The 56793-nt window shown below is 62.1% G+C and carries 57 protein-coding genes (1 of these 57 running past the window's edge); 49 read left to right on the top strand and 8 right to left on the bottom strand.

All coding sequences use genetic code 11. The features are described from left to right. Positions 1 to 67 precede the first annotated feature (67 nt). From JOE60_RS13080 to JOE60_RS18500, 7 genes are all read left to right on the top strand, one after another. Positions 68 to 3967: a DNA-directed RNA polymerase subunit beta' gene (locus JOE60_RS13080; protein WP_167263541.1), complete on the top strand. Its 3900-nt coding sequence runs from the start codon at positions 68 to 70 to the stop codon at positions 3965 to 3967. Between the two features lie 358 nt (positions 3968 to 4325). Then, positions 4326 to 4700 carry a 30S ribosomal protein S12 gene (rpsL, locus tag JOE60_RS13075; RefSeq protein WP_009358312.1) on the top strand — a complete coding sequence of 125 codons (375 nt, stop codon included), beginning with the start codon at positions 4326 to 4328 and terminating at the stop codon, positions 4698 to 4700. A gap of 1 nt (position 4701) precedes the next feature. Then, the gene (rpsG, locus tag JOE60_RS13070; RefSeq protein WP_167263539.1) at positions 4702 to 5172 is read left to right on the top strand and encodes a 30S ribosomal protein S7; all 471 of its coding nucleotides are present in this window, start codon (positions 4702 to 4704) and stop codon (positions 5170 to 5172) included. A gap of 69 nt (positions 5173 to 5241) precedes the next feature. Beyond that, positions 5242 to 7356, top strand: a complete 2115-nt coding sequence (gene fusA, locus JOE60_RS13065) for an elongation factor G (protein WP_167263537.1) — start codon at positions 5242 to 5244, stop codon at positions 7354 to 7356. Between the two features lie 231 nt (positions 7357 to 7587). Next, positions 7588 to 8778: an elongation factor Tu gene (gene tuf, locus JOE60_RS13060; protein ID WP_167263535.1), complete on the top strand. Its 1191-nt coding sequence runs from the start codon at positions 7588 to 7590 to the stop codon at positions 8776 to 8778. 154 nt (positions 8779 to 8932) lie between these two features. Further along, complete coding sequence (locus JOE60_RS13055) at positions 8933 to 13129, top strand: hypothetical protein (RefSeq protein ID WP_167263533.1); 4197 nt, start codon at positions 8933 to 8935, stop codon at positions 13127 to 13129. Between the two features lie 27 nt (positions 13130 to 13156). Then, positions 13157 to 13282, top strand: coding sequence for a hypothetical protein (locus JOE60_RS18500; protein WP_275588237.1), 126 nt, complete (start codon positions 13157 to 13159; stop codon positions 13280 to 13282). Positions 13283 to 13302: 20 nt separating this feature from the next. Here JOE60_RS18500 and JOE60_RS13050 read toward each other — a convergent pair whose 3' ends face one another. Beyond that, the gene (locus tag JOE60_RS13050) at positions 13303 to 14736 is read right to left on the bottom strand and encodes a GH1 family beta-glucosidase (protein ID WP_167263531.1); all 1434 of its coding nucleotides are present in this window, start codon (positions 14734 to 14736) and stop codon (positions 13303 to 13305) included. Between the two features lie 383 nt (positions 14737 to 15119). Here JOE60_RS13050 and rpsJ point away from each other — a divergent pair, with 383 nt between their 5' ends. The 23 genes from rpsJ (at position 15120) to map (ending at position 27941) form a co-directional block, all read left to right on the top strand. Continuing rightward, positions 15120 to 15428 carry a 30S ribosomal protein S10 gene (rpsJ, locus tag JOE60_RS13045; RefSeq protein WP_003803825.1) on the top strand — a complete coding sequence of 103 codons (309 nt, stop codon included), beginning with the start codon at positions 15120 to 15122 and terminating at the stop codon, positions 15426 to 15428. Positions 15429 to 15445: 17 nt separating this feature from the next. Continuing rightward, positions 15446 to 16096, top strand: coding sequence for a 50S ribosomal protein L3 (rplC, locus tag JOE60_RS13040; protein ID WP_167263529.1), 651 nt, complete (start codon positions 15446 to 15448; stop codon positions 16094 to 16096). 4 nt (positions 16097 to 16100) lie between these two features. Continuing rightward, positions 16101 to 16718, top strand: coding sequence for a 50S ribosomal protein L4 (gene rplD / locus JOE60_RS13035; RefSeq protein ID WP_167263527.1), 618 nt, complete (start codon positions 16101 to 16103; stop codon positions 16716 to 16718). Beyond that, on the top strand, positions 16715 to 17020 hold the full coding sequence (gene rplW, locus JOE60_RS13030; protein WP_011775593.1) for a 50S ribosomal protein L23: 306 nt from the start codon (positions 16715 to 16717) through the stop codon (positions 17018 to 17020). Before rplD ends, rplW begins: the two co-directional genes overlap by 4 nt. 29 nt (positions 17021 to 17049) lie before the next feature. Next, entirely contained in the window at positions 17050 to 17889 is an 840-nt protein-coding gene (gene rplB / locus JOE60_RS13025; RefSeq protein ID WP_021472409.1) for a 50S ribosomal protein L2, read from the top strand. A 12-nt stretch (positions 17890 to 17901) separates the two neighbouring features. After that, a complete protein-coding gene (rpsS, locus tag JOE60_RS13020) occupies positions 17902 to 18183 on the top strand; it encodes a 30S ribosomal protein S19 (RefSeq protein ID WP_011775591.1) in 282 nt (93 codons plus the stop codon). 39 nt (positions 18184 to 18222) lie between these two features. Then, positions 18223 to 18588: a 50S ribosomal protein L22 gene (gene rplV / locus JOE60_RS13015; protein WP_167263525.1), complete on the top strand. Its 366-nt coding sequence runs from the start codon at positions 18223 to 18225 to the stop codon at positions 18586 to 18588. After that, on the top strand, positions 18589 to 19410 hold the full coding sequence (gene rpsC, locus JOE60_RS13010) for a 30S ribosomal protein S3 (protein WP_011775589.1): 822 nt from the start codon (positions 18589 to 18591) through the stop codon (positions 19408 to 19410). Then, positions 19411 to 19827 (top strand): 50S ribosomal protein L16, encoded by a 417-nt coding sequence (rplP, locus tag JOE60_RS13005; RefSeq protein WP_003803795.1) that lies wholly within the window; start codon positions 19411 to 19413, stop codon positions 19825 to 19827. Between the two features lie 2 nt (positions 19828 to 19829). After that, positions 19830 to 20150 (top strand): 50S ribosomal protein L29, encoded by a 321-nt coding sequence (gene rpmC, locus JOE60_RS18495; RefSeq protein ID WP_014922387.1) that lies wholly within the window; start codon positions 19830 to 19832, stop codon positions 20148 to 20150. After that, positions 20147 to 20443, top strand: coding sequence for a 30S ribosomal protein S17 (rpsQ, locus tag JOE60_RS12995; RefSeq protein ID WP_142938371.1), 297 nt, complete (start codon positions 20147 to 20149; stop codon positions 20441 to 20443). The genes rpmC and rpsQ overlap by 4 nt, the downstream gene beginning before the upstream one ends. A 352-nt stretch (positions 20444 to 20795) precedes the next feature. Next, a complete protein-coding gene (rplN, locus tag JOE60_RS12990; protein ID WP_003803789.1) occupies positions 20796 to 21164 on the top strand; it encodes a 50S ribosomal protein L14 in 369 nt (122 codons plus the stop codon). Between the two features lie 3 nt (positions 21165 to 21167). Then, positions 21168 to 21527, top strand: coding sequence for a 50S ribosomal protein L24 (gene rplX, locus JOE60_RS12985; RefSeq protein ID WP_167263523.1), 360 nt, complete (start codon positions 21168 to 21170; stop codon positions 21525 to 21527). Continuing rightward, entirely contained in the window at positions 21527 to 22102 is a 576-nt protein-coding gene (gene rplE, locus JOE60_RS12980; protein ID WP_142938373.1) for a 50S ribosomal protein L5, read from the top strand. Before rplX ends, rplE begins: the two co-directional genes overlap by 1 nt. 78 nt (positions 22103 to 22180) lie before the next feature. Further along, positions 22181 to 22579: a 30S ribosomal protein S8 gene (gene rpsH / locus JOE60_RS12975; protein WP_142938374.1), complete on the top strand. Its 399-nt coding sequence runs from the start codon at positions 22181 to 22183 to the stop codon at positions 22577 to 22579. A gap of 18 nt (positions 22580 to 22597) precedes the next feature. Next, on the top strand, positions 22598 to 23134 hold the full coding sequence (gene rplF / locus JOE60_RS12970) for a 50S ribosomal protein L6 (protein ID WP_090817769.1): 537 nt from the start codon (positions 22598 to 22600) through the stop codon (positions 23132 to 23134). A gap of 3 nt (positions 23135 to 23137) precedes the next feature. Then, positions 23138 to 23521: a 50S ribosomal protein L18 gene (gene rplR, locus JOE60_RS12965; protein WP_167263521.1), complete on the top strand. Its 384-nt coding sequence runs from the start codon at positions 23138 to 23140 to the stop codon at positions 23519 to 23521. Positions 23522 to 23550: 29 nt separating this feature from the next. After that, a complete protein-coding gene (rpsE, locus tag JOE60_RS12960; protein ID WP_204814929.1) occupies positions 23551 to 24222 on the top strand; it encodes a 30S ribosomal protein S5 in 672 nt (223 codons plus the stop codon). 2 nt (positions 24223 to 24224) lie between these two features. Beyond that, positions 24225 to 24431 carry a 50S ribosomal protein L30 gene (gene rpmD / locus JOE60_RS12955; protein ID WP_167263517.1) on the top strand — a complete coding sequence of 69 codons (207 nt, stop codon included), beginning with the start codon at positions 24225 to 24227 and terminating at the stop codon, positions 24429 to 24431. After that, positions 24431 to 24913, top strand: a complete 483-nt coding sequence (gene rplO, locus JOE60_RS12950; protein WP_167263515.1) for a 50S ribosomal protein L15 — start codon at positions 24431 to 24433, stop codon at positions 24911 to 24913. Before rpmD ends, rplO begins: the two co-directional genes overlap by 1 nt. Before the next feature lie 186 nt (positions 24914 to 25099). Further along, the gene (gene secY / locus JOE60_RS12945; RefSeq protein ID WP_167263513.1) at positions 25100 to 26410 is read left to right on the top strand and encodes a preprotein translocase subunit SecY; all 1311 of its coding nucleotides are present in this window, start codon (positions 25100 to 25102) and stop codon (positions 26408 to 26410) included. 5 nt (positions 26411 to 26415) lie between these two features. Further along, positions 26416 to 26985 (top strand): adenylate kinase, encoded by a 570-nt coding sequence (locus JOE60_RS12940; protein WP_204815013.1) that lies wholly within the window; start codon positions 26416 to 26418, stop codon positions 26983 to 26985. Positions 26986 to 27113: 128 nt separating this feature from the next. Continuing rightward, positions 27114 to 27941 carry a type I methionyl aminopeptidase gene (map, locus tag JOE60_RS12935; RefSeq protein WP_167263509.1) on the top strand — a complete coding sequence of 276 codons (828 nt, stop codon included), beginning with the start codon at positions 27114 to 27116 and terminating at the stop codon, positions 27939 to 27941. Positions 27942 to 28020: 79 nt separating this feature from the next. On the opposite strand, the gene JOE60_RS12930 is transcribed toward map, so the two are convergent. Genes JOE60_RS12930 through JOE60_RS12920 form a run of 3 tightly spaced genes read right to left on the bottom strand, consistent with a single transcriptional unit; the run spans position 28021 to position 31335 of the window. Beyond that, the gene (locus JOE60_RS12930; RefSeq protein ID WP_167263507.1) at positions 28021 to 29367 is read right to left on the bottom strand and encodes an ABC transporter substrate-binding protein; all 1347 of its coding nucleotides are present in this window, start codon (positions 29365 to 29367) and stop codon (positions 28021 to 28023) included. A gap of 52 nt (positions 29368 to 29419) precedes the next feature. Next, positions 29420 to 30328 (bottom strand): carbohydrate ABC transporter permease, encoded by a 909-nt coding sequence (locus JOE60_RS12925; RefSeq protein WP_167263505.1) that lies wholly within the window; start codon positions 30326 to 30328, stop codon positions 29420 to 29422. Further along, positions 30325 to 31335, bottom strand: a complete 1011-nt coding sequence (locus JOE60_RS12920; protein ID WP_239528860.1) for a carbohydrate ABC transporter permease — start codon at positions 31333 to 31335, stop codon at positions 30325 to 30327. The genes JOE60_RS12925 and JOE60_RS12920 overlap by 4 nt, the downstream gene beginning before the upstream one ends. A 237-nt stretch (positions 31336 to 31572) precedes the next feature. Between JOE60_RS12920 and JOE60_RS12915 the strand changes: the two genes are divergently transcribed. The 11 genes from JOE60_RS12915 to glmM all read left to right on the top strand — a co-directional run bounded on the left by JOE60_RS12915 (position 31573) and on the right by glmM (position 39614). Continuing rightward, positions 31573 to 32526 carry a P1 family peptidase gene (locus JOE60_RS12915; protein WP_204814928.1) on the top strand — a complete coding sequence of 318 codons (954 nt, stop codon included), beginning with the start codon at positions 31573 to 31575 and terminating at the stop codon, positions 32524 to 32526. Between the two features lie 193 nt (positions 32527 to 32719). Continuing rightward, positions 32720 to 32941: a translation initiation factor IF-1 gene (gene infA, locus JOE60_RS12910; protein WP_011775571.1), complete on the top strand. Its 222-nt coding sequence runs from the start codon at positions 32720 to 32722 to the stop codon at positions 32939 to 32941. 71 nt (positions 32942 to 33012) lie between these two features. Next, the gene (gene rpmJ, locus JOE60_RS12905) at positions 33013 to 33126 is read left to right on the top strand and encodes a 50S ribosomal protein L36 (RefSeq protein ID WP_011775570.1); all 114 of its coding nucleotides are present in this window, start codon (positions 33013 to 33015) and stop codon (positions 33124 to 33126) included. Between the two features lie 196 nt (positions 33127 to 33322). Further along, the gene (gene rpsM / locus JOE60_RS12900; protein ID WP_011775569.1) at positions 33323 to 33700 is read left to right on the top strand and encodes a 30S ribosomal protein S13; all 378 of its coding nucleotides are present in this window, start codon (positions 33323 to 33325) and stop codon (positions 33698 to 33700) included. Positions 33701 to 33751: 51 nt separating this feature from the next. Further along, the gene (rpsK, locus tag JOE60_RS12895; RefSeq protein WP_014922380.1) at positions 33752 to 34153 is read left to right on the top strand and encodes a 30S ribosomal protein S11; all 402 of its coding nucleotides are present in this window, start codon (positions 33752 to 33754) and stop codon (positions 34151 to 34153) included. A gap of 149 nt (positions 34154 to 34302) precedes the next feature. Next, positions 34303 to 35313 (top strand): DNA-directed RNA polymerase subunit alpha, encoded by a 1011-nt coding sequence (locus JOE60_RS12890; protein WP_011775567.1) that lies wholly within the window; start codon positions 34303 to 34305, stop codon positions 35311 to 35313. Between the two features lie 66 nt (positions 35314 to 35379). Then, positions 35380 to 35928, top strand: a complete 549-nt coding sequence (gene rplQ / locus JOE60_RS12885; RefSeq protein WP_167263501.1) for a 50S ribosomal protein L17 — start codon at positions 35380 to 35382, stop codon at positions 35926 to 35928. Between the two features lie 20 nt (positions 35929 to 35948). Beyond that, positions 35949 to 36839 (top strand): tRNA pseudouridine synthase A, encoded by an 891-nt coding sequence (locus JOE60_RS12880; RefSeq protein ID WP_167263499.1) that lies wholly within the window; start codon positions 35949 to 35951, stop codon positions 36837 to 36839. Between the two features lie 248 nt (positions 36840 to 37087). Further along, positions 37088 to 37531, top strand: coding sequence for a 50S ribosomal protein L13 (rplM, locus tag JOE60_RS12875; RefSeq protein WP_024817563.1), 444 nt, complete (start codon positions 37088 to 37090; stop codon positions 37529 to 37531). Positions 37532 to 37570: 39 nt separating this feature from the next. Further along, on the top strand, positions 37571 to 38080 hold the full coding sequence (gene rpsI, locus JOE60_RS12870; protein ID WP_024817562.1) for a 30S ribosomal protein S9: 510 nt from the start codon (positions 37571 to 37573) through the stop codon (positions 38078 to 38080). A 169-nt stretch (positions 38081 to 38249) separates the two neighbouring features. Further along, a complete protein-coding gene (gene glmM, locus JOE60_RS12865; protein ID WP_167263497.1) occupies positions 38250 to 39614 on the top strand; it encodes a phosphoglucosamine mutase in 1365 nt (454 codons plus the stop codon). 85 nt (positions 39615 to 39699) lie between these two features. Here the strand turns inward: glmM and JOE60_RS12860 are convergent, their stop codons facing one another. Next, a complete protein-coding gene (locus tag JOE60_RS12860; RefSeq protein WP_420851392.1) occupies positions 39700 to 40587 on the bottom strand; it encodes a M15 family metallopeptidase in 888 nt (295 codons plus the stop codon). Position 40588: 1 nt separating this feature from the next. After that, positions 40589 to 41560, bottom strand: a complete 972-nt coding sequence (gene coaA, locus JOE60_RS12855; RefSeq protein ID WP_167263495.1) for a type I pantothenate kinase — start codon at positions 41558 to 41560, stop codon at positions 40589 to 40591. Positions 41561 to 41698: 138 nt separating this feature from the next. Here coaA and glmS point away from each other — a divergent pair, with 138 nt between their 5' ends. The 8 genes from glmS (at position 41699) to JOE60_RS12815 (ending at position 54355) form a co-directional block, all read left to right on the top strand. Further along, positions 41699 to 43579 carry a glutamine--fructose-6-phosphate transaminase (isomerizing) gene (gene glmS / locus JOE60_RS12850; protein WP_167263493.1) on the top strand — a complete coding sequence of 627 codons (1881 nt, stop codon included), beginning with the start codon at positions 41699 to 41701 and terminating at the stop codon, positions 43577 to 43579. 4 nt (positions 43580 to 43583) lie between these two features. Next, entirely contained in the window at positions 43584 to 43931 is a 348-nt protein-coding gene (locus tag JOE60_RS12845; RefSeq protein WP_167263491.1) for a holo-ACP synthase, read from the top strand. Between the two features lie 18 nt (positions 43932 to 43949). Then, positions 43950 to 45515: an NAD(P)H-hydrate epimerase gene (locus tag JOE60_RS12840; protein WP_204814927.1), complete on the top strand. Its 1566-nt coding sequence runs from the start codon at positions 43950 to 43952 to the stop codon at positions 45513 to 45515. Positions 45516 to 45584: 69 nt separating this feature from the next. After that, on the top strand, positions 45585 to 47843 hold the full coding sequence (gene glgX / locus JOE60_RS12835) for a glycogen debranching protein GlgX (RefSeq protein WP_167263489.1): 2259 nt from the start codon (positions 45585 to 45587) through the stop codon (positions 47841 to 47843). Then, positions 47840 to 50152, top strand: coding sequence for a malto-oligosyltrehalose synthase (gene treY, locus JOE60_RS12830; protein ID WP_167263488.1), 2313 nt, complete (start codon positions 47840 to 47842; stop codon positions 50150 to 50152). Before glgX ends, treY begins: the two co-directional genes overlap by 4 nt. A gap of 58 nt (positions 50153 to 50210) precedes the next feature. Continuing rightward, entirely contained in the window at positions 50211 to 51983 is a 1773-nt protein-coding gene (gene treZ, locus JOE60_RS12825; protein WP_167264179.1) for a malto-oligosyltrehalose trehalohydrolase, read from the top strand. A gap of 82 nt (positions 51984 to 52065) precedes the next feature. Continuing rightward, on the top strand, positions 52066 to 53103 hold the full coding sequence (mgrA, locus tag JOE60_RS12820; protein WP_167263486.1) for an L-glyceraldehyde 3-phosphate reductase: 1038 nt from the start codon (positions 52066 to 52068) through the stop codon (positions 53101 to 53103). A 166-nt stretch (positions 53104 to 53269) separates the two neighbouring features. Further along, positions 53270 to 54355, top strand: a complete 1086-nt coding sequence (locus JOE60_RS12815) for an inositol-3-phosphate synthase (RefSeq protein ID WP_167263484.1) — start codon at positions 53270 to 53272, stop codon at positions 54353 to 54355. 279 nt (positions 54356 to 54634) lie between these two features. On the opposite strand, the gene JOE60_RS12810 is transcribed toward JOE60_RS12815, so the two are convergent. Further along, entirely contained in the window at positions 54635 to 56323 is a 1689-nt protein-coding gene (locus tag JOE60_RS12810; RefSeq protein WP_167263482.1) for a formate--tetrahydrofolate ligase, read from the bottom strand. Between the two features lie 101 nt (positions 56324 to 56424). Then, a protein-coding gene (gene mshA, locus JOE60_RS12805; RefSeq protein WP_167263480.1) for a D-inositol-3-phosphate glycosyltransferase crosses the window boundary here: on the bottom strand, positions 56425 to 56793 show its end. The gene runs 876 nt beyond the window's last position; 369 of the gene's 1245 nt are visible here — the last part of the coding sequence; the start codon falls outside the window, past its right edge; it ends in the stop codon at positions 56425 to 56427.

Genomic DNA, 56793 nt, shown 5'->3' with positions numbered 1-56793 from the left:
CGGAACAGCTCCCTCTTCCCGTAACCAAGACTTCAGAATTTAGAGAACAAGAGAGAACAGGGACCATATGTCCAGCGAATCCTCCTTCGGCCTCATGCAGATCGGCCTCGCCACCGCGGAAGACATCCGCGGATGGTCTTACGGTGAGGTCAAGAAGCCGGAAACCATCAACTACCGCACGCTCAAGCCTGAGAAGGACGGCCTCTTCTGCGAGAAGATCTTCGGACCGTCCCGCGACTGGGAGTGCTACTGCGGTAAGTACAAGCGCGTGCGCTTCAAGGGCATCATTTGCGAGCGTTGTGGCGTTGAAGTCACACGCGCCAAGGTGCGCCGTGAGCGCATGGGCCACATTGAGCTGGCCGCGCCTGTAACCCACATCTGGTACTTCAAGGGCGTTCCTTCGCGCTTGGGCTACCTTTTGGACCTGGCACCGAAGGACCTTGAGAAGGTCATTTACTTCGCTGCCTACATGATCACCAGCGTTGACACCGAAAGCCGTCACGCCGAATTGCCGAACCTCCAGGTCGAGCACGACCTCGAGAAGAAGCAGATGATCGACAACCGCGACAGCGACATCGCCACGATCGCCCGCGACCTTGAGGACGAGCTTGCCCGTCTTGAAGGCGAAGGCGCCAAGGCTGCCGACAAGAAGAAGGCCCGCGACTCTGCCGACCGCCAGATGGCGAACGTCCGCAAGCGTGCCGACGCCGACATCGAGCGCCTTGAGCAGGTCTGGGACCGCTTCAAGAACCTCAAGGTCGCTGACCTTGAAGGTGACGAAGGCCTGTACCGCGAACTCCGCGACCGTTACGGCCTGTACTTCGAAGGCTCCATGGGTGCCGAGGCAATCAAGAAGCGCCTTGAGACCTTCGACATGCAGGCAGAGGCCGAGTCCCTCCGCGACACCATCCAGAACGGCAAGGGCCAGCGCAAGACGCGTGCACTCAAGCGCCTGAAGGTTGTCAACGCTTTCCTGACGACCAACAACAGCCCGCTTGGCATGGTCCTCGACGCCGTACCGGTGATCCCGCCGGAACTGCGTCCGATGGTTCAGTTGGACGGTGGCCGCTTCGCGACCTCCGACCTCAACGACCTCTACCGCCGTGTGATCAACCGCAACAACCGACTCAAGCGCCTGCTTGACCTCGGTGCTCCGGAGATCATTGTCAACAACGAGAAGCGCATGCTTCAGGAAGCTGTTGACAGCCTCTTCGACAACGGTCGTCGTGGCCGTCCGGTAACGGGTCCGGGCAACCGTCCGCTGAAGTCCCTGAGCGACATGCTCAAGGGCAAGCAGGGTCGTTTCCGCCAGAACCTCCTTGGCAAGCGCGTTGACTACTCCGGCCGTTCGGTCATTGTTGTCGGCCCGCAGCTGAAGCTGCACCAGTGTGGTCTGCCCAAGCAGATGGCCCTGGAGCTCTTCAAGCCGTTCGTGATGAAGCGCCTGGTTGACCTCAACCACGCGCAGAACATCAAGTCGGCAAAGCGTATGGTCGAGCGTTACCGTCCGCAGGTTTGGGACGTGCTGGAAGAGATCATCACCGAACACCCGGTGCTGCTCAACCGTGCACCTACCCTGCACCGCCTCGGCATCCAGGCCTTCGAACCGCAGCTTGTGGAAGGCAAGGCAATCCAGCTTCACCCGCTGGTTTGTGGCGCCTTCAACGCTGACTTCGACGGCGACCAGATGGCAGTCCACCTGCCGCTGAGCCCGGAGGCCCAGGCCGAAGCACGCATCCTGATGCTGTCCTCGAACAACATCCTGAAGCCCTCCGACGGCCGTCCGGTGACCCTTCCTTCGCAGGATATGATCATCGGCCTGTACCACCTGACCACCAAGCGCGTTGGCTCTGCCGGCGAAGGCCGCATCTTCTCCTCGGTGTCCGAGGCCATCATGGCTTACGACGCCCGCGATCTGCACCTGAACTCACAGGTCAAGATCCGTCTGGATGACTTTGTGCCGTACGCAGGGTGGGAAGCTCCGGAAGGTTGGGAGCCCGGTCAGCCGGCTCTCGTTGAAACCTCGCTGGGCCAGGTCATCTTCAACCAGACGCTGCCTGAGGATTACCCGTGGGTTGAGGCTGTTGCGGACAAGGGCGAACTGTCCCGGATCGTCAACGACCTCGCGGAGCGTTACCCGAAGGTTGTCACTGCGGCAACGCTGGACAACCTCAAGGACGCCGGCTTCTACTGGGCCACCCGCTCGGGTGTCACGGTTGCCATCTCCGACATCGAGGTGCCTACTTCCAAGCCTGCCATCCTGGCCGGTTACGAGAACATGGCTGCCAAGATCCAGGGCCAGTACGACAAGGGCCTGATCGACGACGACGAGCGTCGCCAGGAACTGATCGAAATCTGGAACAAGGCCACCAACGAAATCGCCCAGGCGATGCGTGACAGCCTGTCCCCGATGAACACCATCAACCGCATGGTGTCCTCCGGTGCACGTGGTAACTGGATGCAGGTCCGCCAGATCGCGGGTATCCGTGGTCTTGTGGCCAACCCGAAGGGTGAGATCATCCCTCGCCCCATCAAGTCCTCCTACCGCGAGGGCCTGTCGGTGCTGGAATACTTCATCGCCACGCACGGTGCCCGTAAGGGTCTGGCCGATACCGCTCTCCGTACCGCCAACTCGGGTTACCTGACCCGTCGTCTGGTGGACGTTTCGCAGGACGTCATTGTCCGCGAAGAGGACTGCGGTACCGAGCGCGGTCTGGTAACCCCGATCGCCGTGCCGGATTCCAACGGTGAGCTCGTCATGGACGAGAACGTCGAGAACAGCGCCTACGCACGTACGCTCGCCGTGGACGTCGTCGACGCCCAGGGCAACGTCCTGGCTGCCGGCGGCACCGACTGCGGCGACGTCGTCATTGACCAGCTGTTGGCTGCAGGGATCACCGAGGTCAAGGTCCGCTCCGTACTCACGTGTGAGTCCAAGGTGGGAACCTGTGCGCTCTGCTACGGCCGTTCGCTGGCCACTGGCAAGACCGTGGACATCGGCGAGGCCGTGGGCATCATTGCCGCACAGTCCATCGGTGAGCCGGGTACACAGCTGACCATGCGTACGTTCCACACCGGTGGTGCTGTTTCCGCCGGCGGTGGCGACGACATCACCCAGGGTCTGCCCCGTATCCAGGAGCTCTTCGAAGCCCGTACTCCGAAGGGTGTCGCACCGATTGCTGAAGCAGCCGGCCGCATCACCATCGAAGAGTCCGAGCGCCAGATGCGCCTGGTCATCACTCCGGACGATGGTTCCGAAGAGATTGCCTACCCGGTGCTCCGCCGTTCACGCCTGCTCATCGAAGATGGCGATCACGTGAGCGTCGGCCAGAAGCTGATCAACGGTCCGGTGGACCCCAAGCAGGTTCTCCGCATCATGGGTCCGCGTGCTGCACAGAAGTTCCTCGTGGACGAAGTACAGGGTGTGTACCGCAGCCAGGGTATTGGTATCCACGACAAGCACGTCGAGGTTATTGTCCGCCAGATGCTGCGTCGCGTTACCGTCATCGAGTCCGGCGACTCCGACCTGCTCCCCGGTGAGCTTGCAGAGCGCGCCCGCTTCGAGGACGAGAACCGCCGCGTCGTGTCCGAGGGCAAGGCACCGGCATCCGGTCGTCCGGAACTCATGGGTATCACCAAGGCTTCCTTGGCTACCGAGTCTTGGCTGTCGGCTGCTTCCTTCCAGGAGACAACCCGCGTCCTGACGCAGGCTGCCATGGAAGGCAAGAGCGATCCTCTGCTCGGCCTCAAGGAAAACGTCATCATCGGTAAGCTCATCCCGGCTGGTACGGGCCTGCCCCGCTACACAGAGGTCACTGTGGAGCCGACGGAAGAAGCAAAGGCAAGCCTGTTCACGGGCCCCAGCGCTTTCACCGACTTCTCCTATGACGCCCTGGGTGGCGACGGCGCTCCCGAGTTCCACGCCATCCCGTTGGATGACTACGATCTCGGCAACGACTTCCGCTAAATGGAATAGTCACCTTCACGAGTGAAGGGTGAAGGCCTCCTGTCCGCAAGGGCAGGGGGCCTTCACCCGTTTGGACGCCATACACCCGATTAAGGCGTCAGATCAAGCCGTGCTAGACTTTTGGGTAATTGTTCTGTGTGGCAGTGGATGAAGGCCGCCGCAGCATCATTTTGGTTTTGTTCTCATGGTGCTGGGTGGAGCCTGTTTCCGGGTTGCGGGCAACATGCGCAGCGAATGCCGCACTTTTGCACGCCTACCGGAGTTTCGGCCGGCTGCACGAGCAACGCCAAAGTTCCCACGTTTACAACGGCTGGCGCCGATGTGTGGGGGCAGAGATCAAACAACGGAGAACACGAAAGTGCCTACGATTAACCAGCTGGTCCGCAAGGGCCGCACGCCGAAGGTCTCCAAGACCAAGGCTCCCGCGCTGAAGGGCAGCCCGATGCGCCGCGGTGTTTGCACCCGCGTTTACACCACCACCCCCAAGAAGCCGAACTCGGCTCTCCGTAAGGTGGCACGTGTGCGTCTCAACGGTGGCGTGGAAGTTACCGCTTACATCCCCGGCGTTGGCCACAACCTCCAGGAGCACTCCATCGTGCTCGTTCGTGGTGGTCGTGTGAAGGACCTCCCGGGTGTCCGCTACAAGATCGTCCGCGGCGCGCTCGACACCCAGGGTGTCAAGAACCGCAAGCAGGCCCGCAGCCGTTACGGCGCAAAGATGGAGAAGAAGTAATATGCCTCGCAAGGGTCCGGCCCCGAAGCGGCCGCTAGTTTCCGATCCCGTTTACGGCTCCCCGTTGGTCACTCAGCTGATCAACAAGGTTCTGGTTGACGGCAAGAAGTCCACCGCAGAGCGCATCGTTTACGGTGCACTTGAAGGTGCACGCGCCAAGTCCGGCGGCGACCCCGTTGCCGCTCTCAAGAAGGCCATGGACAACGTCAAGCCTGCTCTTGAGGTTCGTTCACGCCGTGTTGGTGGCGCAACCTACCAGGTTCCGGTTGAGGTCAAGCCGGGCCGCTCCACCGCCCTCGCTCTGCGTTGGCTCGTGGGCTACTCCAAGGCCCGCCGTGAGAAGACCATGACCGAGCGTCTCCAGAACGAAATCCTGGATGCCTCCAACGGTCTTGGTGCCGCTGTGAAGCGTCGCGAAGACACCCACAAGATGGCCGAGTCCAACAAGGCCTTCGCACACTACCGCTGGTAAAACTTCCCGGACGCCGCCGGCTCAGCTGAGTCGGCGGCGGACGTGTAGTCCATCCGAAAGGGAGACCCCGTGGCACAGGACGTGCTTACCGACCTTAACAAGGTCCGCAACATCGGCATCATGGCCCACATTGATGCCGGCAAGACCACCACTACCGAGCGCATCCTGTTCTACACGGGTGTGAACCACAAGATCGGCGAAACGCACGACGGCGCTTCGACGACTGACTGGATGGAACAGGAAAAGGAACGCGGCATTACCATCACGTCTGCCGCCGTGACTTGCTTCTGGAACCAGAACCAGATCAACATCATCGACACCCCGGGCCACGTGGACTTCACGGTTGAGGTTGAGCGCTCCCTGCGCGTCCTCGACGGTGCAGTTGCAGTGTTCGACGGCAAGGAAGGCGTGGAGCCGCAGTCCGAGACTGTTTGGCGCCAGGCTGACAAGTACAACGTCCCGCGTATCTGCTTCGTCAACAAGATGGACAAGCTGGGCGCAGACTTCTACTTCACCGTGGACACCATCATCTCCCGCCTTGGTGCCAAGCCGCTGGTCATGCAGCTGCCCATCGGCGCCGAGAACGACTTCATCGGTGTTGTTGACCTCCTTGAAATGCGCGCCCTGGTTTGGCCTGGCGACGCAAAGGGTGACGTCACCATGGGTGCTTCCTACGAAGTGCAGGAAATTCCTGCGGACCTCCAGGCCAAGGCCGAAGAGTACCGCGCACAGCTCGTTGAGACTGTGGCTGAAGCTTCCGAAGAACTCATGGAGAAGTACCTCGAAGGTGAAGAACTCACCCTCGAGGAAATCAAGGCCGGCATCCGCAAGATGACCATCAACTCCGAGCTCTACCCCGTGTTCTGTGGCTCTGCCTTCAAGAACCGCGGCGTTCAGCCGATGCTTGATGCTGTTGTGGACTTCCTGCCGAACCCGCTCGACGTCCCCCCGATGATCGGTCACGATCCTCGCGACGAAGAGAAGGAACTCACCCGTAAGCCTTCTGCAGACGAGCCGTTCTCGGCCCTCGCCTTCAAGATTGCTGCGCACCCGTTCTTCGGTCAGCTCACCTTCGTCCGCGTGTACTCCGGTCACGTTGAAGCAGGTGCCCAGGTGGTCAACTCCACCAAGGGCAAGAAGGAGCGCATCGGCAAGCTGTTCCAGATGCACGCCAACAAGGAAATGCCTGTTGAGGGCGCTACCGCCGGCCACATCTACGCAGCCATCGGTCTGAAGGACACCACCACGGGTGACACCCTGTGTGATTCCAGCAACCAGATCGTCCTCGAGTCCATGAGCTTCCCGGAGCCCGTGATCTCGGTTGCCATCGAGCCCAACACCAAGGGTGACCAGGAGAAGCTCTCCACGGCCATCCAGAAGCTCTCCGCTGAGGACCCGACCTTCCAGGTCTCCCTCAACGAAGACACGGGCCAGACCATCATCGCCGGCATGGGCGAGCTCCACCTGGACATCCTGGTGGACCGCATGCGCCGCGAATTCAAGGTCGAAGCCAACGTTGGCAAGCCGCAGGTTGCTTACCGCGAAACCATCAAGCGCGCCGTCGAGCGCCTTGACTACACGCACAAGAAGCAGACCGGTGGTTCGGGTCAGTTCGCAAAGATCCAGATCGCGATCGAGCCCATGGACACCGCTTCAGGCGAGCTGTACGCGTTCGAGAACAAGGTCACTGGTGGCCGCGTTCCCCGCGAGTACATTCCGTCCGTTGACGCCGGTATCCAGGATGCACTGAACGACGGCGTCCTGGCCGGTTACCCGGTTGTTGGTATCAAGGCCACGCTGATTGATGGCGCGTCCCACGATGTTGACTCCTCGGAAATGGCGTTCAAGATCGCCGGACGTATGGCTTTCAAGGAAGCTGCACGCAAGGCGAACCCTGTTCTGCTCGAACCGCTCATGGATGTTGAGGTCCGCACACCTGAGGAATACATGGGTGATGTTATTGGTGACCTGAACGCCCGCCGCGGCCAGATGCAGTCCATGGAGGACGCAGCAGGCGTGAAGGTTATTCGTGCACACGTTCCGCTGTCCGGCATGTTCGGCTACATCGGTGACCTGCGCTCCAAGACCCAGGGTCGCGCTGTGTACTCCATGACGTTCAACAGCTACGCGGAGGTCCCGAAGGCAGTAGCCGACGAGATCATCCAGAAAACCCGCGGCGAGTAATCTCCCGGTAACGGATGCAATTCCGGTCCCGGGAAGGCATCTAAGCGCTTGAGGCGGGGCTGCGGCGAGAGTCGCAGCCCGGTCCCCGCGCAAACAGGTTCCAGGAACTAAGATTGGTTCCTGAATCTGCAATTTCACCAAAACCAAGCCCCCAAGTAGACTTGCTAAAGTTTCTGCCGCGAAAAGCGCGGCCGAGGAGCACTTCACTTGAAATCGTTCTAGGAGGAACCTGTGGCAAAGGCAAAGTTCGAGCGGACTAAGCCGCACGTCAACATCGGCACCATTGGTCACGTTGACCACGGTAAGACGACGCTGACTGCCGCCATTTCCAAGGTACTGTACGACCAGTACCCGGATCTCAACGAGCAGCGCGACTTCGCGTCGATCGACTCCGCTCCGGAAGAGCGCCAGCGCGGTATTACCATCAACATCTCCCACGTGGAGTACCAGACCGAAAAGCGCCACTACGCACACGTAGACGCCCCTGGTCACGCTGACTACATCAAGAACATGATCACCGGTGCTGCCCAGATGGACGGCGCAATCCTCGTGGTTGCTGCAACCGATGGTCCGATGGCTCAGACCCGCGAGCACGTTCTGCTTGCCCGCCAGGTTGGTGTTCCCTACCTGCTGGTCGCGCTGAACAAGTCCGACATGGTTGATGACGAAGAACTCCTCGACCTCGTCGAAATGGAAGTTCGTGAGCTCCTGAGCTCGCAGGGCTTCGATGGCGATGAGGCTCCGGTTGTTCGCGTTTCCGGTCTCAAGGCTCTGGAAGGCGACCCGGTTTGGGTCAAGTCCGTCCAGGACCTGATGGCAGCAGTCGACGAGTCCGTTCCGGACCCCGTACGTGACCGCGACAAGCCGTTCCTGATGCCGATCGAAGACGTCTTCACGATCACCGGCCGTGGCACCGTTGTTACGGGCCGCGCCGAGCGTGGAACCCTCGCCATCAACTCCGAGGTCGAGATCGTTGGCATCCGCCCGGTCCAGAAGACCACGGTTACCGGTATCGAGATGTTCCACAAGCAGCTCGACGAAGCATGGGCCGGCGAGAACTGTGGCCTCCTGCTCCGCGGTCTCAAGCGCGACGATGTCGAGCGTGGCCAGGTTGTCGTCAAGCCGGGTTCCATCACCCCGCACACCGACTTCGAGGCCAACGTCTACATCCTGTCCAAGGACGAAGGCGGACGTCACAACCCGTTCTACTCCAACTACCGCCCGCAGTTCTACTTCCGTACCACGGACGTAACCGGCGTTATCACCCTGCCCGAAGGCACGGAAATGGTTATGCCTGGCGACAACACTGAGATGACCGTTGCGCTCATCCAGCCCATCGCCATGGAAGAGGGCCTCGGCTTCGCTATCCGCGAAGGCGGCCGCACCGTTGGTTCGGGACGTGTCACCAGCATCATCAAGTAGTCACTGCTTGTAGATGCTTGGCTGTCCGGGATAACCGGTAGTTATGCGAAAGAGAAACCCCGTCGCTTCTGCGATGGGGTTTCTCTTTGGTATCGTTACTCTATCGATTGGATAAAACCGTGCAGTGCTTGCGCGGCCACAATGAGGAGCTCCTATGGAAGCCTTGCTCGTACTGCTGCTCCTGGCGGTGATGGGGATTGTCGCCTTTTCCCTCGGAAAAACCCGGGGGCGTAAAGATACTTTGGATGAGGTGTCATCCCGGCAGCCCGCCGCGGATGCCGAGTCATACCGTCGCGGTTACCTCGCGGGTCACATGGATGGATGGCGGGACGCGGAGGCCAAGGTCCGCAGTGCCGCCGCCAAGCCTGTCCAGGTACCCGCGACCATCCAATCGCCCATGCCCGCCCCGGGGTTCACTGCACCTGGCCAGCCAACGACCCCCGCGCCCGTTCGGCCCGCTCCTGCTCGCTCGCTGCCCGCTCCAGCTCAGTCGCTGCCCGTCCCAGCTCAGTCGCTGCCTGCTCCAGCTCGTTCGCTGCCAGTCCCTCCGGCGTCCATTCACCCCACCTCTGGTCCTGCGTACATCCAGCCCCCCGTTCGCCGTGAGACGCCGGAGGAAGTGGCGGCCCGCAAGGAGAAGCGCGACCAGCAGAACATCAACGTCACGCTCTATGTGGCCAGCCTGCTGCTGGTGGCTGCCGGCGCCCTGTTTGTAGGTACGAGCCTTCCCGAGCTCCTCCGATTCGTTGGCATCTGGTTCATCACGGCGCTCTTCTACGGAGCCGGCATGGTTGTCCATGCCAAGGTGCCACGCCTTCGGCCCGCAGCCATCGCCTTCGTCGGCACCGGCCTCGCTTTGATTCCCGTCACTGGTCTGGCGATGTACAACTTTGCACTCCACGATGGTCCAGCTGCATGGTTGGTGACATCCTTGCTGGGGACGTTGGTTTACGTTTTCACGGCGCTTCGTTTGGACAGCAGAGTCCTGGCGTACCTGTCACTCACCTTTGTGGTCTCAACGGCATGGTCCGGAGTGTCCGTTCTGGGCGGTGCGCTGGTGTGGTATTTCACCGCACTCATCGGCGTGGCGATCCTGCTGACGCTGGGAGCGTTGCTGCGGCCACGCTGGTTGCCGCCCCTCTACTTGCGCCCGCTCATGCTTCTCCACCCGTTTGTTGTTCCCGCAGTAGCCATTGCGGTGACCATGACTCCCGTCTTTTTGTCCCGCGGCGAATATGCCCTTGTCATGCTCTTCTGCGGGGTCTACTTCACCGTCATGGCCTTGGTGCCGGGTGCGCTCCACAAACGCCAGCATGCTTACGCCGCAAGGCTGGCCCTGACGCTTTCATTGCTTGGGTTGGTCTGGGACGTCACCTCGGAAAGCACCGCCGTCTTGATGGCGGCAATCATTTGCGTGGGTCTTCAATCATTGGGCATGGCTTTTGCCGGTCAGCGGTTCGCGCCGCGGTTGTGGAGGGCCGACGCTTTGGCGTGCTCGGGCCTGCAACTGGTCGCCGCGTTTGCCCTTACCGTGCTTCTGGCCGTTGGTGACTACGGGATGGCTGTCTGGTTGCCTCTGGCGCTCGTTCTGGCCACCGCCATGGCGGTCGGCTGGAAGCTGGGCGGGGGAGTGGAGTTCGCGCCCGGCGTCGTGGCTGCGGCAGCCCTTCCCTTCATGGGTCCTTTGGGTGCCTGGCCGGTGGCCGTCATGGTGGGGGCTACCGGACTCTACTGGTTCCTGCGGGCTGGTGTCCGGCCGGGGACCCGACGCCCCCTTTTGGTGCTGGCTGGACGCATCTTCCTGACGCTGGCCGTGCCTGCGGCGACCGCCGGGTTTCTTGAGGACGTTCCGCACAGGGTCGCCTTCTCCGTGGTTGCCTTTATTGGAGCGGCGGCCCTGCAGCAGGTGCTCAGCGCCGTGCTGGAACGCGGGGGAGTGCGGTTGATGGCTCCCGTGCCCTCAGTTGCCGGATTCGGCGTGGTGGCGCTGGCGGCATTGATGGTGCTGCCGGTTTTCGATGATGTGTCCGGCCGTCCTGCTGTGGCCTTCGCGGTGGGAACGGTGGTCTGTGCCGGACTTGCGGCGGGCTTGCTCGTATTTCCGCGAGAGGAGGAGAACCGAGGCGTGGAGAGCACAGGCGTGGAGAGCTCAGGGCAGTGGCGTGCCGGCCTTGCTGAGCTGGTGGCACCGGCGGCCCTTCTGGTTTCCGGTTTTGTGGGCCTCTTCGCTGTCTCGGCGGCGTTGGGAAATCTGGTGCTGGGAACCGGCATGGCCTACTCGGCAGTGACCGCTTTGAGGATCGCCCCGTCCCTTCACCGCCAGGTGTACTGGTGGCTGGCGCGGGCCTCGGCAACCGTGCTTGCTGCGTCGGTATACGCCGACGCCGTCCGTGCGGGCGGCAGCATTGTTGTTGCGGGCGAGGCGGTCACGCCCGCGTTGTTGGTATTGGCAGCGGGAGCGGTGCAGTTGTTCCTGCCGTTGAGCATGGTTGCAAGGAAGAGATTTCCGCAGGCCTCCCTTGGTGACGCCGCGGTTGTTGTCCTGGTGATGGCCGGCGCCAGTGTTGTTTTGTCTGTGGACAGCGCGATGGGGTCCGGCGTCGCGCGCGGCGAATGGCAGCCCGGTGTTGCGGCTGTTGTAACAGCTTTGGCGACGGTTGCGTGTGGCATGGCTTTCCGCCGACATCAGGCGGGCTGGGTCTTTGCCCCCGCAGGCTTCATCCTCCTGATGGCTTTGAGGGTAGGAAACGTGCGGGACGTGGAAGTTCTGCTGGGCATCTACACTGCCTACAGCGCCTTCATGGCGGCCGTGCTGAAGGAGAGGTTGCAGCGGGGTATTCACCTCTTGGCCTTGCGGGTTCTGGCCACGGCGTTCCTGGCCGTGGTGGTGGGGGATGCGACCGATTCAGTCACGGCAGTTTCCGTGGCTTTGGCCTTGTTGCTCACGCTCCAGCATGCTGTCTCTATGGTGCTCCGTCGTCGTGGCATCGATGCCGCTTTCCGGGAAGCCGGAACGTGGGTCGCCCTGGGAGCCCAGCTCGTGCTGCCTTTCACCTACCTGGCCACCAGGGACTTCGACGGCGGTGGACGTTGGGTGGTCCTGTTTGAGTTCACCCTGGTTCTGGTTTCTGCCGCAGTGTCGTGGCGCTTCCTGTTCCTGCGGGGTTCACAGTACCTCGGGGTTCCAGGCCTCGGTGCAGCAATTATTGCCGCTGGCCCTGCGCTGGGCTTCCCCGCCGGGACGTGGCTGCATCAGCCCCTGCTGGACAAAGCACAGGTGCCTGCAGTTCTCCTTGTCCTTGCCGTTGTGGTGGTGGTGCTCCGCTTGGCGTTGACGCGACGGTCCGCGGGGACGCCGTCACGTCGACCGGAAGAGCGGCTGTTCTGGTTGGTTGCTTCCCTCGCCAATGTGGTTGCCGGCGGCGCACTGGCCCTGGGCATCTCCTACGGCCTGGTGGGATTGGCCTTGGTGGTGATGGCCGCCATTCTGTTTGTCGCTTCCCACCTCGAAGACCTCCCGGTTCTCTATGCCGCAGCGGCTCCGTCGTTGCTGGCAGGAGCCGTCCCGGCTGCTTCCGGGGCTCTGGAAGGTTTGCCGCCGGGGGTGTGGGCCGGGTTCGCTGCATGGCTGCTGGGCGGTGTTGGCACGGCTGTGCTGCTGTACGCCGGCAAGGTTCTGGGGGGTCCCTCGATAGCCAACAGTCCGTGGCGCCAATTCAGCCTGGTGGGCACGGCAGGGCTGGCCCTGGCATGTTCCGCAGGGGTGGGCCTGCTCCGCGGACCTACCTCTTTGGTGGGTTTCGTGCTGGTGGTTGCCATGGGTGTCCTGGTGGTCCTGGAAGTCCCTGCCGGCAAGTGGTTCGCCGCAGAGATCTGGGCCGTCGTCTCCATCGCTGCCCTTCAGCGGGCCGTGCTGTTTGTAGACGGCTCCAGCCCCAACTTGTTCTGGGCCGCACAGTGGTACGTCGTCGCGGTAGCTGTTATGGCAGGACTGCGCTATATAAAGGGCGGCCGGTCCGATGGGTTTGTCCGTCTGTGCGTCGCGGCCGCGATGCTGTCCTTGTCCTCGATTGGCACCGTCTTCGGCGGCTCTGTGCCCCAACAGCTGTACGTCCTGGTGGCGCACGTGGTTCTTCTTGCCGCAGGGCTGCTTTTGGCGGAACGGGCCTTCGTCTGGTGGGGTGCTGCAGGGGTTGCGCTATGCGTCATGTGGGCTCTTCGCTCCTATGCCTTCGCTATGTTGGCCCTCGTGGCCGTGGCGCTCATCGCCCTGGCTGTGTGGCGCCTGAACCGTAAACCCCCGGTGGACAAGAACGGGATCACGCCCGGTGGCGGAGAAGCGGTCCGGTAGTGTTGCAGTCAACCTAAGGAGAATGTTGTGGAATTCCTGATTTTTCTCGTTGTTATTGTCGCTGTGGGTGGCGGTGTCATCTGGGGCCGCAAGAACTTCAAGGGTGAGATCGACCGGGCAAAGAGGATCCGGCGCGCCAACAAGAACCAGTAGGACAATCCTGGGCTCCTTGCTCAGGCGTTGTGGTTCCGCGCCCGGCTCAGTGCCCGGTACCAATAGAAGGATTCCTTGGGCGTTCTCTGCAGGGAGTCGAAATCGGTGTGCACCAGGCCAAAGCGCTGGGAGTAACCCGCGGCCCACTCGAAGTTATCCAGCAGGGTCCATACGTAGTAGCCACGAACATCCACATCCTCGGCAGTCCCACCTGGACCCGTTGCGGTGAGCACGTGCCCCAGGTGCTCGGCCAGATAGGAAATCCGGTTGGTGTCCTGAAGTGGTCCGTCCACATGGGCTGGTTCAGGGAAACTGGCCCCGCCTTCGGTGATGTAGATCGGGGGCAAGGCATCCCCGTAGCGGTCCTTCATGTCCCTGAGCAGTTGGACGAGGTATTCAGGGGCCACCGGCCAGCCAAAGCCGGTGGTCTCGTACTCCTGGAACACTGCCAGATGGAAGGGGACTTTCGCCATCTCGGGGGAGGTGCCGGTGGGTATTTCTGCGGGCCCCGGGCCGGCAGCTACTTTGACGGGGTAGTAGTAGTTCACCCCGTAGAAATCCAAGGGCTGGTTGATGATCTCCATGTCACCGTCCGCTACCACGTCCAGGGAACGGAACCACGGCCGCATGGGAAGCGGGGGTTTGGGGTAGCTGCCCAAAAGAAGCGCATCGGAATAGATCCTGTTCAGGATGTGGTCCATTGCCTGCGTCATCAACCGGTCTGGCAAGCTGTTCGAGGCCGGTTGGACAGGGGCGTGCATGTTGGACACCCCTACCTCTCCCTTGACACCTTCGCTCCGAAGAGCCAGCACGGAGAGACCATGACCCAGGAGTTGGTGGTGCGCGGAGGGCAGGGCGTCGAAGAGGAGCTGCTTTCCGGGGGAGTGGACGCCCAGCGCGTAGCCCTGAACGGTCACTGACACGGGCTCATTCAAGGTGACCCATTTGTCCACGCGATCGCCACAGCGGGAGGCCACCGCTGCGGTGTAGTCCGCGAAGCGGTAGGCCGTTTCCCTGTTCATCCATCCGCCGGCATGCTCCAGCTCCAGTGGGGTATCCCAGTGGAACAACGTGGCCATGGGCGAGATTCCGGCGGCAAGCAGTTTGTCGATCAGGCGGTCGTAGAAGTCCAGCCCCCGCTGGTTGAAGGCACCTTTGCCGCCGGGCTGGATGCGTGGCCAGGAGAAGGAAAACCGGTAGGAGTCGACCCCCAGCTCCTGCATGAGGGCGATGTCTTCATCGCATCTGTTGTAATGGTCGCACGCGACGGAGGGCGAACCGCCGTCGACGATTGCCCCGGGCTTCTGGGCGAAAGCGTCCCACCCCGACGGCCCGCGGCCGTCAGCAGCCACTGAACCCTCAATCTGGATAGCAGCGGCCGCCACCCCCAGGGTAAATCCCGGCGGCAGGCGGGCCGCCAGATCTTCCACCGAGCCTGAATCCTGCACAGTCATTCCCCAATAGTGCCCAGCCGCGGGCCACCCGGCAATGCCCCTGCAGGGGACGATTGGCCTTTGCCCCGGATTTCCGCCATACTGGATGAGTTGTTCAAGCGCTTCTTCGTGTCCCGATCCGGATAATGCCGGGTGTCAGGGTCCAGGTAGAAGCCCAAACATAACCCTGAACCCCATGGAATGCGGTCGAGTCTGCGTGGAAATCGCGACACGCCCGACCGCGGGGGTCGGTGCGCCGGCAGGTTGAGGAACCCGGAATATCCGGATTCAGCTTGTGCGGCGTGTGGTGGCACTGCCTCAAACGCCTCGGCGGCCACATCAACAGGTAAGTAAACAGAGCAGCCCTAACTAGAGCAGCACTAGCTGAAAGAGAGTCAGGCGACATGGCGGGACAAAAAATCCGCATCCGGCTGAAGTCATATGACCACGAGGTCATTGATGTTTCAGCGCGGAAGATCGTTGAGACGGTCACGCGCGCAGGCGCAACGGTAGTCGGCCCGGTGCCGCTGCCCACAGAGAAGAACGTTTACTGCGTAATTCGCTCTCCTCACAAGTACAAGGACAGCCGTGAGCACTTCGAAATGCGTACTCACAAGCGTCTGATCGACATCATTGACCCCACGCCGAAGGCCGTCGACTCGCTTATGCGTCTCGATCTGCCTGCAGACGTGAACATCGAAATCAAGCTCTAGGGAGGTGCTGAGAGACTATGACCGCAACCCGTAACGTAAAGGGCCTGTTGGGCACGAAGCTCGGCATGACCCAGGTCTGGGACGAGAACAACAAGCTCATCCCGGTAACTGTCGTCCAGGCTGACTCCAACGTCATCACCCAGCTGCGCAACGCAGAGGTAGATGGCTACGTCGCCGTCCAGATCGGCTACGGCCAGATCGATCCCCGCAAGGTCACCAAGCCCCTGGCTGGTCACTTTGAAAAGGCAGGCGTCACCCCGCGCCGCCACGTCGTCGAACTGCGTACCGCAGACGCCGCATCCTACGAGCTGGGCCAGGAGCTCTCTGTTGAGATCTTCGAAGCCGGCCAGAAGATCGACGTAGTCGGCACCTCCAAGGGTAAGGGCTTCGCCGGTGTTATGAAGCGTCACGGCTTCCACGGCGTTGGCGCATCCCACGGTGCCCACAAGAACCACCGTAAGCCTGGCTCCATCGGTGGCGCATCCACCCCGAGCCGCGTCTTCAAGGGCCTGAAAATGGCCGGCCGCATGGGCGCCGAGCGTCACACCACGCTGAACCTCACGGTTCACGGTGTTGACGCTGAGAAGTCGCTGCTCCTTATCAAGGGTGCCGTTCCCGGTGCCCGCGGCCAGGTCGTACTCGTACGCACCGCCGTGAAGGGAGCCTAGTTAAATGACTAGCACTGTCAAGGTAGACCTGCCTGCAGAGATCTTCGACGTTCAGACCAACGTGCCCTTGCTGCACCAGGTCGTCGTTGCACAGCTCGCTGCTGCCCGCCAGGGTACCCACAAGACGAAGACCCGCGCCGAGGTTTCCGGTGCAGGTCGCAAGCCGTTCAAGCAGAAGGGCACCGGCCGCGCCCGTCAGGGTTCCATCCGTGCTCCTCACATGACCGGCGGTGGCGTTGTCCACGGTCCGACCCCTCGTGACTACAGCCAGCGCACCCCCAAGAAGATGAAGGCTGCTGCACTCCGCGGCGCCCTGTCTGACCGCGCCCGCAACGGCCGCATCCACGTCATCGCTGAACTGGTAGCCGGCACCAAGCCGTCAGCCAAGGATGCACTGGCGTCGCTGCGCACCGTTACCGAGCGCAAGAACCTGCTCGTCGTTATCGAGCGCGCCAACGATGTTGCTGCACTTTCCGTGCGCAACCTCCAGGATGTTCACGTTCTGTACGCAGACCAGCTGAACACCTACGACGTGCTTGTCTCCGACGATGTGGTCTTCACCAAGGCTGCTTTCGAGGCGTTCATCGCTGACAAGGCAAAGAACGAGGAGGCCTCCAAGTGAGCGTAACCACCATCAAGGATCCGCGCGACGTCGTGCTTGCACCCGTCGTTTCGGAAAAGAGCTACGGTCTGATCGACGAAGGCAAGTACACCTTCCTGGTGGACCCGCGCTCGAACAAGACCGAAATCAAATTGGCCGTTGAGAAGATCTTCTCGGTCAAGGTTGACTCGATCAACACCATCAACCGTGCCGGTAAGCGCAAGCGCACCAAATTCGGCTGGGGACAGCGCAAGAGCACCAAGCGTGCAATTGTCACCCTCAAAGAAGGCACAATCGACATCTTCGGCGGTCCGCTCGCGTAGCGGAGACCACTTTAACGAGGAAATAAATTATGGGAATCCGTAAATACAAGCCGACTACCCCGGGCCGTCGTGGCTCGAGCGTAGCCGACTTTGCTGAAATCACGCGATCGACTCCGGAAAAGTCGTTGCTTCGTCCGCTGCACAAGACTGGCGGCCGTAACAACACCGGTAAGATCACCACCCGTCACAAGGGTGGTGGGCACAAGCGCCAGTACCGTCTGATCGACTTCCGTCGTCACGACAAAGATGGCATCAACGCCCGCGTTGCCGAAATTGAGTACGACCCGAACCGTACGGCTCGCATCGCACTCCTGCACTACGTTGATGGCACCAAGCGTTACATCATCGCTCCGAACAAGCTGTCCCAGGGTGACTTCGTCGAGGCTGGCCCCGACGCTGACATCAAGCCGGGCAACAACCTGCCGCTGCGCAACATCCCGGTTGGTACCGTAATCCACGCAGTTGAACTGCGTCCGGGTGGCGGCGCCAAGATGGCACGTTCCGCAGGTGCTTCGGTACAGCTCGTTGCCAAGGAAGGCCGTTTCGCCCAGCTGCGTCTGCCCTCCGGTGAAATCCGCAACGTTGACGTGCGCTGCCGCGCAACCGTCGGCGAGGTCGGCAACGCCGAGCAGTCGAACATCAACTGGGGCAAGGCCGGCCGCATGCGCTGGAAGGGCGTCCGCCCGACCGTCCGTGGTGTAGCCATGAACCCGGTTGACCACCCGCACGGTGGTGGTGAAGGTAAGACTTCCGGTGGACGTCACCCGGTTAACCCGAACGGCAAGCCCGAGGGCCGTACCCGCCGTCCGAACAAAGAGAGCGACAAGCTTATTGTTCGTCGCCGCCGTACTGGCAAGAACAAGCGATAGGAGCCTGGACACATGCCACGCAGCCTGAAAAAAGGTCCTTTCGTTGACCAGCACCTCTTTGTGAAGGTCGCACGGGAAAACGATAAGGGCACCAAGAACGTCATCAAGACCTGGTCCCGCCGTTCGATGATCATCCCCGACATGCTCGGGCACACGATCGCCGTACACGACGGACGCAAGCACATCCCGGTGTTTGTCACTGAGTCGATGGTCGGGCACAAGCTCGGCGAATTCGCTCCCACGCGGACATTCCGCGGCCATGTTAAGGACGACCGTAAGGGCAAGCGCCGCTAAGGCGCCTGACTTTACGTCTTAGACGAGAGAAGGAAAGCAATGGAAGCCAAGGCTATTGCGCGTCACATCCGCGTAACGCCTATGAAGGCCCGGCGCGTCGTCAACCTTGTTCGTGGTAAGCAAGCGAATGAGGCTCTGGCAATTCTGAAGTTTGCCCCCCAGGCAGCTTCGGAGCCGGTATTCAAGGTACTTCAGTCAGCAATGGCCAACGCACGTGTCCTCGCGGACCGTGACGGCATTGCGTTTGACGACAGCGACCTGTTCATCAGCGAAGCATTCGTTGATGAAGGCCCGACCATGAAGCGGTTCCAGCCGCGTGCCCAAGGCCGCGCCTACCGCATCAGGAAGCGGACCAGCCACATCACCCTGGTCGTGGCAACCCCCGAGAAAGAGGAGGCTCGCTAAGTGGGACAGAAAGTAAACCCGCACGGGTTCCGACTCGGCATCACCACCGACCACGTTTCGCACTGGTTCGCTGACAGCACCAAGCCCGGACAGCGCTACAAGGACTTCGTCCGCGAGGACATCAAGATCCGCCAGCTCATGTCCACCGGCATGGAGCGCGCCGGCATCGCCAAGGTTGAGATCGAGCGCACCCGCGATCGTGTCCGCGTGGATATCCACACGGCACGTCCGGGCATCGTGATCGGCCGCCGCGGCGCCGAAGCAGACCGCATCCGCGGCGAGCTCGAAAAGCTCACGGGCAAGCAGGTCCAGCTGAACATCCTCGAGGTCAAGAACCCCGAGATGGAAGCACAGCTTGTTGCCCAGGGCATCGCAGAGCAGCTGACTTCCCGCGTGGCTTTCCGCCGTGCGATGAAGAAGGCAATGCAGTCCGCACAGCGTGCGGGTGCCAAGGGCATCCGTGTTGCTTGCTCGGGCCGTCTGGGTGGAGCAGAAATGTCCCGCTCGGAGTTCTACCGTGAAGGCCGTGTGCCCCTGCACACCCTCCGCGCGAACATCGACTACGGCTTCTACGAAGCCAAGACCACCTTCGGCCGCATTGGCGTGAAGGTCTGGATCTACAAGGGCGACGTCACTGCCAAGGAACTGGCTCAGCAGGCAGCTGCTGCTCCTTCCCGTGGCCGTGCAGGAGACCGCCCGGGCCGCCCGGGTGGCGACCGCCGTCGTCGTAACGACCGTCCGGCAGCTGAGGCAGCACCTGCTGCCGTTGAAGCACCGGCCGCTGAAGCTGCTGCACCTGCAGCAGAAGGAGGACAGGCTTAAATGCTTATCCCACGTCGAGTCAAGCACCGTAAGCAGCACCACCCGGGTCGTTCCGGCGCTGCTACGGGTGGCACCAAGGTCAGCTTCGGTGAGTACGGTATCCAGGCCCTGAGCCCGGCATACGTCACCAACCGCCAGATCGAATCCGCCCGTATCGCGATGACCCGCCACATCAAGCGTGGCGGCAAGGTCTGGATCAACATCTACCCGGACCGTCCGCTGACGAAGAAGCCTGCCGAAACCCGCATGGGTTCCGGTAAGGGTTCTCCGGAATGGTGGGTCGCAAACGTCAAGCCGGGCCGGGTTCTGTTCGAACTCTCCGGTGTCAATGAAGAGGTAGCTCGCGAGGCACTGCGCCTGGCAATCCACAAGCTGCCGTTGAAGGCACGCATTGTGCGTCGCGAAGGTGGTGAATAGAAATGGCAGTAGGGTCGAAGGATCTCGCACCCGCACAGCTGGACGGTTTCGACAACGAGCGTCTCGTTGAAGAACTCCGCAAGTCCAAGGAAGAGCTGTTCAACCTGCGTTTCCAGTCCGCCACCGGACAGCTGGAGAACCACGGTCGCCTGCGTGCGGTAAAGAAGGACATTGCACGCATCTACACCGTTCTCCGTGAGCGCGAGCTGGGCATTCGTGCCGAGGTTGCCGCACCGGTTGTGGAAGCCAAGGAAGAAAAGAAGTCCAAGAAGGCTGCCAAGGCTGAAAAGGCCGAGGTTGAAGCTGGAGAGGACGCCAAGTGAGCGAGAAGGAAACTGTGACGGAAGCAGCAGCCAGCGCTGAACAGCGCGGTTACCGTAAGACGCGTCGCGGCTACGTTGTCTCTGACAAGATGGAAAAGACCATCGTTGTTCAGGTTGAAGACCGCGTAAAGCACGCTCTGTACGGCAAGGTTATTCGCCGCACCTCGAAGGTCAAGGCTCATGACGAAGAGAACACCGCCGGCATCGGCGACCTCGTTCTCATCTCTGAGACCCGCCCGCTGTCCGCTACCAAGCGGTGGCGTCTGGTGGAGATCCTCGAAAAGGCCAAGTAAATCCAACGCCGGGCTTGCCCGGCAGGGTTGACTGGAAGGACCCGTATTCCCTGGGGAATGCGGGTCTTTCCGCGTTCTAGGCCCGTTGGTTTCGAGTGCTTAAACGTGCTAGGATATTGAGTTTGTATGGCGCCATTAGTGGGCCGTCAACTACCTCGTAAACAATCGTGCTGCTGCATACTGCCCCGCGCAGAGTTTTCTGCAAGGGAAGCTGATGCTTGTGGCACGGGCGTTTAGGCCCGTCCTGGCAAAATCCAGACGGGTCAAGAGACACCCCGATCAACCGTTCCGCAAGGCTCATTCCGTATGCATGATTTCGGTCTGAGAACCGGCGCGACGCAAGGAGTAAAAATTGATTCAGCAGGAGTCGCGACTGAAGGTCGCCGACAACACGGGTGCTAAGGAAATCCTTACCATTCGCGTTCTCGGTGGATCTGGCCGTCGCTACGCAGGCATTGGCGACGTCATCGTCGCAACCGTCAAGGACGCTATCCCTGGCGGCAACGTAAAGAAGGGTGACGTCGTGAAGGCTGTCATCGTTCGTACCAAGAAGGAACGCCGCCGTGCGGATGGTTCCTACATCAAGTTTGACGAAAACGCAGCTGTGATCCTGAAGAACGACGGTGACCCCCGCGGTACCCGTATCTTCGGCCCGGTTGGTCGTGAACTTCGCGACAAGAAGTTCATGAAGATCGTTTCGCTGGCCCCGGAGGTGCTTTAGTCCATGGCTAAAATCAAGAAGGGTGACCTCGTTCAGGTCATCACCGGCGCCAAGCAGGAACGTGGCGGAGACCGCGGCAAGCAGGGCAAAGTCCTGCGCGTATTCCCGGACACCAACCGCGTGTTGGTAGAGGGCATCAACCGCGTCACCAAGCACACCAAGGTCGGTCAGTCGCAGCGCGGCACCAAGACCGGTGGCATCGAGGTCGTTGAGGCCCCGATCCACGTTTCCAACGTTGCTTTGGTTGACCCGTCGACCAAGAAGCCGACCCGTGTTGGTTTCCGTCTCGACACCGTTGAGAAGGATGGTCGTACCAAGACTGTCCGTATCCGCGTGTCCAAGGCCTCCGGGAAGGACATCTAATGAGCGAGACACTGTCTGCAAACAAGATCGTTCCGCGTCTGAAGACCAAGTATGCAGAGGACATCAAGAAGTCCCTGCAGGACGAATTCAACTACGCGAACGTGAACCAGGTTCCCCGCCTGGTGAAGGTTGTTGTGAACATGGGTGTTGGAGATGCCGCCAAGGACTCCAAGCTGATCGACGGCGCTGTCCGCGACCTCACCCTGATCACCGGCCAGAAGCCGCAGGTAACCAAGGCCCGTAAGTCGATCGCACAGTTCAAGCTGCGCGAAGGCATGCCCATTGGTGCACACGCTACCCTGCGTGGCGACCGCATGTGGGAATTCGTGGACCGTCTGGTTTCGCTGGCCCTGCCGCGTATCCGTGACTTCCGCGGCCTCAACGGCAAGCAGTTTGATGGCAACGGCAACTACACCTTCGGTCTGACCGAGCAGGTTATGTTCCACGAAATCGACCAGGATTCCATTGACCGCGTTCGCGGTATGGACATCACGGTTGTGACCACTGCCAAGACCGACGACGAAGGCCGCGCGCTGCTCAAGGCGCTTGGTTTCCCGTTCAAAACCGAAAACTAACTACGTGACAGGTCCGTCCGCGTTTGCTCATGAGGGCAAGCGCAGCGGAAACCGGTACGAGGAAGGGCTATAGCCCAAATGACTATGACAGATCCTGTCGCAGACATGCTCACGCGTCTGCGCAATGCAAACTCGGCATACCACGACACCGTGTCCATGCCGTACAGCAAACTGAAGGCACGCGTTGCCGACATCCTTAAGGCCGAGGGCTACATCGCCGGCTGGAAGGAAGAGGAAGCAGAGGTTGGCAAGAAGCTGACCATCGACCTCAAGTTCGGTCCCAACCGCGAGCGTTCAATCGCTGGTGTCCGCCGCATCTCCAAGCCGGGTCTCCGCGTTTACGCGAAGTCCACCAACCTGCCGCACGTGCTGGGTGGCCTGGGTATCGCTATCCTGTCCACCTCTTCCGGCCTCCTGACTGACAAGCAGGCCGGCAAGAAGGGCGTGGGCGGCGAAGTCCTCGCGTACGTCTGGTAACGGGAAAGGAAGAGAATAATGTCACGTATTGGACGTCTCCCCATCACCGTTCCTGCCGGAGTTGAGGTCAAGCTCGATGGCTCCGTCATCAGCGTCAAGGGTTCCAAAGGCGAGCTGAGCCACACTGTGGCCAGCCCGATCGAGGTCTCCCTGGAAGAGAACACTCTCACGGTCACCCGCCCGAACGACGAGCGCAACTCGCGTTCGCTGCACGGCCTGACCCGCACCCTGATCGCCAACATGATCCAGGGCGTTACCGAGGGCTACGAGAAGAAGCTTGAAATCGTCGGTACCGGTTACCGCGTTCAGGCCAAGGGTTCTGACCTGGAGTTCGCTCTGGGCTACAGCCACCCGGTCAGCGTCTCTGCACCCGAAGGCATCACCTTCGTAGTAGAGGGTCCGACCAAGCTCTCTGTTGCGGGTATCAATAAGCAGCAGGTCGGCGAGGTTGCTGCCAACATTCGCAAGCTGCGCAAGCCTGACCCCTACAAGGGCAAGGGTGTCCGTTACGCCGGCGAAGTCATCCGCCGCAAGGTCGGAAAGGCTGGTAAGTAAACCATGGCCATCGCAATTAACAAGAAGCGTTCGAACAAGAGCAAGTCTGCTGCACGCAGCCGTCGCCAGCTTCGTATCCGCAAGCGCATCAGTGGAACGGCTGTACGTCCTCGTCTGGTCGTCAACCGCTCCGCACGTCACGTATTCGTCCAGGTTGTCGATGACAGCAAGGGTGTAACCGTGGCTTACGCTTCCACTTTGGAAGCTGACCTGCGCGCATTCGACGGAGACAAGACTGCCAAGGCAAAGCGCGTCGGCGAGCTCGTTGCAGAGCGTGCCAAGGCTGCAGGCGTAGAGGCTGTTGTCTTCGACCGTGGCGGTAACAAGTACCACGGCCGCATCGCCGCCGTCGCTGACGGTGCCCGCGAAGGTGGGCTGGCACTGTGACCGCTGAAAACAACGAAAAGGACATTCAGGTGACTGAAGCTGTAGCTGCTGAAGCAACTGAGACCGCACCCGCTGCCGATGACCGCCGTGGCGCTCGTCGTGGCGAGCGTGGCGATCGTGGCCAGGGCCGCGGCGACCGTGGTGGCCGTGGTGGCCGCGACGGCGGTCGTGAAGCCGAGAAGAGCCAGTTCGTAGAGCGCGTTGTCACCATCAACCGCGTCGCCAAGGTGGTCAAGGGTGGTCGTCGCTTCAGCTTCACCGCCCTGGTCGTCGTCGGTGACGGCAACGGCATGGTCGGCGTCGGCTACGGCAAGGCCAAGGAAGTTCCCGCAGCAATCGCAAAGGGCGTTGAAGAGGCCAAGAAGTCCTTCTTCCGCGTTCCCCGCGTTGGCAGCACCATCCCGCACCGCGTGCAGGGTGAAGCTGCTGCAGGCGTAGTCCTGCTGCGTCCGGCTTCCGCCGGTACCGGTGTTATCGCCGGTGGTCCGGTCCGTGCAGTACTGGAGTGCGTGGGTATCCACGACATCCTCTCCAAGTCGCTCGGTTCTTCCAACGCGATCAACATCGTTCACGCGACCGTTGCCGCTCTGAAGCAGCTCGAAGAGCCCGCTTCCGTGGCTGCCCGCCGTGGCCTGCCGCTGGACGAGGTTGCTCCTGCTGCTCTGGTGCGCGCGCTCCAGAACCAGAAGGCAGGTGTTTAGTCATGGCTAAGAACCTGACTCCCTCCGACGCCCAGTTGGAGATCACCCAGATCAAGGGCGTCATTGGCGCCAAGCAGAACCAGATTGCGACCCTGCGGTCCCTCGGCCTGAAGCGCATTGGACACACCGTTGTCCGTTCCGCTGATGCCGTGACCGTTGGCATGCTCAACACGGTTCCGCACCTCGTGAATGTAGAGGAGGCGAAGTAATGGCAGAGAACAAGACCGCCGCAGAGGCTGCTGAGAAGCAGAACGCTCTGAAGGTCCACCACCTGCGTCCCGCCCCGGGTGCCAAGACCGCCAAGACCCGTGTTGGTCGTGGTGAAGGCTCCAAGGGTAAGACCGCTGGTCGCGGTACCAAGGGTACGAAGGCCCGCTACCAGGTAAAGGCTGGCTTTGCCGGCGGCCAGCTGCCGCTGCACATGCGCCTGCCGAAGCTGCGCGGCTTCAAGAACCCGTTCCGGGTTGAGTTCCAGGTTGTCAACCTGGAGAAGCTCAACGAGCTCTTCCCGGAAGGTGGCACTGTCACCGTCGAGTCTCTGGTAGAGAAGGGTGCAGTTCGCAAGAACCAGCCCGTCAAGGTGCTGGGCACCGGCGACATCACCGTCAAGGTTGACGTCACCGCCCACGCATTCTCCGCCAGCGCTTCGGAGAAGATTGCTGCAGCAGGCGGATCCACCACTGCCCTCTAGGGTTCAGTGGGGCTCCTGCCCGTTGTAAAAGAATCCCGGTACGCGGGGCTTCGGCCCTGTGTATCGGGATTTTTTTGCGTGATTGTGCGCTCTCGATTATTAAGACGGCGTCACCAGCAGTTAGACTCGGTTGTTGGGTTTCATTGATCCCATCCACATCCTTGTACTTTCTACTCAGGAGGACGCTTGCTAAGCGCATTCGGCCGGGCGTTTCGGACGCCTGATTTGCGACGCAAGTTGTTGTTCACGCTGGGAATCATCACAATCTTCCGCTTGGGAGCTTTCATCCCCTCGCCTGGTGTGAACTACCAGAATGTCCAGCAATGCTTGAAGAACGGTGACACCTCGCAGGGCATCTACCAACTGGTAAACCTGTTCAGTGGTGGCGCCTTGCTGCAGGTTTCGGTGTTCGCACTGGGCATCATGCCCTACATCACGGCGAGCATCATTGTGCAGCTGCTCCGGGTGGTCATTCCCCGGTTCCAGGAGTTGTACGAGGAAGGTTCCCAGGGCCAGTCCAAGCTGACCCAGTACACCCGGTACCTCACGATTGCCCTGGGTCTGCTGAACGCCACCACCTTGGTTTCCCTTGCCCGTTCAGGGCAATTGCTGCCTGGCTGCAACCTGCCGATCATTCCGGATGAGAGCATCATCGCCACCATCCTGATCATCATCACGTTGACGGCCGGCACCGGCCTCATCATGTGGATGGGCGAGCTCGTCACCGAAAAGGGTGTGGGCAACGGCATGTCGCTGCTGATCTTCACCTCAATCGCAGCAAGCTTCCCGGGTTCACTCAGCTCCATCTGGACCTCCAAGGGTCCGGGTACCTTCTTCACCGTCCTGGCCGTCGGCCTGTTGACCGTGGCTTTGGTTGTTTTCGTCGAGCAGTCCCAACGCCGTGTTCCCGTCCAGTACGCAAAGCGCATGATTGGACGCCGCACCGTGGGCGGCACCAGCACCTATATCCCCATCAAGGTGAACATGGCCGGCGTCGTGCCCGTCATCTTCGCTTCCTCGATGCTGTACCTGCCGGGCCTGATCTCGCAGTTCAACCAGCCCAAGCCGGGGGAGCAGATGGCTCCGTGGGTTGAATGGATCAACAACAACCTCACCCGCGGCGACCACCCCATCTACATGGCGCTCTACTTCGCCATGATTGTGTTTTTCACGTACTTCTATGTGGCCATCACCTTCAACCCTGAAGAAGTGTCCGAAAACATGAAGAAGTACGGAGGGTTTATTCCGGGCATCCGGGCGGGTAAACCGACCGCGGATTACCTGCAGTACGTGCTTTCCAGGATCACGCTTCCCGGAGCCCTCTACTTGGGCTTCGTGGCATTGATTCCCCTTGTTGCGCTTGTCCTGATCAACGCCAACCAGAACTTCCCGTTCGGTGGCACGTCAATCCTGATCATGGTGGGTGTGGGCCTGGAGACCGTCAAGCAGATTGATGCGCAGCTACAACAACGTCACTACGAAGGGCTTTTGCGATGACGAGAATGCTGATCATTGGACCTCCCGGTTCGGGAAAGGGTACACAGGCTGAGCGGATTTCCGAGCGCCTCGGCGTAGTCGCCATCTCCACCGGCGATATCTTCCGTGCCAACGTCAAGGGCGAAACACCTCTGGGCCTTGAAGCGAAGAAGTACATGGATGCCGGGGACTTTGTTCCCGACAGCGTCACGAACAACATGGTCCGTGACCGCCTTTCCCAGAGCGATGTGGAGAACGGCTTCCTCCTGGATGGCTACCCGCGCACCACCGCCCAGGTTGATTACCTGGACGAGATCCTGGCCGACGGCCAGCAGGAGCTCGACGTCGTGCTCCAGCTGACTGCCGACGACGAGGAACTGGTTGTACGGCTTCTGGGCCGGGCCAAGGAGACCGGACGCTCGGACGACAATGAAACCGTCATCCGCCACCGTCTTGACCTCTACCACGAGCAGACCGAAGCTGTTGTGTCGAAGTACGCCGAGCGCGGCATCCTCACGCAGGTTGATGGAATCGGCGGTATCGATGAAGTTACCGACCGCGTCCTGACCGCCATTGAGGCAGCCAAGGCCGTCTAAGCGACTCCCTGGGAACCGGGTAACCGTCCAGGGAAAAGGGTGTGTCCCGTACCGAAGGTGCCGGACACACCCTTTCCATTTGCCGTCATTGGCAGGTATTCCAGCAGTAAAACTTTCCAGAGGAGATCATGGCGTTCGGTCAGCCCCGTATTGAGTACAAGACCAACCAACAAATGCGGACCATGCAGAAAGCTGGTTTGGTGCTGAGCAGTGCGCTGGATGCGGCAGTCGCGGCCGCCAAGCCGGGCGTTACCACCAAGGACCTTGACGATGTCTTTGCCGCGGTCCTCAAGGAAGCCGGTGCCACGTCCAACTTCCTTGGCTATCACGGCTTTCCCGCCACGATCTGCACTTCCGTCAACGAGGAAGTTGTCCACGGCATCCCAGGAAGCAAAGTCCTGCAGGATGGCGACATCATCTCCATCGACGGTGGCTGCATTGTGGACGGATGGCATTCGGATTCAGCGCGGACAGTCATTGTGGGTGCAGCGGACCCGGAGGATCAGCGGCTGTCCGACGTCACGGAGGATGCCATGTGGCGGGGCATAGCTGCCCTGGCACAAGGCAAGTTCGTGGGTGACATCGGCAACGCCATCGATGACTATGTGTCCTCGGTTGACGGCAAACCCCTGGGCATCCTGGAAGACTACGTGGGCCACGGCATTGGGTCCGAGATGCACATGGCTCCGGATGTGCTGAACTACAGGACCACCCACCGCGGTCCCAAGATCCGTCCGGGCCTGTGCCTTGCGATCGAGCCCATGCTGGTCCGTGGCGATATCGAAACGGCAACGCTGGATGACGACTGGACCGTGGTCACCACCGACGGGAAACGTTCCTGCCAGTGGGAGCACTCCGTTGCCGTGCACGAGAAGGGCATTTGGGTGCTGTCCGCACCCGATGGAGGAGCAGAACGTTTGGCCCCCCTCGGCGTCGTGCCGGTACCCATCCCGTAGCGGGTCCTGGGGACAAATACCAAAGAAGAGCGGGGCTGCTGATGCAGCCCCGCTCTTCTTTGGCGTTCCGGGAGGAAGGTCAGGCCTTGAGCTTGGGCTTGACGTCCTTGGTGTAGATGCCCTCAAGCGTCTTCTTCAGCTCGGACATGGTGGACTGGACATCGCCTTGCTGGGTCAGGATTTTCGCGGCGGCCTTGGCCATTTCCTGGTCAGCGCCCGGCAGGAAGACGCGCGCGTTGTCCTGGACCCTGGTGACGGCCAGCTGATCCATGGCCGTTTTGATCTGGGGAGTGGCAGCCAGTACTGCCGACATGTCGGCGGAGAGCCTGGTGGGCATGTATCCGGTTGCAGCGGAGAAGGCGGCAGTGTTTTCCGGCTCGGTCATGAACTTCAGGAAGGTGGCCGCGGCAAGTTGCTCTTCCTTGCTGATGCCGGACGGAATGCCCAGCCCGGCGCCGCCAGTGGGGCAGACCCCGCTGGGAGCTGCCGGACCGCCGGGCAGGAAGCCGACGCCCACGTTGAACTTCGCGGCCTTCAGGACACCCAACAGCGAACCCGTCGAGGAGATCGTGGATGACGTGATCCCTGCGGCGAAGTCATCTGCAGCTTCCTTTGAGGAAACTCCAGCCCAGCCATCCTTGTAGATGGAATCCTGGGCCCACTGGAGGGCTGCCACTGATTCCTTGGAGTCGCAGGTAATGTCCCAATCCTTGGACCACCCACCGCCCCAGCCCCAGAGGTTGTTCTGGAGGGTCCACCCGGCATAACCAGCCAGGGCGGGATAGATGTAGGCGTACTGCGCGCCCGAGGTGGCCTTCAGCTTGGGAGCCCACTCAGCGAATTCCTGCCACGTGGCCGGTGCCCGGTCCGGGATGCCGGCTGCTTTGAAGTGGTCCTTGTTGTAGTAGAACAGCGGGGTGGACCGTCCGTAGGGGAGTGCCCACTGCTTGTTGTCGTACTTGTAGTCGTCCACCAGCGACTTCTGGAAATCGTCGGTCTTGATGTCCAACTGCTTCACCAGCCCATCCAAGGGGATGATGCTGCCATTGGTGAAGTAGCGGAACCACCATACGTCGGAGAGGACCACCAGGCCGGGGAGGCCGGTCTTGGCGGCCTGTGAGGTCTGGAACTTCTGGGCGATTTCCTCATAGTTGGCGCCTGCGGTGACCAGGTTGACCTTGATGTCAGGGAACTTGGCCTGGAACTTCTCGATAATGGCCTTCTCCACGTCCTGCGACTTGCCCGGGTGGTTGGTCCAGAAGTCGATGGAGGCAGCGGGCTTTACGCCGCTGAAGTCGATCGTGGCGGTGTCGACGGCGTCTGCCGTGCCCGCCGTCGACGGTCCGCCGCATGCGGCGAGGGCCGCGGCTCCGGCTCCGAGGCCTGCCAGCCCCAGGAAATGGCGGCGGTCAAGGTTGCTGCGCATGGTGTTTCCTCTCAATACGTTGCTTTGATGCGAATGGTGCGGTTGGAGAAATTCAGCCGGTGACGCTTCCCTGCGTCAGCCCGGCGACGATGTAGCGCTGCAGGGCCGCGAAGATCAGCAGGATGGGCACGATCACCAGCACGGCGCCGGCCATGAGGATTCCCCACCCGGAGCCGTTGCCCTCGGAGTTCTGCAGCAGGGTGAGGCCGACGGGGAGCGTCATTGTTTCGGGACGGTCGGTGATGATGAGCGGCCAGATGTAGTCGTTCCACTCGCTGACCACCGTCACCAGTGCCACGGTGGCGATGGACGGAACGGAAACGGGGACAATGATTTGCCACAGGCGCCGCCAGTGGCCCGCCCCGTCAATTTCCGCGGCTTCCAGGATTGACGCCGGAAGCGTCAGAAAATGTTGACGCAGCAGGAACGTGCCAAAGGCTGTGCCCAGGCCGGGGAGGATGATGCCCCACAGGGTGTTCTTGCCTCCCATACCTGCGATCAGGATGTAGTTGGGCAGGATGGACACCTGGGCGGGAACCATGAGGGCCACCAGGATCAGGACGAAGATCACGTTCTTGAAGGGGAACCGCACGAACACCAGGGCGTAGGCGGTGAGGATGGCCAGGATCACCTTGATGGTGGCGCCCACCACCGTGACAATCAGGCTGTTGGCAAAGAACCTGGCAAAGGGCACGGTGGTCATGGCGGTGGCATAGTTCTGCAGGTTCAGGGATTCCGGCAGGATTTTGAGGTCCATGGTGACGATCTCGCCGGGCTGCTTGAAGGAGCTCAGGAGCATCCACAGCAGCGGCAGGAAAACCACCAGGGTGGCAATCACCAGGGGCAGGTAACCCGTGGCCACGGTGTGCAGAAGGTTTCGGGCGGACAACGGATGGGGCCTCCGGGTGGCCGGGCCCTCCTGTGGAGAATCAACGACGGCGGTTGGTGTCGGCGCGCTCATGAGTAGTGGACCTTTCGCTCAACGAACCGAAGTTGGAGGAGGGTGATGACCAGCAGGACCGCGAAAAGGATGACCGAGATCGCCGCGGAGTAGCCTGCCCTGTTGTACGCCCCGAACGCCTGGAGATAGGCCTCGTAGATCAACGTGCTGGTGCCGTTGCCCAAAGGCGTCATGATGCGGATGAGGTCGAAGGCCTGCAGGGAACTAAGCATGGTGGTGATCAGCAGGAAGAAGGTGGTGGGGGACAGCAGTGGGACGGAGATGCTGAAGAACCGCCTCCGGCTGCCGGCCCCATCCAGGGCTGCAGCTTCCATCACATCGCGGGGGAGCGACTGAAGCCCCGCCAGGTACACCACGGCGCAGTAACCGAGGTTCTTCCAGATGTAGACAATGATCACCATGACCAGCGAGAGCTGGGGATCGTTGATCCACTGGGGGCTGGACTGTCCCAACCCGCGGAGAATCCAGGAGAGCACCCCGTACCCGGGATCAAAGATGAACAACCAAACCAGCCCAACGCCCACGCCGGAGAGAACGTAGGGGGCGAACACGGCGGAGCGCGCAAAAGTGGTTCCCCTGACCTTGGAGTTCAGAGCCAGCGCCACCAGGAGACCCAGTCCCATGGAACCGCCCACCGTCACGGCCGTGAAGATCCCCGTGGTGCCAAGGACTGTGGCCGCGTCCTCGCTTCCAAAGAAGGTCAGGTAGTTCTGGAACCCCACCACCGTGGCTGACGCCGATCCCAGCGTCCAGTCCAGGGTGGAGTAATAGATGTTGTTGATCAGCGGCCAGTAGGTGAACGTGCCAATCAGGGCCAGGTTTGGCAAGGCGAGGGCAAGAAAGACCAGGAAGTCTTTCCGGCTGCGTGCGGACCATTTCCTGGCCGGACGGGAGCCGGGCGCGGCTCCGGGCGCATGTCCCCGGCCAGTATCTCCAGCGCCGGGCTGGAGGTTCGCCCGGCCGTTTTCCGGCGCGGGGCTGTGTTCATGAGTCAAAGGGGCAGTCATGTTCCACTAACGGTTTCGAATGAAAGAAGGGGGGCGTCCGCACCACGAGGCGGGCGGCGACAGGCCAAGCTCATCACACCGAAAGAGCAGGTCAGCGCCAAAAAACCGCCTCTCCGGGATAGTTGGCCTACACTTCCCAACCCGTTTACTCGGCGTTACTCACTTGTTCGTATTTGAGGCCGGACTCCCATTTGTTGCTGGGCTGTCCGTTTTGTCTCACCAGTGGAGAATGGAGCCATGAATTCGATCACCGATGTTGCTGGCATCCGGGTTGGGCATGTGCAGAGGGTGGGGGAGGGGTGGTTGTCCGGAGTCACTGTTGTGCTTCCTCCGCCGGGGACCGTGGGATCCGTGGACGTCCGCGGGGGTGGTCCCGGAACCCACGAAACAGATGCGCTGGATCCCACCACCCTGGTGTCGACCGTGGATGCCGTGGTGCTGACCGGCGGCAGCGCGTTCGGACTGGTATCCGCGGCGGGTGCCCAACACTGGTGCGAAGAACATGGGCGTGGCTTTGCCGTCCCGGGAACCGTGGTGCCGATTGTTCCGGCCGCAGCGATCTTCGACCTCGGGCGGGGCGGCGACGTCCAGGCACGGCCCGGCCTCGACATGGGCTACCAGGCAGCCGCCGCGGCGTTCGCCTCCGGTGACCATGCCGCCGTCGAGCGTGGAAACACCGGCGCCGGGACCGGCGCCGTCATTGCCCGCGGCCAGTACAAAGGCGGCGTGGGGACGTCTTCGATCGAACTCGACGACGGTGTGGTAGTGGGTGCCATCGCAATCGTCAACGCCTTGGGATCGCCCCGGTTTGGTCCTGCGGACCTGCAGGCCGGGGATGATCAATCGCAAGCCGCGCAACCCGGCCTGAACACAACGCTCGTTGTCATTGCGACGAATGCCGTGCTGGATGTTGCTGAGTGCAAGCGGACCGCAAATGCCGGGCATGCCGGGCTTGCGCGGGCGTTGGATCCGTCCCATACGCTTGCCGATGGCGACACGGTGTTCGCGCTGGCTACCGGCTCGGTGGCCCTGGACCGAAGTACTGGGCAGGCCCGGCAGGTGTCCCTGATAACGCTCCAAAGTGCGGCGGCGGAAGCGGTGCGGCTGGCCATCCTGGACGGTGTACTGTCCGCGGAGAGCGTCTCGACGGCGGCAGGTGACTTCCCGGCCTACCGGCCCGTGGGGGAGTGACGGGCTGCGATACGTGCGCTACCATTGTCGGATTTAACTTTCCGGCTTCAGTGGCGTAGAGTTATTTGTTGGTTGTCTGTGCAGCCACGCCCTTTTTGGTGTCGTGGCCCAAGGCGGCCAAGCAAACAAAAAACGTCCGCTGGATCTTCGGTGCCTACTGAAGGACGGCGGCAAACAACAGTTAGCGGAGGATATGGCCAAGAAGGACGGGGTCATTGAGATCGAGGGCGTTGTGACTGAGGCGCTGCCCAATGCGATGTTTCGTGTTGAGCTCACCAACAAGCACGTCGTTCTCGCACACATCTCTGGGAAGATGCGTCAGCACTACATCAGGATTCTCCCGGAGGACCGCGTAGTGGTGGAGCTCAGCCCATACGACCTCACACGTGGTCGTATCGTCTACCGCTACAAGTAAATTGCTGGGCGGCCAGGCAATAATGCCGAACCGCTCCAGCAGATCAACTGCAAAACACGCAAAGGAACGCCATGAAGGTCAAGCCGAGCGTCAAGCAGATCTGCGACAAGTGCAAAGTGATCCGCCGTAACGGCCGGGTCATGGTGATCTGCGAGAACCCGCGCCACAAGCAGCGCCAGGGCTAATTCCCCTTCCGGGAATCAGCGCCCGAAAGGGCAAACCTGGGTTGCTAGCCCACGCAAGTAAATAAAGGCAGCACAAGCTGTGCCAGGACTGCAGTACAGAGCCTGGTCAGCGGACCCCCGGTCGGAGGCTGGGGCCACACAGTACGTGTGGGTGTACTGCCTACGACCTCCGGTTTATTCAAGGAGTACCGCCACTATGGCTCGTCTCGCTGGCGTAGACATTCCCCGCGAAAAGCGGTTGGAAATTGCGCTTACTTACATCTACGGCGTGGGCAAGACCCGTGCACACGAAACCCTGGCTGCCACAGGCATCAGCGCCGACGTTCGCGTCAAGGACCTGACTGACGCCGAGCTGGTCCAGCTGCGTGACTACATTGAAGGCAACTACAAGGTTGAGGGTGACCTTCGCCGCGAGGTAGCCGCTGATATCCGCCGCAAGGTTGAGATCGGCAGCTACGAAGGCCTGCGCCACCGCAAGGGCCTGCCCGTACGCGGACAGCGTACGAAGACCAACGCACGTACCCGCAAGGGTCCGAAGCGCACCGTCGCCGGCAAGAAGAAGGCCGGACGTTAATCCCTCGGGATTGACCTGGTTTTCCCCCGATAACTTTCTGTAGGAGAAACAATGCCCCCGAAGACTCGTGGAGCGGTTCGTAAGCCGCGTCGCAAGGATAAGAAGAATATTGCGCTTGGCCAGGCGCACATCAAGAGCACCTTTAACAACACCATCGTGTCCATCACGGACCCGAACGGTGCTGTCATCTCATGGGCTTCCGCCGGTGAGGTTGGCTTCAAGGGTTCCCGCAAGTCCACTCCGTTCGCTGCCCAGATGGCTGCTGAAGCCGCTGCAAAGCGCGCCCAGGAGCACGGCCTGCGCAAGGTTGACGTATTCGTCAAGGGCCCGGGATCAGGACGCGAAACCGCAATCCGTTCGCTTCAGGCCGCTGGCCTCGAGGTTGGCTCCATCCAGGACGTCACCCCCAGCGCCCACAACGGTTGCCGCCCCCCGAAGCGTCGCCGCGTCTAATTAGGTCTTCCCTGCCTGACCGGCCGGGCCTGCTGTGAATGGTTCCGACCCTTCATAAGCATGGCCCGGCTGGTCAGGCTGGAAACCGAAGCCGATTTCCACCACCTGTGTTGCGTCATATAGCGGATGCTCGCTGAAAGGAAACCTAAGTGCTCATTGCACAGCGCCCCACCCTGTCCGAAGAAGTAGTATCCGAAAACCGTTCCAGGTTCATCATTGAACCCCTGGAGCCGGGCTTCGGCTACACCCTCGGAAACTCACTCCGCCGTACCCTGCTCTCCTCCATCCCCGGTGCCGCTGTAACCAGCATCCGGATCGATGGCGTGCTGCACGAGTTCACCACGGTTCCGGGTGTCAAGGAAGATGTCACCGAGATCATCCTGAACATCAAGAACCTTTCGGTTTCCTCCGAGCACGATGAGCCGGTTGTGGCTTACCTGCGCAAGCAGGGCCCCGGAGTCGTCACCGCTGCGGACATTGCTCCGCCGGCCGGTGTCGAATTCCACAACCCGGATCTGCACATTGCCACACTGAACTCGAAGGGCAAGTTCGAACTCGAACTCACCATCGAGCGCGGCCGTGGCTACGTTTCGGCAGCTCAGAACAAGTCCGGCGATTCCGAGATCGGCCGTATTCCGGTCGACTCGATCTACTCGCCGGTCATGAAGGTAACTTTCCGCGTGGAAGCTACCCGTGTTGAGCAGCGCACCGACTTCGACAAGCTCATTGTCGACGTCGAGACCAAGCAGGCAATCGCCCCCCGCGACGCCGTTGCTTCCGCAGGCACCACCCTGGTGGAACTGTTCGGTCTGGCCCGTGAGCTGAACACCGCAGCTGAAGGTATCGAGATTGGCCCGTCGCCGACGGACGCTGCCCTGGCAGCAGACATGGCTCTGCCGATCGAGGATCTGGACCTCACCGTCCGTTCCTACAACTGCCTCAAGCGTGAGGGCATCCACACCGTGGGTGAACTCGTTGCCCGCTCCGAGGCTGACCTGATGGACATCCGTAACTTCGGTGCGAAGTCCATCGACGAGGTCAAGGCAAAGCTCGTGGAACTGGGTCTGTCCCTCAAGGACTCCCCTCCCGGTTTCGATCTTGCAGCCCGCGCCGCAGCCATCGAAGAGGACGACGCCGCGTTCAGCGACGACGAGCTCTAAACAGCAGATCTTGGCCGCTGGATCCAGTGATGGAACCCAACGGCTTACATAACAGGAGAAATAACTATGCCTACCCCCACTAAGGGTCCGCGCCTCGGAGGCGGCCCGGCTCACGAGCGTTTGATGCTCGCGAACCTGGCAGCTGCTCTCTTTGAGCACAAGCGCATCACCACCACGGTCACCAAGGCCAAGCGCCTGAAGCCGTACGCAGAGCGTTTGGTCACCTTCGCCAAGCGTGGCGACCTCGCTTCCCGCCGCCGCGTTCTCGGCCTGATCAGCGACAAGGGCGTTGTCCACGAGCTGTTCACCGACATCGCCGGCGCCGTTGCCAACCGCGATGGTGGCTACACCCGCATCACCAAGATCGGCAACCGCAAGGGCGACAACGCTCCCATGGCAGTCATCGAACTGGTTCTGGAGCCCGTTTCCCCCAAGCAGGCCGTAGTTGCTGAAGCAACCAACGCTGCTGCCAAGGCTGCTCCGGCTGCCGAGGAAGAGGTTGTTGAAACCGAATCCGCTGAAGCACCCGCAGCTGAAGAGGCTCCGGCCGCTGATGCAGCCGAGTCTGAAGAAGCTCAGACCGAAGAGGCTCCGGCCGCTGAGGACAAGAAGTAACTTTCAGTAGACTTGGTTTCATGAACGAACAAAAACCCGCTGCCCCCGTTTCGGAGGGCGGCGGGTTTTTGCGTATCCGCCTTGACCTTTCCTATGACGGCACGCCCTTCAGCGGTTGGGCCGTCCAGCCTGGCAGGCTCACCGTCCAGGGATCCCTTGAAGAAGCGCTTGGGCTCATTCTGCAGAGGCACATCCGTGTCACTGTTGCAGGGAGGACCGACGCCGGCGTGCATGCCCGCGGCCAGGTGGTGCATCTGGATATCACCGAAGCCGAGTGGCTGGGACTGCCGCGGGGGCATGAGCTCGATCCCGCCGTCGCACTTTTGCGTCGGCTCCGTGGGGCGTTGAGCCGCATTCTGGGGGACCTGACCGGTGCAGTGGAAGTCCACGACGCCGGTGTGGCGCCGGAGGGCTTTGACGCCCGGTTCTCCGCGCTGTGGCGCAAGTACAGTTACAGGATTGCCGACGGCCCGGCTGCCTGGGATCCCGTCCTCCGCGGGATCACGTTGTGGCACAAGTCCGAAGTGGACGTTCCCCTGATGAACCATGCAGTGCAGGCGCTGTTGGGTCTTCAGGACTTCCGCTCGTATTGCAAGCCCCGGGAGGGGGCAACCACCGTGCGGGAGTTGCAGGTGTTCTCCTTCGACCGGCAACCCGGGGGAGTGATTGTGGCCACGGTGCAGGCCGATGCGTTCTGCCACAACATGGTGCGCTCACTGGTGGGGTCCGCGCTGCGGGTGGGGGGCGGACTGGAGAGCCCTGAGTGGCTCCACCAACGTCTGCTGGAACGGAGGCGCGATGCCAAATCCGTGCTGGCAGCCCCGCATCCCCTGGTCCTGGAAGAAGTGGCCTATCCCTCGGACGCTGAGCTCCTGGCCCGCGCCGAACTTACCCGGGCACGCAGGCAGTAATCCCCGTTTTGACCCGGAAGGGCCGTTGACGGTATCGTAGGGAGTCGTTGTGCGTGTCCTATCTCGATGACACATGCCTACTCAGGGGATCCAGTTGCAGGATCGCTAACCCAGGAGGCATATCGGGATCCTGGGACAACTGGTACATAGAGCCCTCACCTCTGCTCCGGTAGCGCATACATAGTAGGTACACGCCTCACTGCGTGTGGCCTAAAACATGAACGCCAGAACAAGAACGAGGCAAAACCGTGCGTACGTACACCCCGAAGCCCGGCGATATCAACCGCCAGTGGCACGTCATTGACGCCACCGACGTTGTCCTTGGTCGTCTTGCCAGCCAGACCGCAACACTGCTGCGCGGAAAGCACAAGCCGACCTTTGCGTCCCACATGGACATGGGCGACTTCGTCATCATCATCAACGCTGAGAAGGTTGCCCTCACCGGCGCCAAGCTGGAGCAGAAGCGCGCATACCGCCACTCCGGTTACCCGGGCGGCCTGACCTCCGTCAACTACGCCGAGCTGTTGGAATCCAACCCGGTTCGCGCTGTTGAGAAGGCCATCAAGGGCATGCTCCCCAAGAACTCCCTCGCTGCACAGCAGTTGGGCAAGCTCAAGGTCTACCGTGGCGCTGAGCACCCCCACGCTGCACAGCAGCCGAAGACTTTCGAAATCACCCAGGTCGCCCAGTAGTCCTGGCCACCAACTAAACTTTTTATTACAAGGAGAACCGTGGCTCAGAACGAAGAACTGACCGCCGAAGCCGTCGAGGCCGAGGAAACCCTCACCAGCTACACCTCTGAAAGCAGCAACGCTGCCGAGGATGCTCCCAAGAAGGAGCGCCCGGCACTGACCGTTGCCGGCGCAGCTGTTGGCCGCCGCAAGGAAGCCGTTGCACGCGTTCGCGTTGTACCGGGCTCCGGCAAGTGGACCATTAACGGCCGCACGCTGGACAACTACTTCCCGAACAAGTTGCACCAGCAGGATGTCAACGAGCCCTTCAAGATCCTTGATCTCGAAGGCGCCTACGACGTCATCGCCCGTATCCACGGTGGTGGCATCTCAGGCCAGGCCGGCGCACTGCGCCTCGGCGTTGCTCGTTCACTGAACGAGATCGACGTCGACAACAACCGCGCCACGCTCAAGAAGGCTGGATACCTCAGCCGCGACGCCCGCGTCATCGAGCGTAAGAAGGCCGGTCTTAAGAAGGCCCGTAAGGCTCAGCAGTACTCCAAGCGTTAATCTTCGCTTACCCGAAAGCCCGTTCCGCCACACCGGCGGGGCGGGCTTTCGCCGTTAACGCCCAATGGTCGTTGTGGCTGCCGCCTCCGAAGTGAGCCACCACATACATGTGACGCACCGATGCTCCTGTTGAATCGCTGCAGTCCCCACGTCGTCTAAACTTGACCCGATGTCTAGATTATTTGGAACAGATGGCGTGCGCGGTCTCGCGAACGGATTGCTCACCGCAGAGCTGGCAATGCAGCTCGCTCAGGCCGCCGCCGTCGTACTCGGCCATGACCGCGCAACAGACGGCAAGCGGCCACGGGCCGTCGTCGCAAGGGACCCCCGGGCCAGTGGCGAGTTCCTCGCCGCCGCCGTGGAGGCCGGGCTGTCCAGCTCGGGCATCGACGTCTACGACGCCGGCGTCCTGCCGACCCCGGCAGCGGCCTACCTGGTGGCAGACCTCAACGCCGACTTCGGCGTCATGCTCTCCGCCTCGCACAACCCCGCCCCGGACAACGGCATCAAGTTCTTTGCCCGCGGTGGCCAGAAACTCCCGGACGACGTCGAAGACGCCATAGAGGCGCAGCTGGGCAAGGAACCCCAGCGGCCGGTTGGCGCCGACGTCGGACGCATCCAGCGCTTCTCGGACGCCGAGGACCGCTACATTGTGCACTTGCTGGGTACCTTGCCGCAGAGGCTCGATGGGATCAAAGTCGTCCTGGATTGCGCCCACGGTGCGGCCAGCGGCTGCTCACCCGAGGTCTTCAAGGATGCCGGCGCGGACGTGGTGGTGATCGGCGCCGAACCCGACGGCCTCAACATCAACGAAGGCGTGGGCTCCACACACTTGGGACCGCTGAAGGAAGCCGTGGTCAAGCACGGAGCAGACCTCGGAATAGCCCATGACGGCGATGCTGACCGCTGCCTTGCAGTGGACCACGAAGGCAACGAAGTGGATGGGGACCAGATCATGGCGATCCTGGCCCTGGCCCTCAACAAGGCCGGCAAGCTCAAGGACAACACCCTGGTGGCCACCGTCATGAGCAACCTGGGGCTCAAGCTGGCCCTGCGCGACGCCGGGATCACCATCCTGGAGACTGCAGTCGGAGACCGCTACGTCCTGGAAGGCATGCGCGACGGCGGCTACAACCTGGGCGGCGAACAGTCCGGACATGTGATCTTCTCCGACTACGCCACCACCGGTGACGGCGTCCTGACGGGCTTGCAGCTGGCAGCCCAGGTGGCCCTGACCGGCCGCACCCTGAAGGACCTGTCCACAGCAATGACCAAGCTCCCGCAGCTGATGATCAACGTCAAGGGCGTGGACAAGGGCCGTGCCGGTACTGACGAGGGCGTTGCGGCGGCAGTGGCCGCCGCAGAAGTGGAGCTCGGTGAAACCGGCCGTGTGCTGCTGCGCCCGTCCGGTACCGAGGCCCTGGTCCGGGTGATGGTGGAAGCCGCAGACATGGATACTGCCGAGCGGATCTGCAAGAGCCTCGCTGCCGTAGTGCAGGATCGACTGGGTGTTTCCAGCGGGCTGTCCGTCTAGGATCAGCTCCCGTCCGAAGAATCAACAAAGGCCCGTCCCCGGCTGATCTGCTGTTCTGATCACCGGGACGGGCCTTTGCTTCGTCCTAAAGGTAGTCCGGGGCTGCTTCCAGCCCGAAATACTCTTCCAGCGTGGAGATCCCGCGGGCGGCCATGTCAGTAGCGGCCTCCACCCCGATGTACCGCAGGTGCCAGGACTCGTAGAAGTAGCCGGTAGTGTCGTGGAACATCCAGGGGTACCGCACCACGAAGCCGAACCGGGCGCCGTTGGCTTTAGCCCAAGTGGCGGCGGGTTGCTCGGCGAAGCACGGCTGGAAGCTGCATACCCCGCCGCCGTCGCCAATATCAAAGGACCACCCGGTCTGGTGCTCGGAATGTCCCGGGCGGGCAGAGGCGCGGTCCGCGGCGGCCTGTCCGGTGCTGGCAACGTAACCGTTGTAGGTGGTCACCTGGGTGGCGTAGGAGCGGTAACCCGATGCGAGGGTCATCACGACCCCATCGGCGGCCGCGGCCGCGAACATCTTTTCCGCGGCGGCCGCCGTCGTGCTGTTGAGGAGGGCAGCTTCACCGCCCACCGCCAGGCGGATGGACGGCTGCACAAGGTCGGCGGGGACGAAATCCCGCGGGTTCAACGGTCTGTGCTTGTTGACCACCACCCATGGGCTGGTGGGATCGGTGATGGAGAACTGCCTGGCCGCGGTGCTGGAAGGAGAGGGGCTGCTTGGTACCTCGGATGCTGCGGCCTCCGTGGTGGGCGCGGCGGACGGGGTGGCATTGGCGGTGGGCATTGCTGACGGCGATGCGGAGGCAAGTCCTGGCGTGGCCCCTGTGCCTGCAGCGGGGGAGGGGGCGGTTCCTGGCCCGGAACAGGCGGCCACGGCAGCCATGGAGGCCCCTGCGGCAAGGAACCCGGCGAAGGCGCGGCGGCTCGGCAGGGGTCCGGGGCCCGGCAGTTTTCCGGCCGGTGAAACCACGCTAGACCTTCCTCAACAGCATGCGCCGGATGGAGTGATCCGCATCCTTGGTGAGCACCAGTTGAGCCCGTCCACGGGTAGGCAACACGTTCTCTTCCAGGTTGGGTTCGTTGATCCGCTTCCAGATTCCCCGTGCCGTTGATTCGGCGTCATCATCGGAGAGCGTGGCGTAACGGTGGAAATAGGATTCCGGCTGGGCAAATGCCGTACTGCGCAGTTTCCGGAAGCGGTCCACGTACCACTCCTCGATGTAGGAAGTTTTGGCATCAACGTAGATGGAGAAGTCGAAGAAGTCGCTGACGGCCAAGCCCTGCTTGCCATCCATGCGGGGGCGCGCGGGTGCCAGGACATTGAGGCCCTCCACAATCAGGACGTCAGGGCGGCGGACCACCACTTCCTTGCCGGGCACAATGTCATAGGTGACATGCGAGTACCACGGGGCGCGCACTTCCTCGGCGCCGCCTTTGACTTCAGATACGAACCTCAGGAGCCCCCTGCGGTCATAGGACTCCGGAAAGCCCTTCCGTTCAAGGAGATGCCGGCGCTTGAGCTCGCCCAGGGGGTAGAGGAATCCGTCCGTGGTGATCAGTTCCACGTTGGGGGTACCGGGCCAGCGCCTGAGCATCTCGCGGAGCACACGGGCAATGGTGGACTTACCCACGGCCACAGAGCCGGCCACACCGATCACGAAAGGCGTGCGCTGGGTCTGCTCGCCCAGGAACGTGGTGGTGGCGGCGTGGAGTTGGTGGGATGCCTGCACGTAGAGGTGGAGGAGCCGGGAAAGGGGAAGGTAGACCTCCCGCACCTCCTTCATGTCCAAGGGGTCTCCGAGGCCGCGCAGGCGGAAGATGTCCTCTTCGTTGAGGGGCTGCTCCATCTGTGCTGCGAGCCGGGACCAGGTCTGGCGGTCCAGCTCAACAAAAGGGGAAGCGCCGTCGCTGTTGGCTTCGGTGCGTTGCAAAGTCACGCTCATGATTCTGCCCTTCGCGTGGCTGATCAGGAAATGCGCGACCACGGACAAGTGAACTGTCCGTGACCATCGTCTCTAAACCGGCACTGGAGCTGGGACGTCCCACATCAGTTGTTTGCAGTTGCCGCTAAGCTTGTGCCCATGTGTGGAATCGTAGGCTATGTTGGCAATTCGTCTCGCAAGGCAGCTGGTCACAGCGCCCTTGACGTCGTCGTGGAAGGGCTGCGTCGTCTTGAATACCGCGGCTATGACTCCGCTGGCGTCGCAGTGGTGGCTGACGGGGCAATTTCGTCCCGTAAAAAGTCCGGCAAGCTGAGCAACCTGATCGGTGAACTGGAAGAAAATCCCATCCCGGAATCCCTGACCGGTATCGGTCACACCCGCTGGGCAACGCACGGCGGTCCCACGGACCGCAACGCGCACCCTCACCTCTCAGACGGCGGCCGCCTGGCAGTCATCCACAACGGCATCATCGAAAACTTCGCTGAACTCAAGCAGGAACTGCTGGCCAAGGGTGTCACCTTCGAATCCGAAACCGACACCGAAGTAGCAGCAGCGCTCTTGGGCGACATCTTCCGCACGCAGCTCGCCGACGGCGGCACCCTCACCGAGGCGATGCGCCTCGCGTGCCAGCGCCTCGAGGGCGCTTTCACCCTCCTTGCAGTCCACGCCGACCAGCCCGACGTCGTCGTTGCTGCCCGCCGCAACTCCCCGCTGGTGGTTGGCCTTGGCGAAGGTGAGAACTTCCTCGGCTCCGACGTATCCGGCTTTATCGACTACACCCGCCGTGCCGTGGAACTGGGCCAGGACCAGATCGTCACCATCTCGGCTGACTCGGTGGAGATCACCGACTTCTTCGGCGCACCGGCCGAGGGCAAGGAATACCACGTTGACTGGGATCCGGCGTCCGCTGAAAAGGGTGGCTTCAACTCCTTCATGGAGAAGGAAATCCACGATCAGCCCGACGCCGTGGCGCAGACCCTGCTGGGCCGTTCCGACCTCGACGGCAAGCTGACGCTCGACGAACTCCGCATCGATCCGGAACTGCTCAAGCAGGTGGACAAGATCATTGTCCTGGCATGCGGTACCGCTGCCTACGCCGGCCTGGTTGCCAAGTACGCAATCGAGAACTGGTGCCGTATCCCCACGGAGGTGGAGCTGGCACACGAGTTCCGCTACCGCGATCCGATCGTTGACTCCAACACTCTGGTGGTGTCCATCAGCCAGTCCGGCGAGACCATGGACACCCTGATGGCCGTCCGTTACGCCCGCGAGCAAGGCGCCAAGACGATCTCCATCTGCAACACCAACGGTTCCACCATTCCGCGTGAATCGGATGCCGTGCTGTACACCCACGCCGGCCCGGAAATCGCTGTTGCTTCCACCAAGGCCTTCCTGGCACAGATCACTGCTGCCTACCTGCTGGGCCTTTACCTCGCCCAGCTGCGCGGAAACATTTTCTCCGGCCAGATCAAGGACGTCCTCGCGGACCTCAACAAGATCCCGGCCAAGATCCAGCACATCCTGGACAACGCAGGACCCTTGCGTGAACTGGCCCGCAGCATGAAGGACGAGAAGTCCGTGCTGTTCCTCGGCCGCCACGTTGGCTACCCGGTTGCCCTTGAAGGCGCTTTGAAGCTCAAGGAAATTGCCTACATCCACGCTGAAGGATTCGCTGCAGGCGAGCTGAAGCATGGTCCGATCGCCCTGATCGACGATGGCCAGCCGGTGTTCGTTGTGGTTCCGTCCCCGCGTGGCCGCGATTCCCTGCACTCCAAGGTGGTCAGCAACATCCAGGAAGTCCGTGCACGCGGTGCCCGCACCCTGGTGATCGCTGAAGAAGGCGACGAGTCGGTCAAGGACTACGCAGAGCACGTGTTCTACGTTCCGGAGACGCCCACGCTGCTGATGCCGCTGCTGACCACCGTTCCGCTGCAGATCTTTGCTGCTGAACTTGCCGGCGCGAAGGGTTACGACGTCGACCAGCCGCGTAACCTCGCCAAGAGCGTGACCGTAGAATAACGCCATGATTGTTGGCATTGGCGTAGACGTTGTAGACATCGAGCGGTTCGGCAAGCAATTGGAACGGACCCCCGGCCTCAGGGACCGTCTGTTTGTTCCCGCGGAACGCGAGCTCAACACCCGCTCTTTGGCTGCCCGGTTCGCAGCGAAGGAAGCCGTGGCCAAGGTGCTCGGCGCGCCGGCCGGCATGAACTGGCAGGACTGCTGGATCGGCCTTGACCAGAACGGTCCCACTGTTCAGGTCAAAGGCACCGTGCTGGCCGTGGCCGAGTCCAAGGGCGTCAAGCGCTGGCACCTGTCCATCAGCCATGACGGCGGCATAGCTACTGCCACGGTCATTGCCGAGGGCTAGAACAGGCATAACAGAACAATGATCAGCGCCTTCACCGGACAACAGATCAGGGATGCGGAACAACCGCTCCTGGACTCCGGTGGTGGCGCTGTTCTCATGCAGCGGGCTGCGTACGGGCTGGCCCAAGCGGTGGTGCGCGACGTCCGTGCCCACCGGAAGCTTGCCGGCTCCAGCGTGGTGATACTCACCGGCAAGGGGAACAACGGCGGGGACGGCCTCTATGCCGGTGCCTTGCTGGCGGGGCGGGGGGTGCGCACGACGGCGGTACTGGCCGACGCTGCTGCCCATCCCGCGGCGCTGGCTGCTTTTGGCAGAGCCGGTGGCCGGGTCCTTGAGCTGGAACCGGCGAACGTGGAAGAGATCGCTGTGGTGGCTGCGGGGAGTGACGTGGTGATCGATGCCCTGCTGGGCACGGGAGCCCGCGGGGGCCTGCGCGGCACGTCGGCTGAACTTGTGGCGTTGATCGGTGAACTGACGCCACGGCGGGTCATTGCCTGTGATCTTCCCAGCGGCCTGGACCCCACCACGGGTGAAGTTCATTGGCCTGTGTTGGATGCGGATATTACGGTCACCTTCGGTGCAGCCAAGGCCGGGCTGATGGCGGACCCGGGCGAGGGCTGCTCGGGGCGCGTGGAGGTGGTGCCCATCGGTCTTGAACCCCACTTGGCGTCCAAAGACGCTGCCGTGCGCCGGCTCACCTCCGCTGATCTTGGCACGCTGTTGCCCCGCCCGCCCCGCCGGGCACACAAGTACACCCGCGGTGTCCTCGGCGTGGTGGCCGGCTCGGACCGCTTTGCCGGTGCTGCCGTCCTCAGCGTGCACGCCGCGGCCCTCACGGGGGCAGGCATGGTGCGGTACCTGGGGCCACACGATGCAGCGCGGATGGTGCTGGGCCGTACCCCTGAAGCACTCTGGGAGTCCGACGATCCGGGCCGAGTCCAGGCATGGGTCCTGGGGCCCGGGGTGGCCGGGGAGGAACAGTTGGAGAGGGCAGGCAATGCCCTGGACGCTGCTTTGGCGGCCGACCTGCCCGTGGCAATCGATGCCGGGGCACTGGGACTCCTGCCCGGGCGTTGTCCGCCGCAGTGGATCCTGACCCCGCACGCGGGCGAGCTCGCCACACTCCTCTCTGATCGTGGTGTGCACTGCACCCGCGACCACGTTGAATCGCATCCTTTGCACTGGGTACGTGAGGCGGCCCGGCTGACCGGAGCCACAGTGCTCCTGAAGGGAGCCACCACACTGGTGGCGTCGCCGTCGGGCGTGGTTTTCAGCCAGTCCGATGGCACGGCCCGGATGGCAACGGCTGGAAGCGGCGACGTTCTGTCCGGCGTCCTGGGCGCCTTGTTGTCGCAAGCCGCCGAAGCAATAGGCGACGACGACGGCGCTTACGCTGCTTTGGGACTGGAGCGGCCCGACCGGTGGGCTGCTGTAGCGGCGGTGGCATCAAGCGTGCACGGACGGGCGGGAGCAGCGGCTTCTGCCTCCTTCAGCGGCGGTCCCGTCACAGCATCGGCCATCATGGCGGCACTTCCGGGCGTTATTGGTACGCTCAGCGCGGAATACGACACTTCAAGACCCTAAGGTTACTGTTGGTGTCCGGGGTCCTCTGTAGTCTTGCAACAGTTGTTCGCATCATCTGGAGGAGAACGCATGGAAGTCTGGCCTGGATCGGCATATCCGTTGGGCGCCACATTCGATGGCACCGGCACCAACTTCGCGCTTTTTAGCGAGAAGGCCGAAAAAGTAGAGTTGTGTCTCTTTGATGACGACGGCGCGGAAGTCCGCGTTGAGCTCACAGAGGTTGATGGTTACGTGTGGCACTGCTACCTGCCGCAGGTTCAGCCGGGGCAGAAGTACGGCTACCGTGTGCATGGTCCCTATGACCCTGACGCGGGCCAACGTTTCAACGCCAACAAGTTGCTCCTGGACCCGTACGCCAAGGCTGTGCACCGGCAGATCGACTGGGATCCCTCCCTGTTCTCCTACACCATGGGTGACCCGGAGTCCCGGAATGATGATGACTCAGCAGCGCACATGATGCTGGGCGTCGTCATCAACCCGTTCTTCGACTGGGACGGGGACAAGCTTCCCAGGATTCCGTACCACAAGTCGGTTATTTACGAGGCACACGTCAGGGGGCTTACCCAGACCCATCCCGAGGTTCCGGAGGAGCAGCGCGGAACCTACGCGGGCGTTGCGCACCCCGCCGTGATCTCGCACCTGCAGAAGCTGGGCATCACAGCCATTGAGCTCATGCCCGTGCACCAGTTCGTCAACGATGGCATCCTGCAGGACAAGGGCCTGAGCAACTACTGGGGCTACAACACCATCGGGTTCTTTGCACCCCACAACAGCTACAGCTCCAAGGGTGACACCGGGCAGCAGGTTCAGGACTTCAAAGCCATGGTCCGCGCGCTGCACAGCGCCGGCATCGAAGTGATCCTGGACGTCGTGTACAACCACACGGCCGAAGGGAACCACCTGGGCCCCACCTTGTCCTTCAAGGGCATCGACAACTCCGCGTACTACCGGCTGGTGGAAGACGACCAGAAGTACTACATGGACTACACGGGCACCGGAAACTCGCTCAACGTCCGCAGCCCGCATTCCCTCCAGTTGCTGATGGACTCCCTCCGCTACTGGGTTACGGAAATGCACGTTGACGGCTTCCGCTTCGACCTCGCGTCCACCCTGGCCCGTGAGTTCTACGACGTCGACAAGCTCTCCACGTTCTTCGAACTCATCCAGCAGGACCCGGTGGTTTCCCAGGTGAAGCTCATCGCTGAGCCGTGGGATGTTGGCCCCGGCGGCTACCAGGTAGGCAACTTCCCGCCGCAATGGACGGAATGGAACGGCAAGTACCGCGACACCGTCCGCGACTTCTGGCGCGGCGAGCCGTCCACCCTGGGCGAGTTTGCTTCCCGCCTCACGGGATCGGCCGATCTCTACGAGCACTCGGGCCGACGCCCGTTCGCCTCCATCAACTTCGTCACGGCACACGATGGCTTCACGTTGATGGACCTGGTGTCCTACAACGAGAAGCACAACGACGCCAACGGCGAGGACAACAACGACGGCGAATCCCACAACCGCTCGTGGAACTGCGGCGAAGAAGGACCTACGGACGATCCCACAGTGCTGGCCCTGCGTGCCCGCCAGCAGAGGAACTTCATCGCCTCATTGTTCCTCTCGCAGGGTGTCCCCATGCTCCTGCACGGTGACGAGCTCGGCAGGACCCAGAACGGCAACAACAACGGGTACTGCCAGGACTCCGAGCTGACCTGGATCAACTGGGAAAACGTCGACCAGCCGCTGATTGAATTCACTGCTGCCGTGAGTGCCCTGCGCGCCAAGCACCCCAGCCTGCGCCGCAGCCGCTTCTTCGACGGGCGCCCGGTCCTCCGGGGCGAAGGCGAGAGGCTCCCGGATATCGTATGGTTGGACGCCGACGGAACCACCATGAGCCCCTCCGACTGGGATGAAGCCTTTGGCCGCTCCGTGGGTGTGTTCCTGAACGGAGACGGCATCAACGGCCTCGACACCCAGGGCCGCCGCATCACGGACGTCAACTTCCTGCTCTACTTCAACGCCGACCAGGAGGACGTGGACTTCCGCATCCCCTCCGACGAATACGCCCCGGCGTGGGACGTCATGATCGACACCGCTGGACAGGGAGCCGAAGCCGGCGTCATCAAGCCCGAGCAGCACCTGAAGGTAAGCGGCAAATCCCTGGTGGTTCTCCGAGCCCACCTCCAGCCCGAGGTCGAGCCCGACCATTCGGTGGCTGCATCACTGGCCGCGCTGACCCAAACCAGCACGCCTGAAACGGCATCCATCACCGCTCCTGCTGTCACCTCCCTGCCGTTCGACTACAAGGGTGACGACTCCGGGGAAGCGACGGAATCATGAGGACTCCGGTCTCCACGTACCGTCTCCAGATCAGGTCAGGCTTCACCCTTCAGGATGCGGCCAAACTCACGGGATACCTGAAATCGTTGGGAGTGGATTGGGTTTACGTTTCTCCCGTCCTGACCGCCGAAGAAGGCTCGGACCACGGGTACGACGTCACGGATCTGACCAGCGTGGATCCGGCCCGCGGCGGTGCTGAGGGCCTGTCTGCCCTGGCCAGGGCGGCCCACGATCACGGGTTGGGAGTCCTGGCGGACATCGTGCCCAACCACATGGGCGTGGCCACTCCGGCGCAGAACGCCTGGTGGTGGCAGCTGTTGAAGGAAGGCAGGGGCTCCAAGTACGCCGAAGCCTTTGACGTTGACTGGGAGTTCGGCGGCGGCAAGGTCCGCGTCCCCGTCCTGGGCAGCGACGACGACCTTGACGACCTCAAGGTCGTTGACGGCGAGCTGCACTATTACGATCACCGCTTCCCCTTGGCTGACGGCACGTACAGCGACGGTGACAGCGCCCGCGATGTTCACTCCCGGCAGCACTATGAGTTGGTGGGCTGGCGGCGGGCAGATGCCGAGCTGAACTACCGCCGGTTCTTCGCTGTCAACACACTGGCCGGAGTCCGCGTGGAAGTGCCCTGGGTCTTTGACGAGGCACACCAGGAAATTGTCCGTTGGTTTGATGAAGGCCTTGTTGATGGCCTGAGGATTGACCACCCGGACGGCCTGGCCGATCCCGAGGGGTACCTGAAGCGTCTTCGCGAAGTGACCGGTGGAGCGTACTTGCTGGTGGAGAAGATTCTGGAACCCGGAGAAAAGCTGCCCGGAACCTTCATTTGTGAAGGCACCACAGGCTACGACGCGCTGGCCGACGTAGACCGCCTGTTTGTTGATCCTGCGGCCGAGGAATTCCTGGACTCCCTGGACGCCAGGCTCCGCGACGCTGACGAACCGGCCGATTACCACCTGATGATCCATGACACCAAGCGCCGGATTGCGGACGGCATCCTGAGGTCCGAGGTTCTGCGGCTCGCCAGGCTGGTTCCGGCCGAGGCGAACCTCCCGCAGGACCAGGCGGCAGATGCGATCGCGGAGATCATTTGCTGCTTCCCGGTCTACCGCACCTACCTGCCGCATGGCAGGGAGATCCTGGAAGAGGCAGTCCGTTCCGCTGCGCAGTCCCGGCCGGAACTCAAGGACATCCTTGAGGTGCTCCAGCCCCATCTGCTGGATACCTCCGGGGAGCTCGCCCGGCGCTTCCAGCAAACCTCGGGCATGGTCATGGCCAAGGGCGTTGAGGATACAGCCTTCTTCAGGTACACCCGGCTGGGCACCCTGACAGAAGTGGGCGCTGAGCCCACCGAGTTTGCGTTGGCTACGGCAGACTTCCATCTGCGGATGGCGGTTCGCAACGCTGAAATGCCGTTGTCCATGACCACCTTGAGCACGCACGACACCAAGCGCAGCGAGGACGCCAGGGCCCGGATCTCAGTCATCTCGGAAGCGGTTCCGGAGTGGGAGCTCTTCCTGGGAACTGTCCAGGACCTGGCACCCATCCCGGATGGTCCGTTGGCTGCGCTGGTGTGGCAGGCAATCGCCGGTGCCTGGCCGGCTGACCGTGAACGTCTTCAGGGCTACGCGCTGAAGGCCGCACGGGAAGCAGGGAACTCCACCAACTGGACCGATCCTGACCCGGAGTTCGAGCGTCACCTGGCTGCCGCCGTCGACGCCGTGTTCGACGTCCCGGAAGTCGCCGGGGCTTTGGAAAACTTCGTGGCGGAGCTGGAACCTTACGGCACCTCCAACTCACTGTCCGCCAAGTTGGTCCAGCTCACCATGCCGGGCGTACCGGACGTTTACCAGGGCACCGAGTTCCGTGATGGGTCCCTGACCGATCCGGACAACCGGCGTCCCGTGGACTTCCAGGCCCGCGTGGCAACCCTGGCCGCCCTGGACGCGGGACAGCAGCCCGACGTCACGGAGGAAGCCGCCAAGATGCTGGTGGTCTCCCGGGCGTTGAGGCTCCGCAGGGACCGGCCGGAATTGTTCGGCGGGTACCGCGGAGTGGAGGCACGGGGCGAGGCCGCTGCCCACGTTGTTGCGTTTGATCGCGGACAGGACAAGCCGGGGGCCATCACGGTGGCTACCCGTCTGCCCAAGCGACTGGCAGGCGACGGCGGTTGGCGGGATACGGCCATTGAGCTGGCAACCGGAGTCCGCGATGAACTCACCGGGGCCACTTACGGTGCCGGATCTGTTCAGCTGGCAACACTGCTGGGTCGATACCCCGTAGCACTGTTGGTTCCCACGGACTGATCCGAAACCACCAACACCGTCACTGCAACACACGCTTGAAACATCCAAAGGGAGCATGATGCTGGAGCACGCTGCTGGAAATGACCGTTACGACGTCTGGGCACCGAACGCTGATTCGGTCCGCTTGGTGGCGGACGGCCGGGAATACGCCATGGAGCACCATTACGACGGCGCCGCGTCCGGTTGGTGGCGCGCGCCGTCGGACGCTGTGTCCGCCACGGCAGGCGACGTCGCGTACGGCTACCTGATTGATGGCGAAGGACCCTTCCCGGACCCCCGCTCGCGGAGGCAACCGGAGGGAGTCCATGGGTTGTCCTCCACCTTTGATCCCTCAGCCCATCAGTGGGAAGACGGTGGGTGGAAGGGCCGGGAACTCAAGGGCTCGGTCATCTACGAGTTGCATCTGGGAACCTTCACCCCGGAAGGCACGCTGGATGCTGCCGCCACGAAGCTTGATTACCTGGTGGACCTGGGCGTGGACTTCGTGGAACTGTTGCCGGTCAACGGTTTCAACGGAGTCCACAACTGGGGCTACGACGGCGTGCTCTGGTACGCGGTGCATGAGCCCTATGGTGGCCCGGCCGCGTACCAGCGTTTCGTGGATGCCGCCCACGCTGCCGGCTTGGGCGTCATCCAGGACGTGGTCTACAACCACCTTGGACCCAGCGGAAACTACCTTCCCAACTTCGGGCCGTACCTGAAGTCAGGGGAAGGCAACACATGGGGCGACTCCGTGAACCTGGACGGCCCAGGCTCTGACGACGTCCGCCGCTACATCCTGGACAACGCCGCCATGTGGCTCCGGGATTACCACGTGGACGGACTCAGGCTGGACGCTGTCCATGCCCTTCGTGATGAGCGGGCAGTGCACATCCTGGAGGAATTCGGTGCCTTGGCGGACCGGATCGAAACGGAAACCGGTGTTGGCAAAACCCTGGTAGCGGAGTCGGACCTCAACAACCCACGCCTGATTTACCCCCGGAAGGACAACGGGTACGGCTTGGACGGCCAGTGGAGCGACGACTTCCACCATGCCGTCCACGTCAACCTCAGCGGCGAAACCACCGGGTATTATTCGGACTTCGATTCTTTGGCCGTCCTGGCGAAAGTCCTGGAGCACGGTTTCCTGCACGACGGCAGCTACTCAAGCTTCCGTGGCAGGCACCACGGCCGGCCCATCCGGCACGACCTCGCCCACCCGTCAGCGCTTGTGGTCTGCCTGCAGAATCACGACCAGATCGGGAACCGTGCCATAGGAGACCGGCTCACGGCTTCCTTGTCCTACGGAAAGCTGGCCATCGGTGCAGTGCTGACCATGACCTCCCCGTTCACACCCATGCTGTTCATGGGTGAGGAATACGGCGCCACCACTCCTTGGCAGTTCTTCACGTCCCACCCCGAACCGGAATTGGGCAAGGCCACGGCTGAGGGACGCATCAAGGAATTCGAGCGCATGGGGTGGGATCCGAACGTCGTCCCCGACCCGCAGGACCCGGAAACGTTCGAGCGCTCCAAGCTCAACTGGGACGAAGCCTCCCAGGGGCACCACGCACGCTTGCTGCAGCTCTACAAGGATTTGGCACAGTTGCGCCGCGAAACGCCGGAACTCGTGGAAGGCGGCTTCGGGGATACGTCCGTGGAGTTCGACGACGACGAGCACTGGCTGCAGATGTCCCGCGGCGATGTTCGAGTGATCTGCAATTTCGGGGACGAAACACTCTCGACGCCGGTGGCAGGGTCCCTGCTACTGGCAACCGACGGCGAAGCAGTTCTGGAAGAGGCGACTTTGACCCTGCCCGGGTCCAGCGCCGCCGTCGTACGCGTCGCCTGAACCGAGTACCGAGCGGAGGTGACGGCGCCCACATTGCGGACGGCGCCGTCACCCCCGTAACTGCGGTGGCAGGATGGTAGGTATGACTTATTCGGCCGCGGAAAACCGCTATGAAACCATGCCCTACCGCCGCGTTGGACGCAGTGGACTCAAGCTCCCCGCCATCTCGCTGGGCCTCTGGCACAACTTCGGTGACGACAAGCGTTTTGACGAGCAGCGCGCCATCCTGCGCCGGGCGTTCGACCTTGGGGTGACCCACTTCGACCTCGCCAACAACTACGGGCCGCCGGACGGATCCGCCGAGACCAACTTTGGCCGCCACCTCAAGGATGACTTCAAGCCATACCGCGATGAGCTCATCATTTCCACCAAGGCCGGCTACTACATGTGGCCCGGTCCCTATGGGGAATGGGGATCACGCAAGAACCTGATCTCCAGCCTTGACCAGTCCCTTGGCCGCATGGGCCTTGACTACGTGGATATCTTCTACAGCCACCGCCCCGATCCGGAGACTCCTCTGGAAGAAACCATGGGCGCTTTGGACTACGCTGTCCGGTCAGGCAAGGCGCTGTACGCAGGCATCTCCTCCTACACACCGGAGCAGACCATCGAAGCGGCGCGGATCCTCAAGGAACTCGGGACCCCCTTGCTCATCCACCAGCCCAGCTACTCCATGCTGAACCGATGGACCGAAAATGGTTCCCCCAACCTCTACGAGGCCCTCGACCAGGTGGGTGCCGGCTCAATCGCCTTCTCGCCGCTGGCGCAGGGCATGCTCACCGACCGGTACCTCAATGGAGTGCCCGCCGATTCCCGGGCCGCAAAGGAACGTTTCCTTTCTGAGTCGCAACTGACCGAGGACAAGCTGGACCGTGTGCGGGGCCTGAAAGCAATCGCTGAAGGCCGGGGACAGACGCTGGCCCAGATGGCCATCGCCTGGATCCTCCGGGACCAGCCCAAGGGTTCGCCGGTGACATCCGCGCTGGTGGGCGCGTCAAGCGTGGCGCAACTCGAGGACACCCTCAGTGCCATCAACAACCTGGCATTTACTTCCGATGAGCTGAACGCGATCGACGAATTCGCCGTTGAATCGGATATCAACCTGTGGGCTCAGAAATAGCCTGCGCGGGTTAACTTCAGTAGCAGGGGCCGGGGAACAAACCCGGCCCCTGTTGTGTTGGCTACAATGCAAGTGTGCGCCAAATGGCGCCGTGCCTGTTGTCGAGCCCTGAACCCTAGTCGGGGCTGCGCCTGGCACCCTGAGGTTTTTTCTCAAAAGGAGTTCCGTGTCTTCACATCCGATTCGTGTTGCCATAGTCGGCGTAGGAAACTGCGCCGCATCGCTGGTCCAAGGTGTTCAGTACTACCGCGACGCTGACCCCAAGGCCACCATTCCGGGTCTGATGCACGTCGAGTTCGGCCAGTACCACGTCAACGATGTTCAGTTCGTTGCTGCTTTCGATGTCGACAGCAAAAAAGTGGGCCTGGACCTTGCAGACGCCATTGGTGCCAGCGAAAACAACACCATCAAGATTGCCGACGTCCCTTCCACCGGCGTCACCGTCCAGCGCGGCCACACCCTTGACGGCCTGGGCAAGTACTACCGCGAAACCATCGTTGAAGCTCCCGAGGAAGCCGTGGACATCGTCGCGGCCCTTCGCGAAGCCAAGGCCGACGTCATGGTCTGCTACTTGCCTGTCGGCTCCGACCAGGCGGCCAAGTTCTACGCCCAGTGCGCCATCGACGCTGGTGTTGCCTTCGTGAACGCCCTTCCGGTGTTCATTGCAGGCACCAAGGAATGGGCCGACAAGTTCACCGAGGCCGGAATCCCGATTGTTGGCGATGACATCAAGAGCCAGATCGGTGCCACCATCACCCACCGCGTCATGGCCAAGCTCTTCGAAGACCGCGGCGTCACCCTGGACCGCACGTACCAGCTCAACGTTGGCGGCAACATGGACTTCAAGAACATGCTTGAGCGCGATCGGCTGGAATCGAAGAAGATCTCCAAGACGCAGGCCGTGACCTCCAACGTCGAGGCCGAGCTCCACGCCGACGACGTTCACATCGGCCCGTCCGATTACGTTGCCTGGCTCGACGACCGCAAGTGGGCCTTCGTGCGCCTGGAAGGCCGTAATTTCGGTGACGCGCCTGTTTCCCTCGAGTACAAGCTCGAGGTGTGGGATTCGCCGAACTCTGCCGGTGTGATCATCGATGCCATCCGGGCTGCCAAGATCGGCCTGGACCGTGGCATCGGCGGCCCGCTGTTGTCCGCTTCCAGCTACTTCATGAAGTCGCCTCCGGAGCAGTTCAACGATGACCTTGCCCGCGAAAAGGTTGAAGCCTTTATCCGTGGTGACATCGAGCGCTGAACCCCGGGCACCAAATCCCGGCGCTGACGCCGCAGCACTTCCGAAGGCCCCCGTTTCCCGTGAACTTCACGGCGAAGCGGGGGCGTTGTGTTCCTCTCTCACGTCCCGCCCCCTTTTGGTGGTTCCTCTCTCACATCCCGTCGCCTTTTGGTGGTTCCTCTCTCACATCCCGTCGCCTTTTGGTGGTTCCTCTCTCACATCCCGCCGGGTTTGGGGGTGGGATGTGAGAGAGCGACCCGGGTTTGGGGGTGGGGATGTGAGAGAGGGCCGGTTGTGGGGTTAGAAGAGGCCGGTGGGGTTGCCGTCGGCGTCGACGTCCATGCGCATCGCGGCCGGTTCCTTGGGCAGCCCGGGCATAGTCATCACGGCACCCGTCAAGGCCACGATGAACCCCGCACCGGTCTTGGGGATGAGGTCCCGGACGTGGACCTTGAAACCTTTGGGAGCGCCCAGCATGGAGGCGTCGTCGGTGAAGGAGTACTGGGTTTTGGCCATGCACACGGGCAAGCCTGACCAGCCGTTCTTCTCGATGTCAGCGAGCCGCTTGAGGGCCGGCACAGAGAAATCCACGCCATCGGCTCCGTAGATCTCCTGGACGATGGTGCGGATCTTGTCCTCCACTGAGAGCTCCAACGGGTAGAGATGCCGGAACTCGCCGGGTGCATCAAGAGCAGCGGCAACCTTCGCGGCGAGCTCGTCGCCGCCGTCGCCTCCTCCGCCGCGGCCCCACACATCGGCGACTGCTGCAGCCACACCTTCCGCGGCGCACCACGCGAGGAGCCACTGAAGTTCCTCCGCCGTGTCGGTGGCGAACTTGTTGATGGACACGATGGGGGAGATCCCGAATTTTGCCACGTTGTGGATGTGGCGCCGCAGGTTCTCCACTCCGGCCTCCATGGCGTCCGGGTTGGGCCCGGCAAGCTGGTCCTTGGGCACTCCGCCCTGCATCTTCAGGGCGCGGATGGTGGCCACGATAACGACGGCGGTTGGCGCCACTTCTGCCACCCGCGCCTTGATGTCCATGTACTTTTCGGCTCCAAGGTCGGCGCCGAAGCCGGCCTCGGTGACCACTACATCGGCAAGTGACATGGCGGTCCGGGTGGCGATCAGGGAGTTGCATCCGTGGGCGATGTTGGCGAATGGGCCCCCGTGAACCAGGGCCGGGGTGCCGGCGATGGTCTGCACCAGGTTGGGTTTGATGGCGTCCTTCAGGAGCATGGTGAGGGCACCTTCCACCCCCAGGTGGGCGACGGTCACCGGTGTGCGGTCATAGGTGTAGCCGAAGGTGATCCGACCCAGCCGGGAGCGGAGGTCGTCAAGATCCGTGGCGAGACAGAAAACGGCCATGATTTCCGAGGCCACCGTGATGTCGAAGCCGTCCTGCCGAGGTACGCCCTGCGCCGGTCCACCCAACCCGATGACCACTTCCCGCAGTGCGCGGTCGTTCATGTCCAGCACCCGCTTGAAGGTCATGCGCCGGGAGTCGATGTTCAGGGCGTTGCCTTGGAAGATGTGGTTGTCCACCAAGGCCATGAGGGCGTTGTTGGCCGAGGTGATCGCGTGGAAGTCACCGGTGAAATGCAGGTTGATGTCGTCCATGGGAAGCACTTGGGAATAGCCCCCGCCCGTGGCGCCGCCCTTCATTCCGAGGATGGGTCCCAGGGACGGCTCTCGCAGGGCGATCATGACCCGGTGACCGGCCCGCGCCAGGGAGTCGGCGAGGCCAACGGTGGTGGTGGATTTTCCCTCGCCAGCAGGTGTGGGTGACATGGCCGAGACGAGCACCACCTTGCCGGGCGCTTTGCCGCTGGTGGGCTCGAGCTTTGCCGGATTGACCTTGGCTTTGTAAGGCCCATACAGTTCCAGGGCTTCCACGGGAATTCCGGCCTGCAGGGCAACGTCCTGAATGGGTTTCATGGTTGCTTTGCGGGCAATCTCGAGGTCGCTCAAGGTTTTCTGTTCAGACATCGTTGTCCTCCGGCTGGTTGCGTGCGGCCGGGATGCGGCCGCAGGCTTCATGGGCTGTGCGCGTCAATCTACCAGCAGCGGGGACACAAACGGTTGAGGGCTCAGCGCCGGGGTACCAGCAAGCCTCCCACGGCTTCCCGGTAGCTCTCCAAGGTGATGGCGGCGGTGCGCTGCCAACCGAACGATTCCGCATGGGTAGCCGCGAGCCGTCCCATGCCCTCCCGGGTCTGGACGTCGTCATACAGGTCCTCCAAGGCGTCAGCCCAGTCGGAGGGATGGTGCCCTTCCACCAAAATCCCCGTCCGACCGTCCGATACCGCCCGCGACAAGCCACCCACGTTGGTTGCTACTACGGGTGTTCCGCACGCCTGTGCTTCCAAGGCCACCAGGCCGAACGATTCGCTGAAGGACGGCATGACCACAACGTCGGCGGAACGGAACCAGCTGGCGAGCTCGGGGGCCACCACGGG

The sequence above is a fragment of the Paenarthrobacter ilicis genome (assembly GCF_016907545.1).
In the GTDB taxonomy this organism is placed as follows: domain Bacteria; phylum Actinomycetota; class Actinomycetes; order Actinomycetales; family Micrococcaceae; genus Arthrobacter; species Arthrobacter ilicis.
This window is presented reverse-complemented; position numbering and strand designations above follow the sequence as displayed.

Excerpts from the sequence above, each read along its gene's own strand:
- JOE60_RS12840 (WP_204814927.1), top strand. The coding sequence starts at position 43,950 with ATGATCAGCGCCTTCACCGGACAACAGATCAGGGATGCGGAACAACCG.
- JOE60_RS12810 (WP_167263482.1), bottom strand. The coding sequence starts at position 56,323 with ATGTCTGAACAGAAAACCTTGAGCGACCTCGAGATTGCCCGCAAAGCA.
- coaA (WP_167263495.1), bottom strand. The coding sequence starts at position 41,560 with ATGAGCGTGACTTTGCAACGCACCGAAGCCAACAGCGACGGCGCTTCC.
- rpmC (WP_014922387.1), top strand. The coding sequence starts at position 19,830 with ATGGCAGTAGGGTCGAAGGATCTCGCACCCGCACAGCTGGACGGTTTC.
- JOE60_RS12845 (WP_167263491.1), top strand. The coding sequence starts at position 43,584 with ATGATTGTTGGCATTGGCGTAGACGTTGTAGACATCGAGCGGTTCGGC.
- glmM (WP_167263497.1), top strand. The coding sequence starts at position 38,250 with ATGTCTAGATTATTTGGAACAGATGGCGTGCGCGGTCTCGCGAACGGA.
- rpsM (WP_011775569.1), top strand. The coding sequence starts at position 33,323 with ATGGCTCGTCTCGCTGGCGTAGACATTCCCCGCGAAAAGCGGTTGGAA.
- rpsJ (WP_003803825.1), top strand. The coding sequence starts at position 15,120 with ATGGCGGGACAAAAAATCCGCATCCGGCTGAAGTCATATGACCACGAG.
- JOE60_RS13080 (WP_167263541.1), top strand. The coding sequence starts at position 68 with ATGTCCAGCGAATCCTCCTTCGGCCTCATGCAGATCGGCCTCGCCACC.
- rpsG (WP_167263539.1), top strand. The coding sequence starts at position 4,702 with ATGCCTCGCAAGGGTCCGGCCCCGAAGCGGCCGCTAGTTTCCGATCCC.
- rpmJ (WP_011775570.1), top strand. The coding sequence starts at position 33,013 with ATGAAGGTCAAGCCGAGCGTCAAGCAGATCTGCGACAAGTGCAAAGTG.
- rplB (WP_021472409.1), top strand. The coding sequence starts at position 17,050 with ATGGGAATCCGTAAATACAAGCCGACTACCCCGGGCCGTCGTGGCTCG.
- JOE60_RS12920 (WP_239528860.1), bottom strand. The coding sequence starts at position 31,335 with ATGACTGCCCCTTTGACTCATGAACACAGCCCCGCGCCGGAAAACGGC.
- map (WP_167263509.1), top strand. The coding sequence starts at position 27,114 with ATGGCGTTCGGTCAGCCCCGTATTGAGTACAAGACCAACCAACAAATG.
- JOE60_RS13050 (WP_167263531.1), bottom strand. The coding sequence starts at position 14,736 with ATGACTGTGCAGGATTCAGGCTCGGTGGAAGATCTGGCGGCCCGCCTG.
- treZ (WP_167264179.1), top strand. The coding sequence starts at position 50,211 with ATGCTGGAGCACGCTGCTGGAAATGACCGTTACGACGTCTGGGCACCG.
- rplF (WP_090817769.1), top strand. The coding sequence starts at position 22,598 with ATGTCACGTATTGGACGTCTCCCCATCACCGTTCCTGCCGGAGTTGAG.
- rplV (WP_167263525.1), top strand. The coding sequence starts at position 18,223 with ATGGAAGCCAAGGCTATTGCGCGTCACATCCGCGTAACGCCTATGAAG.
- glmS (WP_167263493.1), top strand. The coding sequence starts at position 41,699 with ATGTGTGGAATCGTAGGCTATGTTGGCAATTCGTCTCGCAAGGCAGCT.
- rplE (WP_142938373.1), top strand. The coding sequence starts at position 21,527 with ATGAGCGAGACACTGTCTGCAAACAAGATCGTTCCGCGTCTGAAGACC.
- JOE60_RS12940 (WP_204815013.1), top strand. The coding sequence starts at position 26,416 with ATGCTGATCATTGGACCTCCCGGTTCGGGAAAGGGTACACAGGCTGAG.
- rplQ (WP_167263501.1), top strand. The coding sequence starts at position 35,380 with ATGCCTACCCCCACTAAGGGTCCGCGCCTCGGAGGCGGCCCGGCTCAC.
- rplD (WP_167263527.1), top strand. The coding sequence starts at position 16,101 with ATGACTAGCACTGTCAAGGTAGACCTGCCTGCAGAGATCTTCGACGTT.
- rplP (WP_003803795.1), top strand. The coding sequence starts at position 19,411 with ATGCTTATCCCACGTCGAGTCAAGCACCGTAAGCAGCACCACCCGGGT.
- rplX (WP_167263523.1), top strand. The coding sequence starts at position 21,168 with ATGGCTAAAATCAAGAAGGGTGACCTCGTTCAGGTCATCACCGGCGCC.
- glgX (WP_167263489.1), top strand. The coding sequence starts at position 45,585 with ATGGAAGTCTGGCCTGGATCGGCATATCCGTTGGGCGCCACATTCGAT.
- JOE60_RS12930 (WP_167263507.1), bottom strand. The coding sequence starts at position 29,367 with ATGCGCAGCAACCTTGACCGCCGCCATTTCCTGGGGCTGGCAGGCCTC.
- rpsH (WP_142938374.1), top strand. The coding sequence starts at position 22,181 with ATGACTATGACAGATCCTGTCGCAGACATGCTCACGCGTCTGCGCAAT.
- rpsS (WP_011775591.1), top strand. The coding sequence starts at position 17,902 with ATGCCACGCAGCCTGAAAAAAGGTCCTTTCGTTGACCAGCACCTCTTT.
- infA (WP_011775571.1), top strand. The coding sequence starts at position 32,720 with ATGGCCAAGAAGGACGGGGTCATTGAGATCGAGGGCGTTGTGACTGAG.
- treY (WP_167263488.1), top strand. The coding sequence starts at position 47,840 with ATGAGGACTCCGGTCTCCACGTACCGTCTCCAGATCAGGTCAGGCTTC.
- JOE60_RS12925 (WP_167263505.1), bottom strand. The coding sequence starts at position 30,328 with ATGAGCGCGCCGACACCAACCGCCGTCGTTGATTCTCCACAGGAGGGC.
- rpsK (WP_014922380.1), top strand. The coding sequence starts at position 33,752 with ATGCCCCCGAAGACTCGTGGAGCGGTTCGTAAGCCGCGTCGCAAGGAT.
- mgrA (WP_167263486.1), top strand. The coding sequence starts at position 52,066 with ATGACTTATTCGGCCGCGGAAAACCGCTATGAAACCATGCCCTACCGC.
- JOE60_RS12880 (WP_167263499.1), top strand. The coding sequence starts at position 35,949 with ATGAACGAACAAAAACCCGCTGCCCCCGTTTCGGAGGGCGGCGGGTTT.
- JOE60_RS13055 (WP_167263533.1), top strand. The coding sequence starts at position 8,933 with ATGGAAGCCTTGCTCGTACTGCTGCTCCTGGCGGTGATGGGGATTGTC.
- JOE60_RS12915 (WP_204814928.1), top strand. The coding sequence starts at position 31,573 with ATGAATTCGATCACCGATGTTGCTGGCATCCGGGTTGGGCATGTGCAG.
- rplO (WP_167263515.1), top strand. The coding sequence starts at position 24,431 with ATGGCAGAGAACAAGACCGCCGCAGAGGCTGCTGAGAAGCAGAACGCT.
- rplC (WP_167263529.1), top strand. The coding sequence starts at position 15,446 with ATGACCGCAACCCGTAACGTAAAGGGCCTGTTGGGCACGAAGCTCGGC.
- rpmD (WP_167263517.1), top strand. The coding sequence starts at position 24,225 with ATGGCTAAGAACCTGACTCCCTCCGACGCCCAGTTGGAGATCACCCAG.
- rplR (WP_167263521.1), top strand. The coding sequence starts at position 23,138 with ATGGCCATCGCAATTAACAAGAAGCGTTCGAACAAGAGCAAGTCTGCT.